Origin of the sequence: Luteibacter sp. SG786 (assembly GCF_011759605.1) — a bacterium.
In the GTDB taxonomy this organism is placed as follows: domain Bacteria; phylum Pseudomonadota; class Gammaproteobacteria; order Xanthomonadales; family Rhodanobacteraceae; genus Luteibacter.
Window position 1 is genome coordinate 346030 of sequence record NZ_JAAOYX010000001.1, and the last position, 54978, is coordinate 401007.

General features: G+C 65.6%; 58 protein-coding genes and 1 pseudogene (2 of these 59 cut by a window edge). 48 read left to right on the plus strand and 11 right to left on the minus strand.

Going from position 1 to position 54978, the window contains the following annotated elements; translation table 11 throughout:
• The 26 genes from rplW to FHS47_RS01605 all read left to right on the plus strand — a co-directional run.
• Positions 1-243 carry the 3' portion of a 50S ribosomal protein L23 gene (gene rplW / locus FHS47_RS01480; RefSeq protein ID WP_046967254.1) on the plus strand. The gene continues 51 nt to the left of window position 1, outside the view, so 243 of the gene's 294 nt are visible here — the last part of the coding sequence; its start codon lies off the left edge, out of view; the stop codon is at positions 241-243.
• A gap of 18 nt (positions 244-261) precedes the next feature.
• Positions 262-1083, plus strand: a complete 822-nt coding sequence (rplB, locus tag FHS47_RS01485) for a 50S ribosomal protein L2 (protein WP_166699378.1) — start codon at positions 262-264, stop codon at positions 1081-1083.
• 12 nt (positions 1084-1095) lie between these two features.
• Positions 1096-1368 carry a 30S ribosomal protein S19 gene (rpsS, locus tag FHS47_RS01490; protein WP_029213892.1) on the plus strand — a complete coding sequence of 91 codons (273 nt, stop codon included), beginning with the start codon at positions 1096-1098 and terminating at the stop codon, positions 1366-1368.
• Complete coding sequence (rplV, locus tag FHS47_RS01495) at positions 1368-1703, plus strand: 50S ribosomal protein L22 (RefSeq protein WP_029213891.1); 336 nt, start codon at positions 1368-1370, stop codon at positions 1701-1703. The genes rpsS and rplV overlap by 1 nt, the downstream gene beginning before the upstream one ends.
• Before the next feature lie 15 nt (positions 1704-1718).
• The gene (gene rpsC, locus FHS47_RS01500; protein WP_166699377.1) at positions 1719-2453 is read left to right on the plus strand and encodes a 30S ribosomal protein S3; all 735 of its coding nucleotides are present in this window, start codon (positions 1719-1721) and stop codon (positions 2451-2453) included.
• 11 nt (positions 2454-2464) lie between these two features.
• Positions 2465-2878, plus strand: a complete 414-nt coding sequence (gene rplP, locus FHS47_RS01505) for a 50S ribosomal protein L16 (RefSeq protein WP_167022096.1) — start codon at positions 2465-2467, stop codon at positions 2876-2878.
• Positions 2878-3063 carry a 50S ribosomal protein L29 gene (gene rpmC / locus FHS47_RS01510; RefSeq protein ID WP_167022098.1) on the plus strand — a complete coding sequence of 62 codons (186 nt, stop codon included), beginning with the start codon at positions 2878-2880 and terminating at the stop codon, positions 3061-3063. Before rplP ends, rpmC begins: the two co-directional genes overlap by 1 nt.
• A 12-nt stretch (positions 3064-3075) precedes the next feature.
• Positions 3076-3336, plus strand: a complete 261-nt coding sequence (gene rpsQ / locus FHS47_RS01515) for a 30S ribosomal protein S17 (RefSeq protein WP_166699374.1) — start codon at positions 3076-3078, stop codon at positions 3334-3336.
• Positions 3337-3347: 11 nt separating this feature from the next.
• On the plus strand, positions 3348-3716 hold the full coding sequence (gene rplN, locus FHS47_RS01520; protein ID WP_072322777.1) for a 50S ribosomal protein L14: 369 nt from the start codon (positions 3348-3350) through the stop codon (positions 3714-3716).
• A gap of 14 nt (positions 3717-3730) precedes the next feature.
• Positions 3731-4042: a 50S ribosomal protein L24 gene (gene rplX, locus FHS47_RS01525; protein WP_072322778.1), complete on the plus strand. Its 312-nt coding sequence runs from the start codon at positions 3731-3733 to the stop codon at positions 4040-4042.
• A gap of 12 nt (positions 4043-4054) precedes the next feature.
• Complete coding sequence (rplE, locus tag FHS47_RS01530; protein WP_167022100.1) at positions 4055-4594, plus strand: 50S ribosomal protein L5; 540 nt, start codon at positions 4055-4057, stop codon at positions 4592-4594.
• A 10-nt stretch (positions 4595-4604) separates the two neighbouring features.
• Positions 4605-4910 (plus strand): 30S ribosomal protein S14, encoded by a 306-nt coding sequence (gene rpsN / locus FHS47_RS01535; RefSeq protein WP_167022102.1) that lies wholly within the window; start codon positions 4605-4607, stop codon positions 4908-4910.
• A 127-nt stretch (positions 4911-5037) separates the two neighbouring features.
• Positions 5038-5433 (plus strand): 30S ribosomal protein S8, encoded by a 396-nt coding sequence (gene rpsH, locus FHS47_RS01540; RefSeq protein WP_167022104.1) that lies wholly within the window; start codon positions 5038-5040, stop codon positions 5431-5433.
• A gap of 11 nt (positions 5434-5444) precedes the next feature.
• Positions 5445-5972 (plus strand): 50S ribosomal protein L6, encoded by a 528-nt coding sequence (rplF, locus tag FHS47_RS01545; RefSeq protein ID WP_167022106.1) that lies wholly within the window; start codon positions 5445-5447, stop codon positions 5970-5972.
• Between the two features lie 30 nt (positions 5973-6002).
• A complete protein-coding gene (rplR, locus tag FHS47_RS01550; RefSeq protein WP_167022109.1) occupies positions 6003-6353 on the plus strand; it encodes a 50S ribosomal protein L18 in 351 nt (116 codons plus the stop codon).
• Between the two features lie 121 nt (positions 6354-6474).
• Positions 6475-6984: a 30S ribosomal protein S5 gene (gene rpsE / locus FHS47_RS01555; protein ID WP_072322784.1), complete on the plus strand. Its 510-nt coding sequence runs from the start codon at positions 6475-6477 to the stop codon at positions 6982-6984.
• On the plus strand, positions 6977-7180 hold the full coding sequence (gene rpmD / locus FHS47_RS01560) for a 50S ribosomal protein L30 (RefSeq protein WP_166699368.1): 204 nt from the start codon (positions 6977-6979) through the stop codon (positions 7178-7180). Before rpsE ends, rpmD begins: the two co-directional genes overlap by 8 nt.
• A gap of 5 nt (positions 7181-7185) precedes the next feature.
• Complete coding sequence (rplO, locus tag FHS47_RS01565; RefSeq protein ID WP_167022111.1) at positions 7186-7617, plus strand: 50S ribosomal protein L15; 432 nt, start codon at positions 7186-7188, stop codon at positions 7615-7617.
• 4 nt (positions 7618-7621) lie between these two features.
• Positions 7622-8944, plus strand: a complete 1323-nt coding sequence (gene secY, locus FHS47_RS01570) for a preprotein translocase subunit SecY (RefSeq protein ID WP_167022113.1) — start codon at positions 7622-7624, stop codon at positions 8942-8944.
• A gap of 125 nt (positions 8945-9069) precedes the next feature.
• On the plus strand, positions 9070-9426 hold the full coding sequence (gene rpsM / locus FHS47_RS01575) for a 30S ribosomal protein S13 (RefSeq protein ID WP_166699365.1): 357 nt from the start codon (positions 9070-9072) through the stop codon (positions 9424-9426).
• A 12-nt stretch (positions 9427-9438) separates the two neighbouring features.
• Positions 9439-9825 (plus strand): 30S ribosomal protein S11, encoded by a 387-nt coding sequence (gene rpsK, locus FHS47_RS01580; RefSeq protein ID WP_007513384.1) that lies wholly within the window; start codon positions 9439-9441, stop codon positions 9823-9825.
• Between the two features lie 11 nt (positions 9826-9836).
• Positions 9837-10463 carry a 30S ribosomal protein S4 gene (gene rpsD / locus FHS47_RS01585; RefSeq protein ID WP_029213873.1) on the plus strand — a complete coding sequence of 209 codons (627 nt, stop codon included), beginning with the start codon at positions 9837-9839 and terminating at the stop codon, positions 10461-10463.
• Between the two features lie 16 nt (positions 10464-10479).
• The gene (rpoA, locus tag FHS47_RS01590; protein WP_167022115.1) at positions 10480-11478 is read left to right on the plus strand and encodes a DNA-directed RNA polymerase subunit alpha; all 999 of its coding nucleotides are present in this window, start codon (positions 10480-10482) and stop codon (positions 11476-11478) included.
• Between the two features lie 210 nt (positions 11479-11688).
• Entirely contained in the window at positions 11689-12072 is a 384-nt protein-coding gene (gene rplQ / locus FHS47_RS01595) for a 50S ribosomal protein L17 (RefSeq protein WP_167022117.1), read from the plus strand.
• Positions 12073-12274: 202 nt separating this feature from the next.
• On the plus strand, positions 12275-12775 hold the full coding sequence (locus tag FHS47_RS01600; protein ID WP_167022118.1) for a disulfide bond formation protein B: 501 nt from the start codon (positions 12275-12277) through the stop codon (positions 12773-12775).
• 42 nt (positions 12776-12817) lie between these two features.
• A complete protein-coding gene (locus FHS47_RS01605) occupies positions 12818-14191 on the plus strand; it encodes a 3-deoxy-7-phosphoheptulonate synthase class II (protein ID WP_167022120.1) in 1374 nt (457 codons plus the stop codon).
• 96 nt (positions 14192-14287) lie between these two features.
• Here FHS47_RS01605 and FHS47_RS01610 read toward each other — a convergent pair whose 3' ends face one another.
• Both FHS47_RS01610 and queG read right to left on the minus strand, forming a co-directional pair.
• Complete coding sequence (locus tag FHS47_RS01610; RefSeq protein WP_167022122.1) at positions 14288-14860, minus strand: hypothetical protein; 573 nt, start codon at positions 14858-14860, stop codon at positions 14288-14290.
• A gap of 1156 nt (positions 14861-16016) precedes the next feature.
• Entirely contained in the window at positions 16017-17087 is a 1071-nt protein-coding gene (gene queG, locus FHS47_RS01615; protein WP_167022124.1) for a tRNA epoxyqueuosine(34) reductase QueG, read from the minus strand.
• Between the two features lie 34 nt (positions 17088-17121).
• Here queG and FHS47_RS01620 point away from each other — a divergent pair, with 34 nt between their 5' ends.
• From FHS47_RS01620 to FHS47_RS01640, 5 genes are all read left to right on the plus strand, one after another.
• Complete coding sequence (locus FHS47_RS01620) at positions 17122-18594, plus strand: NAD(P)H-hydrate dehydratase (RefSeq protein ID WP_167027513.1); 1473 nt, start codon at positions 17122-17124, stop codon at positions 18592-18594.
• On the plus strand, positions 18591-19043 hold the full coding sequence (tsaE, locus tag FHS47_RS01625; protein ID WP_167022126.1) for a tRNA (adenosine(37)-N6)-threonylcarbamoyltransferase complex ATPase subunit type 1 TsaE: 453 nt from the start codon (positions 18591-18593) through the stop codon (positions 19041-19043). The genes FHS47_RS01620 and tsaE overlap by 4 nt, the downstream gene beginning before the upstream one ends.
• Positions 19044-19206: 163 nt before the next feature.
• Positions 19207-20793, plus strand: coding sequence for an N-acetylmuramoyl-L-alanine amidase (locus FHS47_RS01630; protein WP_167022128.1), 1587 nt, complete (start codon positions 19207-19209; stop codon positions 20791-20793).
• Positions 20794-20864: 71 nt separating this feature from the next.
• Positions 20865-22703 carry a DNA mismatch repair endonuclease MutL gene (mutL, locus tag FHS47_RS01635; protein WP_167022130.1) on the plus strand — a complete coding sequence of 613 codons (1839 nt, stop codon included), beginning with the start codon at positions 20865-20867 and terminating at the stop codon, positions 22701-22703.
• A 109-nt stretch (positions 22704-22812) separates the two neighbouring features.
• Entirely contained in the window at positions 22813-23637 is an 825-nt protein-coding gene (locus FHS47_RS01640) for a DUF1684 domain-containing protein (RefSeq protein WP_208381728.1), read from the plus strand.
• A gap of 206 nt (positions 23638-23843) precedes the next feature.
• On the opposite strand, the gene FHS47_RS01645 is transcribed toward FHS47_RS01640, so the two are convergent.
• On the minus strand, positions 23844-24626 hold the full coding sequence (locus tag FHS47_RS01645) for an enoyl-CoA hydratase-related protein (protein ID WP_167022134.1): 783 nt from the start codon (positions 24624-24626) through the stop codon (positions 23844-23846).
• 163 nt (positions 24627-24789) lie between these two features.
• Between FHS47_RS01645 and FHS47_RS01650 the strand changes: the two genes are divergently transcribed.
• From FHS47_RS01650 to FHS47_RS01665, 3 genes and pseudogenes are all read left to right on the plus strand, one after another.
• Positions 24790-25506, plus strand: a complete 717-nt coding sequence (locus tag FHS47_RS01650; RefSeq protein WP_167022136.1) for an FKBP-type peptidyl-prolyl cis-trans isomerase — start codon at positions 24790-24792, stop codon at positions 25504-25506.
• Positions 25507-25637: 131 nt separating this feature from the next.
• Positions 25638-26425, plus strand: a pseudogene (locus tag FHS47_RS01660) (CoA pyrophosphatase).
• Positions 26419-27288 (plus strand): sulfurtransferase, encoded by an 870-nt coding sequence (locus FHS47_RS01665; protein WP_167022142.1) that lies wholly within the window; start codon positions 26419-26421, stop codon positions 27286-27288. Before FHS47_RS01660 ends, FHS47_RS01665 begins: the two are co-directional and overlap by 7 nt.
• Positions 27289-27407: 119 nt before the next feature.
• On the opposite strand, the gene FHS47_RS01670 is transcribed toward FHS47_RS01665, so the two are convergent.
• Positions 27408-28439 (minus strand): oxidoreductase, encoded by a 1032-nt coding sequence (locus FHS47_RS01670; protein WP_167022144.1) that lies wholly within the window; start codon positions 28437-28439, stop codon positions 27408-27410.
• Positions 28440-28536: 97 nt separating this feature from the next.
• Between FHS47_RS01670 and FHS47_RS01675 the strand changes: the two genes are divergently transcribed.
• Both FHS47_RS01675 and FHS47_RS01680 read left to right on the plus strand, forming a co-directional pair.
• The gene (locus FHS47_RS01675; protein ID WP_167022146.1) at positions 28537-30096 is read left to right on the plus strand and encodes an oligopeptide:H+ symporter; all 1560 of its coding nucleotides are present in this window, start codon (positions 28537-28539) and stop codon (positions 30094-30096) included.
• A 56-nt stretch (positions 30097-30152) separates the two neighbouring features.
• Entirely contained in the window at positions 30153-30959 is an 807-nt protein-coding gene (locus tag FHS47_RS01680) for an SDR family oxidoreductase (RefSeq protein ID WP_167022148.1), read from the plus strand.
• A 129-nt stretch (positions 30960-31088) separates the two neighbouring features.
• On the opposite strand, the gene FHS47_RS01685 is transcribed toward FHS47_RS01680, so the two are convergent.
• From FHS47_RS01685 to FHS47_RS01705, 5 genes are all read right to left on the minus strand, one after another.
• Positions 31089-32402, minus strand: a complete 1314-nt coding sequence (locus tag FHS47_RS01685) for a sorbosone dehydrogenase family protein (protein WP_167022150.1) — start codon at positions 32400-32402, stop codon at positions 31089-31091.
• Positions 32395-32835 carry a hypothetical protein gene (locus FHS47_RS01690; protein WP_167022152.1) on the minus strand — a complete coding sequence of 147 codons (441 nt, stop codon included), beginning with the start codon at positions 32833-32835 and terminating at the stop codon, positions 32395-32397. Before FHS47_RS01690 ends, FHS47_RS01685 begins: the two co-directional genes overlap by 8 nt.
• A gap of 87 nt (positions 32836-32922) precedes the next feature.
• On the minus strand, positions 32923-33720 hold the full coding sequence (locus tag FHS47_RS01695) for a metallophosphoesterase (RefSeq protein ID WP_167022154.1): 798 nt from the start codon (positions 33718-33720) through the stop codon (positions 32923-32925).
• Positions 33717-34673 carry a diacylglycerol kinase family protein gene (locus tag FHS47_RS01700; protein ID WP_167022156.1) on the minus strand — a complete coding sequence of 319 codons (957 nt, stop codon included), beginning with the start codon at positions 34671-34673 and terminating at the stop codon, positions 33717-33719. The genes FHS47_RS01695 and FHS47_RS01700 overlap by 4 nt, the downstream gene beginning before the upstream one ends.
• A gap of 40 nt (positions 34674-34713) precedes the next feature.
• Positions 34714-35493: a phosphatase PAP2 family protein gene (locus FHS47_RS01705; protein ID WP_167022158.1), complete on the minus strand. Its 780-nt coding sequence runs from the start codon at positions 35491-35493 to the stop codon at positions 34714-34716.
• A 77-nt stretch (positions 35494-35570) separates the two neighbouring features.
• Between FHS47_RS01705 and FHS47_RS01710 the strand changes: the two genes are divergently transcribed.
• The 3 genes from FHS47_RS01710 to FHS47_RS01720 all read left to right on the plus strand — a co-directional run bounded on the left by FHS47_RS01710 (position 35571) and on the right by FHS47_RS01720 (position 41434).
• Positions 35571-37157 carry an alpha/beta hydrolase-fold protein gene (locus FHS47_RS01710; protein WP_167022160.1) on the plus strand — a complete coding sequence of 529 codons (1587 nt, stop codon included), beginning with the start codon at positions 35571-35573 and terminating at the stop codon, positions 37155-37157.
• A gap of 78 nt (positions 37158-37235) precedes the next feature.
• Positions 37236-39143 (plus strand): propionate--CoA ligase, encoded by a 1908-nt coding sequence (gene prpE / locus FHS47_RS01715; RefSeq protein WP_167022162.1) that lies wholly within the window; start codon positions 37236-37238, stop codon positions 39141-39143.
• A 119-nt stretch (positions 39144-39262) separates the two neighbouring features.
• Positions 39263-41434, plus strand: a complete 2172-nt coding sequence (locus tag FHS47_RS01720; protein WP_167022164.1) for a TonB-dependent siderophore receptor — start codon at positions 39263-39265, stop codon at positions 41432-41434.
• 77 nt (positions 41435-41511) lie between these two features.
• On the opposite strand, the gene FHS47_RS01725 is transcribed toward FHS47_RS01720, so the two are convergent.
• The gene (locus FHS47_RS01725) at positions 41512-41970 is read right to left on the minus strand and encodes a hypothetical protein (RefSeq protein WP_167022166.1); all 459 of its coding nucleotides are present in this window, start codon (positions 41968-41970) and stop codon (positions 41512-41514) included.
• A 239-nt stretch (positions 41971-42209) separates the two neighbouring features.
• Between FHS47_RS01725 and FHS47_RS01730 the strand changes: the two genes are divergently transcribed.
• The 8 genes from FHS47_RS01730 to prpC all read left to right on the plus strand — a co-directional run bounded on the left by FHS47_RS01730 (position 42210) and on the right by prpC (position 51928).
• Entirely contained in the window at positions 42210-42593 is a 384-nt protein-coding gene (locus FHS47_RS01730; RefSeq protein WP_167022168.1) for a hypothetical protein, read from the plus strand.
• Between the two features lie 280 nt (positions 42594-42873).
• Entirely contained in the window at positions 42874-43095 is a 222-nt protein-coding gene (locus FHS47_RS01735) for a hypothetical protein (protein WP_167022170.1), read from the plus strand.
• 194 nt (positions 43096-43289) lie between these two features.
• A complete protein-coding gene (locus FHS47_RS01740) occupies positions 43290-46076 on the plus strand; it encodes a TonB-dependent receptor (protein WP_167022172.1) in 2787 nt (928 codons plus the stop codon).
• A 14-nt stretch (positions 46077-46090) separates the two neighbouring features.
• Positions 46091-47458 (plus strand): APC family permease, encoded by a 1368-nt coding sequence (locus FHS47_RS01745; protein WP_167022174.1) that lies wholly within the window; start codon positions 46091-46093, stop codon positions 47456-47458.
• The gene (locus FHS47_RS01750) at positions 47440-48384 is read left to right on the plus strand and encodes a carbohydrate kinase family protein (RefSeq protein ID WP_208381729.1); all 945 of its coding nucleotides are present in this window, start codon (positions 47440-47442) and stop codon (positions 48382-48384) included. Before FHS47_RS01745 ends, FHS47_RS01750 begins: the two co-directional genes overlap by 19 nt.
• Positions 48362-49771, plus strand: coding sequence for a 6-phospho-beta-glucosidase (locus tag FHS47_RS01755; RefSeq protein ID WP_167022176.1), 1410 nt, complete (start codon positions 48362-48364; stop codon positions 49769-49771). The genes FHS47_RS01750 and FHS47_RS01755 overlap by 23 nt, the downstream gene beginning before the upstream one ends.
• A 103-nt stretch (positions 49772-49874) precedes the next feature.
• A complete protein-coding gene (gene prpB / locus FHS47_RS01760; RefSeq protein WP_167022178.1) occupies positions 49875-50762 on the plus strand; it encodes a methylisocitrate lyase in 888 nt (295 codons plus the stop codon).
• 11 nt (positions 50763-50773) lie between these two features.
• Positions 50774-51928 (plus strand): 2-methylcitrate synthase, encoded by a 1155-nt coding sequence (gene prpC, locus FHS47_RS01765; RefSeq protein ID WP_167022180.1) that lies wholly within the window; start codon positions 50774-50776, stop codon positions 51926-51928.
• A gap of 197 nt (positions 51929-52125) precedes the next feature.
• Here the strand turns inward: prpC and FHS47_RS01770 are convergent, their stop codons facing one another.
• Complete coding sequence (locus FHS47_RS01770; RefSeq protein ID WP_167022182.1) at positions 52126-54144, minus strand: NADPH-dependent 2,4-dienoyl-CoA reductase; 2019 nt, start codon at positions 54142-54144, stop codon at positions 52126-52128.
• A 300-nt stretch (positions 54145-54444) separates the two neighbouring features.
• On the opposite strand from FHS47_RS01770, the gene FHS47_RS01775 reads away from it, so the two are divergent.
• Positions 54445-54978, plus strand: the 5' portion of a protein-coding gene (locus tag FHS47_RS01775; protein ID WP_167022184.1) for a hypothetical protein. The gene runs 375 nt beyond the window's last position; the window shows 534 of its 909 coding nt (coding positions 1-534); its start codon is at positions 54445-54447; its stop codon lies beyond the right edge, outside the window.

Below are 54978 nucleotides of genomic sequence, written 5' to 3' on the forward strand. Positions count from 1 at the left end.
AAGTCGGCTCGCCTTGCTGAGAACAACCAGTACGTTTTCGTCGTGGCGCCCGAGGCGACCAAGGCCGATGTCCGCGCTGCGGTGGAACACCTCTTCGACGTCAAGGTCGTGGACGTGAACCTCGTGAACACGAAGGGCAAGGTCAAGTCGTTCCGCTTCCGCACTGGCAACCGCCAGGGCAAGCGTAAGGCCTACGTGCGCCTCGCCGACGGTCACACGATCGACGTGTCGGCCAAGGCCTGAGCCAGGAGTTGAATTGAGATGGCACTGATCACTCACAAGCCGACCTCCCCGGGCCGCCGCGACGCAGTCAGCGTGCGGACCGAAGGTCTGCACAAGGGCGCACCGTACGCGCCCCTGACCGAATCGCAGGCGAAGACCGGCGGCCGTAACCACTTCGGTCGCATCACCACGCGTCATCGCGGCGGCGGTCACAAGCAGGCTTACCGCATCATCGATTTCAAGCGCGACAAGGAAGGCATCGCCGCCGTTGTCGAGCGTCTGGAATACGATCCGAACCGCACCGCGCACATCGCGCTGCTGTGCTACGCCGACGGCGAGCGCCGCTACATCATCGCGCCGAAGGGCGTGGCGGTGGGCGACCGTCTCGTGTCGGGTTCCGACTCCCCGATCAAGCCGGGCAACTGCCTGCCGCTTCGTTCGATCCCGGTCGGTTCCACCATCCACTGCATCGAGATGAAGCCGGGCAAGGGTGCGCAGATCGCGCGTTCCGCCGGTGCCTCGGTCCAACTGGTGGCCCGCGAGCAGGGCTACGCCACGCTGCGTCTCCGCTCCGGCGAAATGCGCCGCGTGCCGGTCGAGTGCCGCGCCACCATCGGTGAAGTGGGCAACTCCGAGCACAGCCTGCGCAAGCTCGGCAAGGCCGGCGCCAAGCGTTGGAAGGGCATCCGCCCGACCGTCCGCGGCGTGGTCATGAACCCGGTCGACCATCCGCATGGCGGTGGTGAAGGCCGTACCTCCGGCGGCCGTCATCCGGTCAGCCCGTGGGGCACGCCGACCAAGGGTTACAAGACGCGCAACAACAAGCGCACCCAGCAGTTCATCGTGCGTCGTCGCAAGTAATAGGAAACGATCATGCCGCGCTCTCTAAAGAAAGGTCCGTTCGTTGACCTGCACCTCGTAAAGAAGGTGGAAGCCGCCGTTTCCGCCAACAACAAGCGTCCGATCAAGACCTGGTCGCGTCGCTCGATGATCCTGCCGGAGATGGTCGGTCTGACCATCGCCATCCACAACGGCCGCCAGCACGTGCCTGTGTTGATCAACGAGAACATGGTCGGGCACAAGCTCGGCGAGTTCGCGGTGACCCGCACGTACAAGGGCCACGCCGGCGACAAGAAGGGCAAGTGATGAGCACCGAAGCCAAAGCGATCCTGCGCAGCGCCCGCATCTCGGCGCAGAAGGCACGCCTGGTGGCTGACCTGGTCCGCGGCATGCCCGTGGGCCGAGCCAGCGACGTGCTCGCCTTTACCAACAAGAAGGCCGCGCACCTTGTCCGCAAGGTGCTGCTCTCCGCCGTCGCCAACGCCGAGAACAACCTCGGCGCCGACGTCGACGAGCTCAAGGTGGCCCGCATCTTCGTCGACGAAGGTCCGGCGATGAAGCGCATGTACGCCCGCGCCAAAGGCCGCGGCTCGCGCATCCTGAAGCGCACCAGCCACATCACTGTGGTTGTCGGCAACTGACTGGGGTAAGAAACGATGGGTCATAAAGTTCATCCCACCGGTATCCGCCTCGGCATTGCCAAGGACTGGAACTCGAAGTGGTACGCCAACAAGGGTGAGTACGCCCAGTACCTCGCTGCCGACCTCAAGGTCCGCGAGATGCTGCGCAAGAAGCTCGCCGCCGCCGGTATCTCGAAGATCCAGATCGAGCGCCCGGCCAAGACCGCCCGTGTCACGATCCACACCGCCCGTCCGGGCGTGGTGATCGGCAAGAAGGGTGAGGACATCGAGAAGCTGCGCAAGGAAGTCACCGACATGATGGGCGTTCCGACGCACATCAACGTCAGCGAAGTCCGCAAGCCGGAACTCGACGCCCAGCTCGTCGCCGAATCGATCGCCCAGCAGCTCGAGCGTCGCATCATGTTCCGCCGCGCCATGAAGCGCTCGGTCGGCAACGCGATGCGCCTCGGTGCCCTCGGCATCAAGATCAACGTCTCCGGCCGTCTGAACGGTGCCGAGATCGCGCGCTCCGAGTGGGCTCGCGAAGGTCGCGTTCCGCTGCACACGCTGCGTGCGGACATCGACTACGGCACCGCCGAGGCCAAGACCCAGTACGGCATCATCGGTGTCAAGGTGTGGGTCTACAAGGGCGAGATCTTCGATCTGGCGGCCGCCACGGCCGAGTCGAAGGAAGAACAGCAGCCTCAGCAGTCGTCGCGTCGCGAAGGTGGTGAAAACCGCCGTGAGCGCGGCGAGCGCTCTGCCAAGTAAGGAGCGTTGCCATGTTGCAACCGAAGCGTACCAAGTTCCGTAAGATGCATAAGGGCCGTAACGACGGTCTGGCATTCAACTCCAATCTCGTGAGCTTTGGCGAGTACGGCCTCAAGGCGACGACGCACGGTCAGCTGACCGCGCGTCAGATCGAAGCGGCCCGTCGTTGCATCACGCGCTACGTGAAGCGTGGCGGCAAGCTCTGGATCCGCGTGTTCCCGGACAAGCCGATCACCCGCAAGCCCATCGAAGTCCGCATGGGTGCCGGTAAGGGTGGCGTCGAGTTCTGGGTGGCTCTGATCCAGCCGGGCCGCATGCTTTATGAAATCGAAGGTGTCGACGAGGCAACCGCACGCGAGGCCATGCGCCTGGCCGCGGCCAAGCTCTCGGTCCAGACCCAGTTCGTGTCCAGGGCGGTGATGTAATGGCCATCAAAGAAATCAAAGACAAGTCGGCGGAAGAGCTGAATCAGCATCTGCTGGACCTTCGCAAGGAGCAGTTCAATCTGCGCATGCAGAAGGGCTCCGGCCAGCTCACCCAGCCGCACCAGCTGCGCCGCGTTCGGCGCGACATCGCCCGCACGAAGTTCGTGCTCGGCGCGAAGAAGTAAGGGACGGCTGATATGAGCGATAACCAGAAAACGGCGCGTACCCTCGAAGGCCGCGTCATCAGCAACAAGATGGCCAACACGGTCACGGTGCTGATCGAGCGCCAGGTGCAGCACCCGCTGCTCGGCAAGATCATCCGCCGCTCCACGAAGCTCCACGCACACGACGAAACCGGTGCGAACGAGGGTGACGTGGTCCGCATCGCGGAGTGCCGCCCGCTGTCGAAGACCAAGCATCACCGCGTGGTCGAAATCGTCACGCGCGCTGAAGTTTAAGGAGAGCTGCGATGATTCAGATGCAAAGCACGCTTTCCGCGGCGGACAACAGCGGCGCGAAGGAACTGATGTGCATCAAGGTGCTGGGCGGCTCGAAGCGCCGTTATGCCAGCGTCGGCGATGTCATCAAGGTGACCGTCAAGGACGCCATTCCCCGCGGCAAGGTCAAGAAGGGTGAGGTGTACAACGCCGTGGTGGTCCGTACCGCCAAGGGTGTGCGCCGCGCCGACGGTTCGCTGATCCGTTTCGACGGAAACGCGGCCGTGCTCCTCAACAACAAGCTCGAGCCGATCGGCACCCGTATCTTCGGGCCGGTTACCCGCGAGCTGCGCAGCGAGAAGTTCATGAAGATCGTCTCGCTCGCGCCCGAAGTGCTCTGAGCGGAGGCCAGACCATGAACCGTATCCGCAAGGGTGATAACGTCGTCGTCATCACCGGCAAGAACAAGGGCCAGCGCGGCGACGTGCTGCGCGTCGATGGCGACCGCGTGGTCGTCTCGAACGTGAACCTGGTCAAGCGCCACACCAAGCCGAACCCCCAGGCCAACCAGCCGGGCGGGATCGTCGAGCGTGAGGCCTCGATCCATATCTCCAATGTCCAGCTCTTCAACTCCGCCTCGAACAAGGGCGAGCGCGTGGGCACCAAGACGCTCGAGGACGGGCGCAAGGTGCGCGTGTTCCGTTCGGGCGAAGTGGTCGACGCGTAAGGAACCGAAGTCATGACCCGCCTTGAAACGTTTTACAAAGAGTCGGTAATGAAGAAGCTCACTGAGCGCTTCGGTTACCAGAACGTCATGGAAGTTCCGCGCATCACGAAGATCACGCTCAACATGGGCGTCGGCGAAGCCGCCGGTAACAAGAAGATCCTCGAGAACGCGGTCGCCGACATGACCAAGATCGCCGGCCAGAAGCCGATCACGACGAAGGCCCGCGTGTCGGTCGCTTCGTTCAAGATCCGCGACGGTTGGCCGATCGGTTGCAAGGTCACGCTTCGTCGTGCCCAGATGTGGGAATTCCTGGACCGCCTGATCAACATCTCGCTGCCGCGTACGCGCGACTTCCGTGGTGTCTCGGGCCGTGCCTTCGATGGCCGTGGTAATTACAACTTCGGCATCAAGGAACAGATCATCTTCCCGGAAATCGACTTCGATCAGGTCGACGCGCTGCGTGGCATGGATATCTCCATCACCACCACCGCCAAGACCGACGAAGAAGCCAAGGCGCTGCTGGAAGCCTTCAGCTTCCCGTTCCGCAACTGATAGGTAGAACATGGCCAAGACCTCGATGATCGAGCGCGACCTCAAGCGCTCCAAGCTCGTCAAGAAGTACGCCGCCAAGCGCGCCGAACTGAAGGCGATCGTCCTGAGCGCCACCGCCTCGTACGACGAGAAGATGGAAGCCCAGACCAAGCTGCAGAAGCTTCCGCGCGATGCCAGCCCGGCCCGCCAGCGTAACCGCTGCGCCCTGACTGGCCGCCCGCGTGGCGTCTACAGCAAGTTCGGCCTGGGTCGCAACAAGCTCCGCGAAGCCACCATGCGTGGCGACGTGCCGGGCCTGCGCAAGGCTAGCTGGTAAAAAACTCGCCAACGGCGGGTCAAGCTGTTATAGTCGTCGGTCTGCGCAATGCAGACCGACGATTGTCGGCTTTACAATTCAAGATTTCCGGTAATTCGGATATCGGTGCACTCTCAAGGGTTTTCTTATGAGCATGACTGATCCCATCGCCGATCTGTTTACGCGCATCCGCAATGGCCAGGCGTCTGGCAAGCCGGTTGTCCGTATGCCGTCGTCGAAGATGAAGCTGGCAGTTGCCAAGCTTCTGCAGAACGAAGGCTATATCCTCGACGCCCGTACCGCTGACGAAGCGGGTAAGCCGGTCCTCGAGATCAAGCTGAAGTATTTCGAAGGCCGTCCGGCCATCGAGACCATCTCCCGTGTCAGCCGTTCCGGTCTCCGCGTTTACCGCGGCAAGGACGAGCTGCCGAAGGTCCTTGGCGGCCTGGGTATTTCGATCATCTCGACTTCCGCCGGTCTCCTGACCGACGCGCAGGCCCGTGCGAAGGGTCTGGGCGGCGAAGTCATCGGCCAGGTGGCGTAAGGAGTCCCGACATGTCACGTGTAGCCAAGAAGCCCATCACCCTCGCCAAGGGCGTCGAACTCTCGGTCGCCAACGGCACCGTCACCGTCAAGGGCCCGAAGGGCACCCTGACCACCCATGAACTGCCGGGCGTTTCGTTCCAGCAGGAAAACGGTGTGGTGAACATCGTCCTGGCCGACGGCGCCGACGACAAGTTCGGCGGTACCGCCCGCGCCATCGTCGCCAACATGGTTCATGGCGTTGCCAACGGCTTCGAGAAGAAGCTCGAGCTCGTCGGCGTGGGTTACCGCGCCCAGCTCACCGGCAAGTCCGTCAACCTGTCGCTGGGTTATTCGCACCCGGTCGTCTTCGACGCGCCGGAAGGCATCACCATCGAAGTTCCGACGCAGACGGAAGTCCTGATCAAGGGCGCCGACAAGCAGCTCGTGGGCCAGGTGGCAGCCAAGATCCGCGCGTTCCGTTCACCGGAGCCCTACAAGGGCAAGGGTGTCCGCTACGCCGGCGAGACGATCATCCTGAAGGAAGCCAAGAAGGCCTAATCGGCCTATCCGCTTCCTGGAGACGAGACGATGAACAAGAACCAATCCCGCCTGCGCCGCGCCAAGTCGACCCGCGCCCACATCCGTGAGCTCGCCGTCGCCCGCCTGAGCGTGCATCGCACCGGTCAGCACATCTACGCCCAGGTCTTCGCGCCGAACGGCACCGTCGTGGCAGCTGCCTCGACCGTGCAGAAGTCGGTGGCCGAAGGCCTCAAGAGCAAGAAGAACGTCGAGGCCGCCACCACCGTGGGCCGTATCGTCGCCGAGCGCGCCAAGGCCGCCGGCATCGAGGCCGTCGCGTTCGATCGCTCGGGTTTCCGTTATCACGGTCGCATCAAGGCTCTTGCCGACGCGGCGCGTGAGGCCGGCCTCAAGTTCTAAGAGGCGTCAGGCCACGGCATCGGCCTTTCGGGGCCGGTGCCGCCCGATGTAACTACAACTCCAAGCGGCGACCGAGCCGTAAACAGAAGTCCCGGATCATCCGGGCCGACAGAGAAAAGAGATGTCCTCGACAGATCGCGAAAATTCGGACGGCATGCTTGAAAAGCTTATCGCCGTCAACCGCGTGGCCAAGACCGTCAAGGGTGGCCGCCAGATGAGCTTCACCGCGCTGACCGTGGTCGGCGACGGCGAGGGTCGCGTCGGTTTCGGTTATGGCAAGGCCCGTGAAGTGCCGGTCGCCATTTCCAAGGCCATGGAACGCGCCCGTCGCAACATGGTGAGCATCGAACTGAACAACGGCACGCTGTGGTACGCCATCAAGGCCAACCACGGTGCGGCCCGTGTCTTCATGCAGCCCGCTTCCGAGGGTACCGGCGTCATCGCCGGCGGTGCCATGCGCGCCGTGCTCGAAGTGGTCGGCGTGAAGAACGTCCTTGCGAAGGCCGTCGGCTCGCGCAACCCGATCAACCTCGTCCGCGCGACGATCAAGGGTCTGCAGGCCGTCGCCTCGCCGAAGCGCATCGCCGCCAAGCGTGGCAAGACGATCGAAGAGGTGCTGGGCAATGGCTAAGAAGAACGAAACCGCTGCCGCCGGCACCGTGCGCGTGCGCCTGGTGAAGGGTCTGCGCGGCGTACAGGGTCGTCATCGTCTGAGCGTCAAGGCCCTTGGCCTGAACAAGCTCAACGATGTGCGCGAACTGAAGGATAGCCCCCAGGTCCGTGGCCTCATCAACACGGTCTATTACCTGGTCCGGGTCGAGGAGTAAGCATCATGCGTCTTAACGACATCAAGCCCGGCAAGGGCGCCCGCAAGACCCGTACCCGCGTCGCTCGCGGTATCGGCTCCGGTCTCGGCAAGACGGCCGGCCGTGGTCACAAGGGTCAGCACGCCCGCGCCGGCAACACGCATCGCGTCGGTTTCGAAGGCGGCCAGATGCCGCTGCAGCGTCGCCTGCCGAAGGTCGGCTTCCGCTCGCTGAAGAAGGCCGACACGGAGCAGGTCATGCTCTACCAGCTGGCCTCGGTCCAGGCCGACACGATCGACCTGATCGCCCTGCACGCTGCTGGCCTCGTGTCCAGCCGCGCCAAGAAGGTCAAGGTGGTGCTGAAGGGCGAGATCACTCGCGCCGTGAAGCTCCAGGGCGTGCTTGCGACGGCCGGCGCCAAGGCGGCTATCGAAGCCGCCGGCGGCAGCGTGGAGTAATCAGGTGGCTGCAGCGCAGGGCACAACGCTCGGCTCGCTGGGCAAACTGACGGAACTGCGTCAGCGCATCTTTTTCCTTATTGGTGCGCTGATCGTCTTCCGCCTCGGTTCGTTCATTCCCGTTCCGGGCGTGAACCCCGAGGCGATGACGAGCCTGGTCGAGGGCGGTGGCGGTCTGCTGAACATGGTCAACATGTTCTCGGGCGGCTCGCTGTCCCGCTTCTCGGTATTCGCTCTCGGTGTGGTGCCGTACATTTCGGCGTCGATCGTGGTGCAGATGATGGGCTCGGTCATTCCGTCGCTCCAGGCTCTGCGCAAGGAAGGCGAGGCGGGTCGTCGCAAGATGACCACGTACACGCGCTTCGGAACGGTCGGGCTCGCGGCATTCCAGGCTTTCGGCATCGCCGTGGCCCTGCAGAAGCAGGTTGCCGCTGGCGGCGCGCCGGTGGTTTACATGCCGGGTGCCGGCTTCGTCCTGGCATCGGTCGTCGGCCTCACCGCCGGCACCATGTTCCTGATGTGGCTGGGCGAGCAGATCACCGAACGCGGTATCGGCAACGGTATCTCGATGCTGATCTTCGCGGGCATCGTCGCAGGCCTGCCGGCCGCCATCGTTCACACGCTGAGCATGGCGAACAACGGTGAGCTGTCGGTCCTGAAGCTGCTGATGGTGCTGGTGGTGATCCTGGCGGTGACGGCGTTCGTGGTGTTCATGGAGCGCGCCCAGCGGCGCATTACCGTGAACTACGCGAAGCAGGGCAGCCAGCGTCAGTTCCAGCGCCAGACCTCGCACCTGCCGCTGAAGATCAACATGGCGGGCGTCATTCCGCCGATCTTCGCGACCAGTCTGCTGCTCTTCCCCGCGACCGCGGCGACCTGGTTCGGCTCCGCCCACCAGTCCCGCTGGCTGCAATGGCTGACCACGGCGCTGAGCCCGGGTGAGCCGGTCCACGACATCGTGTTCGCGGTGCTGGTGATCGGGTTCGCCTTCTTCTATACGGCGATCGTGTTCAACTCGCAGGAAACGGCCGATAACCTCAAGCGTTCGGGCGCGCTGATTCCGGGCATCCGCCCGGGGCGGGCCACGGCGGACTACATCGATGGCGTCATGACCCGGCTTACCGGCGTTGGCGCGATTTACATCGTCCTGGTCTGCCTGGTGCCCACGTTCATGCAGAACGCCTGGCACGTTCCGTTCTATTTCGGCGGCACGTCGCTGCTGATCGTGGTGGTGGTGGTGATGGACTTCACGGCTCAGGTCCAGGCCCATCTCGTCAGCCACCAGTACGAGAGTCTGCTCAAGAAGTCGAATCTCCGCCGCAGCTGAGACGCGGTGGAGGCCCCACACGGGGAGGCCGCGGGGTGTCAAGCCCCGCAGGACTTCCAGTTTAGGTTAATAACGGTTAGAATTGCGCGTTTACCGCGCACGAAACGCATCGGAGACAGTACATCATGGCGCGCATCGCGGGTGTCAATTTGCCGGTCCAGAAGCATGTCTGGGTTGGTTTGCAGAGCATTTACGGAATCGGCCGGTCGCGGGCCAAGAAGGTCTGCGTCGACGCGGGCGTGGTCGCAACCACCCCGATCAAGTCGCTGAGCGAAGGCGAGGTCGAGAAGATTCGCGCCGAAGTCGCCAAGTACACGGTCGAGGGCGACCTCCGCCGCGAAATCGGCATGGCGGTCAAGCGTCTCATGGACCTCGGCTGCTACCGTGGCCTGCGCCATCGTCGCGGCCTGCCGGTGCGCGGCCAGCGCACGCGTACCAACGCCCGTACCCGCAAGGGTCCGCGTCGTCCGATCAAGAAGTAACGGATACCGATTATGGCTAAGCCGGTTAAGACCAAGAAGAAGATCAAGCGCGTCGTCACGGATGCCGTGGCCCACGTGCAGGCTTCTTTCAACAACACCATCGTCACGATCACCGACCGCCAGGGCAATGCCCTGTCGTGGGCGACGGCTGGCGGCGCGGGTTTCCGCGGTTCCCGCAAGTCCACCCCGTTCGCTGCCCAGGTTGCCGCCGAAAAGGCCGGCCGCGCTGCCGGCGACTACGGTGTGAAGACCGTGGAAGTGCGCATCAAGGGCCCCGGCCCGGGCCGCGAGTCGGCCGTGCGCTCTCTGAACGCGTTGGGCTACAAGGTGCTCAACATTATCGACGTCACGCCGATTCCGCATAACGGCTGCCGTCCCCCCAAGAAGCGTCGCGTCTAAGGAGCATAACCATGGCCCGTTATCGTGGAGCTACCTGCAAGCTGGCGCGTCGTGAGGGTGCCGACCTCGGTCTGAAGAGCCCGGCTCGCGCGCTTGATTCCAAGTGCAAGCTCGAAAACAAGCCCGGTCAGCATGGCGCCAACAAGCGCGCCCGTCTGTCGGACTACGCCGTTCAGCTGCGTGAGAAGCAGAAGGTCAAGCGCATCTACGGCGTGCTTGAGCGTCAGTTCAGCAACTACTACACCAAGGCTTCGACCCAGAAGGGCAACACGGGTGAAAACCTGCTGCGCCTGCTGGAAAGCCGTCTCGACAATGTTGTCTACCGCATGGGTTTCGCGGTCACCCGCGCCCAGGCTCGCCAGCTCGTGGCCCACAAGTCCGTCACGGTCAATGGTAAGAAGGTCAACGTGCCTTCCTATCACGTCCGTCCGGGCGACGAGGTCTCGCTGACCGAGAAGGCCCGCACGCAGCTGCGCGTGCAGGAAGCGGCGACCATCTACGACACGATGGACCTGCGTCCGTCGTGGGTCGAGGTCGACAGCAAGAAGTTCGCGGGTACGTTCAAGGCCGTCCCGGATCGTGGCGATCTCCCGGCCGATATCAACGAAGCCCTGATCGTCGAGCTTTACTCGAAGTAATCCACCGGAGCCTTGCATGGCAGTTTCGTCAACTAGTGTGCTGCGGCCTCGTGGCCTCAGCGTCGAGCAGCTTGGAGCGAACCGCGCGAAGGTGGTAGTCGAGCCGCTCGAGCGTGGCTTTGGCCACACCCTGGGCAACGCGCTGCGTCGCGTGCTGCTCTCTTCGATCCCGGGCAGCGCCATCGTCGAGGTCGAAATCGACGGCGTGCTGCACGAGTACACCACCCTCGAAGGTCTGCAGGAGGACGTGATCGAAGTCCTGCTGAACCTGAAAGACGTCGCCATCCGCCAGCACACCGGTGACGAAGTCACCCTGACGCTGTCGAAGAAGGGCAAGGGCGTGGTTACCGCGGGCGACATCGCGGTCGACCACTCCGTCGAAATCGTCAACCCGGAACATGTGATCTGCCACCTCACCAAGGATGTGGCCCTCAACATGCGTCTGAAGGTGCGTCGCGGCGTCGGCTACCAGCCGGCCAGCGCGCGTCAGCATCCGGACGACGAGACCCGGCCGATCGGCCGTCTGCAGCTCGACGCCTCGTTTGCGCCGGTCCTGCGCGTGGCTTACGAAGTGGACGCGGCTCGTGTCGAGCAGCGCACCAACCTCGACAAGCTCGTGCTCGACATCGAGACGAACGGCACCATCGGCGCTGAAGACGCGGTCCGCAAGGCTGCCGAGATCATCAATGACCAGCTGTCGGTCTTCGGTGATTTCTCGCGTCGCGAGAGCGATTCGACCAAGGCGGAGAAGGGCGGTTTCGATCCGCTGCTGCTCCGTCCGATCGATGACCTCGAACTGACGGTCCGTTCGGCGAACTGCCTCAAGGCGGAAAGCATCTACTACATCGGCGACCTGGTCCAGAAGACCGAGGTCGAGCTGCTGAAGACGCCGAACCTGGGCAAGAAGTCGCTCACGGAAATCAAGGACGTTCTTGGTGGGCGTGGTCTTGCGCTCGGCATGAAGCTCGAAAACTGGCCGCCGCCGGGCCTGTCCCACGGCATGCAGTTGGGCTGATGTTTCACGGGGCGATCGTTCTTCGATCGCCCCGCTCCTTTGTTCCAACCGGCGGATACCACGGGTATTTCCTCCGGAGCACCAGAACGGTCCGCAGAGGCCGTGCTCTTATAACGGGGCGTTCTTACAGCCTCGAAAAGCGGGTAACCGCGGGAAACCGGATCATCCTGGCCGGTTTTTCATAACAACAGACCTTAGAGAGTAAACGCCATGCGCCACCAGAAATCCGGTCGCAAGCTCAACCGCACGAGCAGCCACCGCGAAGCGATGTTCAAGAACATGGCTTCGTCGCTGATCAAGCACGAGCTGATTCGCACCACCCTTCCCAAGGCGAAGGAACTTCGTCGCGTCGCCGAGCCGCTCATCACGCTCGCCAAGACCGACGGCGTCGCCAACCGCCGCCTCGCTTTCTCGCGCCTGCGCGACAAGGAAGCCGTGGGCAAGCTGTTCGAGCTCGGCTCGCGTTACCGTGAGCGTCCCGGCGGCTACCTGCGCATCCTGAAGTGCGGCTTCCGCCCGGGCGACAACGCTCCGATGGCGTACGTCGAGCTGGTCGACCGTCCGGCCAAGGCCGAGGCCGTCGACGCCGAGTAAGCGTCGGTCATTCGATCGAATAGAACCCGGCAGGGCGACCTGCCGGGTTTTTTCGTTCTTGGGATGGCCCGGGCTCCACCCATGTCTTTCGTCCCGCGTCCGCAGGCCGTCCCCAACAGTTGCAAACGTAACTGCGCCCAAGGACTTACAACTCCCTCGACAAAGCGTTAACGTGGGTGTCCCGCATCGCAGCATCGTTCGCATGAGCCCTCGCACCTGGTCGTTCCGCACGCGTTACCTCGCCGGCTTTGTCGTCTGCGTAGGCCTCATGGCGTTCGCACTCTACGCGCAGTACGTCATGCACCTCGATCCGTGCCCGCTTTGCATCTTCCAGCGCATCGCCGTGTGCGTCATGGGTTTGTTCTTCCTTATCGGCGGGTTGCACGCTCCCCGGGGCACGGCTACACGCGTCGTCTACGCTGCGCTGGTGGCGCTTGGCGGACTATGGGGTATCGCCACGGCGGGCCGCCATCTGTGGCTCCAGTCGCTCCCGTCCGATCAGGTGCCGGCGTGCGGCCCGGGCCTCGGATACCTCTTCGACGCCTTCCCGTTTACGAAGATGCTGAAGCTCGCTTTCACCGGCTCCGGCGAGTGCGCGAAGGTCGAGCCGATTCTCGGCGTGCCCATGCCCGGCTGGACCTTGCTCTGGTTCGTCGTGCTCATCGTCTGGGCGTTTCTCGCCGTTCGCCGTTCCGTTCGTTGAATTCCCGCGCCGTGCAGGCGCATCCACGCAGGCAGTACCGACATGCAACACTCCCTCAAAGCCGTAACTCCGCCGTCGCTCGACTGGACGCCGGGATCGTGGCGGTCGAGGACCGCCCTGCAGCAGCCCACGTACGAGGACGCCGCGGAGCTCTCCCGCTCCCTCGAACAACTTGGCGAGCTACCGCCGCTGGTCACCTCCTGGGAGATCCTGGCGCTGAAGCAGCGTATCGCCGAGGCCCAGGAGGGTGAGCGGTTCCTGCTTCAGGGCGGCGACTGCGCGGAGAGCTTCGCCGATTGCAGCAGTCCGATCATCTCGAACCGGTTGAAGGTTCTACTGCAGATGAGCCTGGTGCTCGTGCACGGCCTGAAGAAGCCGGTACTGCGCGTGGGGCGCTTCGCCGGTCAGTATGCCAAGCCGCGTTCGGCCGACACGGAAACGCGCGACGGCGTGACCCTCCCCGCGTTCCGCGGCGACCTGGTAAACAGTCCGGAGTTCACGGCACAGGCGCGCCGCGCCGATCCGCAGCGCCTCATCAAGGCGCACGCCCGCTCGGCCATGACGATGAACTTCGTCCGTGCGCTGATCGATGGCGGCTTTGCCGACCTGCACCATCCCGAATACTGGGATCTGGCATGGGTGGAGCATTCGCCGCTCGCGGCCGAATACAGGCGCATGGTGGCCAGCATCGGCGATTCGCTGCGCTTCATGGAAACGCTGGCGGGCCAGTCCATCTCCAGCTACTCGCGGGTGGACTTCTACACCTCGCACGAAGCCCTGCTGCTGCATTACGAGGAAGCGCTCACGCGCCAGGTGCCGCGTCAGGACGGCTGGTTCAACCTGTCCACGCATTTCCCGTGGATCGGCATGCGCACGGCTGCGCTCGACGGCGCGCACACGGAATACTTCCGCGGCATCCGCAATCCGATCGCCGTGAAAGTGGGCCCGACGGTCCAGGCGGACGATCTGCTGCGTCTCATCGACGTGCTCAATCCGAACGAGGAACCGGGCCGTCTGACGCTGATCCACCGCATGGGCAACGACAAGATCGCCACGCAGCTGCAACCGCTCCTGGAAGCGGTGAAGCGGGAAGGCCGTCGCGTGTTGTGGGTGGCCGATCCGATGCACGGCAACACCGAGAGCACGAGCAACGGATACAAGACCCGCCGGTTCGCGAACATCGCGGGCGAACTCGACCAGGCGTTCGACATCCACGCCGCCGCCGGCACGCGCCTTGGCGGCGTGCACCTGGAACTTACGGGCGAGAACGTCACGGAATGCCTCGGCGGTGCCCGCGGACTCGTGGAGCAGGACCTCGACCGGGCGTACAAGTCGATGGTCGATCCTCGCCTTAACTACGAGCAGTCGCTCGAACTGGCAATGCTGATCGTGCGGAAGTCGGGCGGTATGGTCTGACCTGGAGAGCCCGCCGTTGAGGCGGGCTCCTCATGCTCCACGCGGTCCGCCGCGCTGGGCTTGGACGGCCCTCGATGCGAGCCGGCGCCATGCCGCTCAGAGAATCAAGAGCGTCGATGGTCCGCTGGCGTTGGTTACACCGGTCGCCGAACTGCATTGCGCATTCAAGGTAGCGCCGAGGTTGAGCAAGGTGAAGGTAGCGGTGGCGCTTCGACCGGCATAGCGGCCGGCCGTGATCGTGCCCGGCGCCGTTATCACGAGGTTGCCGCTGACCGGCAAGGCTGTCGCGCTAAAGGTGAATGCGCTGGTCGCTGCGCCACCATTGTCGCTCCAGTGAATGGTCCACGTTATGGGCGTGGTCGAGAACAGATTGTTGCAGTTGAACGGCGCCTCGAAATGCTCCTGCGACGATGCGCTGGTGAGCAGGGGCGCTGCAATCAACTGTGTGCAACTCCAACCCGTTTCCGTGTCGACGGCATGGAGTGCCGTGGTGTTGGTGACGCCAGGGGACCAGGTTGCCGCGTGGCTCCCGGTGCAAGTGACGACGGGAAGGATGCTCTGTGCCGCGGTTGACGATGGCGCCACGGCGGCGACCAGAACCAGCATCGCCGCGAGAACGAGCGACACGTGCGATCTGAACATGGTTCGTAGGACGCGTTGTGCGGACATGATAGCCTCCAAGACAGGTGGGTGATCGCTCGAACGATGCGGCATCCGTGCGCACTTGCGCCTTACCGTTTCGCTTGAGAATTGCGGAAGCTTTTTTTGCTGTCGGGGCTACGGTATTGACTTGAGTTTAGGCTCTTGATTGTCAGCGTTGATACGTATTCGGCAGAAGTATGGCGTCGACGGGAACGAGACTCCGACAAGATGAACTATGCCCCGTTGCTATTCGGATTTCTCCACGGTCCGGGGCGCAGGCTGCCTGGCCCTGGAACTCATCGTATTTGCCGAGAATGCTCAGGCAGGGGTGTCGTTCGCGCGAAACGCCCTGCGGAGGCGTTTCGTCGGATACATGCTTTGCGCTCCACCGGAATGCTCCCCGCGGCGAAGAACTGAGCTTTTAGCGTGTCCGACACAGTTGCTTTTCCTTAGCCCACGCAACATGTTCGCCGACCATTGGCGACGGATGATCAGCCTGCGCATTGAGCGCAGCAATGATTTCATCGCTTGCCGACGGGCTCACGCTCCAGCGCGGTCTGCTATGCCCGTCGCGATGGGCTCAGCTATCGCCATCGAAGTGGTGTTCGCAGGTGGTGGCGGGAGTCGGCGGCTGCCGTTTTTCTCGCTAAGTCCTCCTCCGGCCTTCGCCTCCGTGCGGAATCGCTCTAAAAACGACATCCGCCGACTCCTACCGCCGTTGCGGCGGCGTGCGGAGAAAGCCGAAGCAATCGCGCTCGTCCTCTGGTCGCTGGCATGAGCGGATCACGAAGGGATCCGGCAGGCTCTCGCCTCCGATAGTACTTTTAATCTTCCATTTGCGGGCACGGGCCAACTCGGCATCCCCGTAGGAGCGCGCCCTGCGCGCGACAGCTAGTCGGGCCAGTCCCCAAGCTTGGGGTCACTGCCTCAAAACATGTCGCGCGCAGGGCGCGCTCCTACGAGGGCATCGTTAGCCGTGGCCGGATACGGGAGCCGGCGCTTTGCTTTCCTTCGACCCACGTCACGTTCGGGAGGAGCCGCCGGGCGTCGTTTTTGGAGCGATTCCGCAGGGAGGCGAAGGCCGGACGAGGACTTAGCGACAAAAATGGCGCCCGGCGGCTCCCTTCCGCCACGCATAGCCCAACGCGATGGCGTAAGCCGAGCCTGCTATTCGCACGATATGTCAGCGCAAAGCGCCGTGCCGAGCCAGCGCCCACAAAACATGCTCCCTCACCATCGCCGACGGATGATCCACCCGAGCACGCAGCGCGGCGAGCACTTCTTCGCTCGCCGGCGCATTGCCTAGCCCGACGGCGAGATTGCGCAGCCACCCCTCGTAGCCCGTACGCCGGATGGCCATGCCCTCGGTGCGGGAAAGGAACTCCTCTTCGCTCCATGCGAACAGTTCGACGAGCTTCGGGCCATCGAGGCTGTGGCGCGGAGCGAAGTCGGGCTCCGTCGCTTCCTGCGCGAACTTGTTCCACGGGCAGATCAGCTGGCAGTCGTCGCAGCCGAACACGCGGTTGCCCATCGGCTCGCGCAGTTCCACCGGGATGCTGCCTTTCAGTTCGATGGTGAGGTAAGAGATGCAGCGGCGCGCGTCGAGGCGATAGGGCGCGACGATGGCCTGGGTGGGGCAGATGTCGATGCAGCGTCGGCAACTGCCGCAATGGGCGCTTGCGGGCGCGTCGACGGGTAGGGGGAGGTCGGTGTACAGCTCGCCGAGGAAGAAGTAGGAACCCGCGCGCTTGTTGATGAGTACGGTGTGCTTGCCGATCCAGCCGAGTCCCGCATTGCGCGCGATGGCTTTTTCGAGCACGGGGGCCGAATCGACATAGGCGCGATAGCTGAAGTCGCCGATGCGCTCCTGGATGCGCGCCGCGAGTTTTTGCAGACGATTGCGCATGACCTTGTGGTAATCGCGGCCCAATGCGTAGCGCGCCACGTACGCTTTTTCGCCGTCGTTGATGACGTCCCACGCGTTCGGCATGCCGGGCGGCACGTAGTCCATACGCACGGAGATGACGCGAAGTGTGCCGGGTTCGAGTTCGGCCGGGCGACTGCGGCGGGTGCCGTGGCGCGCCATGTAATCCATCTCGCCGTGATGGCCTTCCGCGAGCCAGCTTTCCAGGTGCGCCTCGTCGTTGCCGAGGTCGGTGTCGGCGATGCCGGTGTCGGCGAAGCCGAGTTCGCTCGCCCAGCGCTTGATGTCGACGGCGAGGGCGGCATAGTCGATGGCGGTGGAAACTGGCATGCCGCCATTCTACCGGGCCTCCTATAATCGGCCGATGACCGACTTCGATCTGGACATCGCCCTCTTCACATCCGCCCAGGCGCGCGCGATCGACCGGCGCGCCATCGACGGGCTCGGTATTCCGGGCTTCGAGCTGATGACGCGCGCCGCCGCGGCGGCCTTCGCCATGCTGCGTCGGCGCTGGCCTGAGGCGCGCCACCTGCGCGTCGTGTGTGGCACGGGAAACAATGGCGGCGACGGCTACCTCGTGGCTCGCGACGCCTTGGCCAACGGCCTGGCGGTGGACGCGGTGGCGCTGGGCCCACCGCGCGGCGCGGACGCCGTCAGCGCCCGTGCCGCCTTCGAGGCGCTGGGCGGCACGGTGCATCCGTTGTCGGCCTGGCCGGGGCTGTCGCCGGCGGACGTGGTGGTCGATGCCCTGTTCGGCACCGGCTTCGATCGTGCCCCCGAGGGGGAAGCGCGGGAGGCCATCGAAGCGATCAACGCCAGCGGCGTTCCCGTGCTCGCTCTCGACGTGCCTTCCGGCTTGTCCGCCGACACGGGTGCCTGTCCCGGCGTGGCGGTGCGCGCGTCGGCCACTGCCACCTTCATCGTGCACAAGCGTGGCCTGCATACCCATCGCGCCGAACTGGCGGGCGAGGTGGAACTGCAGTCGCTGGATCTTCCGCGAGAGGTGCTGGAAGCGCCGGATGCATGGCTGATGGTGGCTTCCAGCCTGCCGCCGCGGCCGAGGGATTCGCACAAGGGGGCGAACGGCCACGTGCTCGCCATCGGCGGCGACCACGGCACGGGCGGGGCCATACGCATGGCGGCGGAAGCGGCACTGCGTTCGGGCGCGGGCCTCGTGAGCGTGGCCACGCACGAGCAGAACGTGCTGGCCATGAATGCGGCGCGCCCCGAATTGATGGCGCGCGCGGTGAACGGCCCGCAGGCGCTGCAACCGATGCTGGACAAGGCCTCCGTCGTCGCGCTGGGCCCCGGACTTGGGCAGGGCGCCTGGGGCCATGCACTGTGGACGACGGCGCTGGACATGGACCTGCCGACGGTGCTCGACGCCGACGGCCTCAACCTCTTGCATGCGGAACCCCGGCGCCTCCCGGCGAAGGCGGTGCTCACGCCGCACCCAGGGGAGGCAGGCCGGCTCCTCGGAATCGAAACCGCCGCCGTGCAGGCCGACCGTTTCGCCGCGGCACGTGAGCTGGCGCGGCGCCATCGCGCAGTGGTGGTACTGAAGGGCAACGGCAGTCTCGTGGCGTCGCCCGACGGCGAAGTGTCCGTCTGTCCCTGGGGAAATCCGGGCATGGCCAGTGGCGGCATGGGCGACACGCTCACGGGCATCATTGCCGGCTTGCTGGGGCAGGGATGCGATCCCTACCGCGGGGCGTGCCTCGGCGTGGCCCTGCATGCCCGCGCGGCCGACGTCGCGGCGAGAGCGGGCGAGCGCGGCTTGCTGGCAGGCGACCTGCTCGAGCCGTTGCGGCGGCTCGTGAACGGGCTGGACGCATGAGTCGCGAGCGGACCCTCCCCGACGAAGCGGCCACCATAACACTGGGCCAGCAGCTGGCCTCACTGTTGCAGGGTGGTCTGGTCGTCTACCTCCATGGCGATCTGGGCGCCGGCAAGACCACCTTCGCGCGCGCCTTCCTGCGCGCCCTGGGCGTCGGCGAACGGGTGAAAAGCCCCACCTACAGCCTGATCGAGGGCTACGACCTCGAAGGCCGGCGGGCCTTCCACCTCGACCTCTATCGCATCGCCGATCCGGGCGAGTTGGAATGGCTGGGGCTGGACAGCCTGGCCGAGCCCGGCGCCATCGTGCTGGTGGAGTGGCCGGAGCGCGGGACGGGGGCCTTGCCCCCGGTGGACCTGGAGATCCGCTTCCGGCACGACGGCAGTGGCCGGATCGTAAGCTTTGAGCCGCGTTCTTCGGCGGGCCAGCACCTCATAAACCAGTTGTAGGGACAGGCGGATACGGTGGGCAGCTCCGGCCTACAGCACCGCCGCGGCTTCTGACGATTTGCAGGCGATTCCTGTACGGTTGTTGACGAAGTGTTCGCAGGTTATGGATTAACAAGGCAAATATCTTGCATTAAGCGGGCACTTGCAGTTCAATCCGGGCCGTATGAGGGGAATCACTATCAAATTCTGCCTTCTTGCGTGCGTGACCGCCGTCGCGACGCTGACGCCTGGCCGCTCGACGGCCGCGGACGTCAATGCGGCCCGTGTCTGGGCGGGCCCCGAATACACGCGCGTGGTGTTCGATCTTTCCGGACCCGCCAGCTACAAGATGTCGGCCGGCGACACACCGGGCAGCGTGGTGCTGGACATCGCCGGCAGTTCCGTCGCCGGCAATTTCTCGGCACCGGGCGGCCAGGGCCTCTATAAATCGCTGACGACCGCGAAGCAGGGCTCGACGGCGCGCGTGGTGGCGAAGGTCGATCCCGCCGCCAAGCCGAAGAGCTTCCTCCTGAAGCCGGCCGGCGATTACGGCTACCGCCTCGTGCTGGACCTCTACCCCGGCGGGCAGAGCGACCCGGGCGACAACCCGGTCATCGACGACACGCCCAGCGTCGCCAAGGTGGCGGCGGCTGCCGCGCGTGACACCCGGACGAAGACGGTTCCCCCTGGCAAGCCCCCCATGCTCGCCACCGAGCGCAAGGTGGTGGTGGCGATCGACGCCGGCCACGGCGGCGAAGATCCGGGCGCGCGCGGCGCGACCGGGCTGCGCGAGAAGGACGTCACCCTGCAGGTGGCGCGCGAACTGGCCGACCAGATCAACCGGCAGCCCGGCATGCAGGCCGTGCTGACCCGCAACGGCGACTACTTCATTCCGCTGAAGCGCCGCTACCAGATCGCGCGCGAGCACAACGCGGACATGTTCGTGTCCATCCACGCCGATGCGTTCAAGAACAGCGATGCCAAGGGCTCTTCGGTCTGGGTGCTTTCGCCGCGCGGCAAGACGTCGGAGGCGGCGCGCTGGCTGGCTGACCGGGAAAACCGTGCCGACCTCGTCGGCGGTGTGTCGCTCGACGACAAGGACGACACGCTGGCGGCCGTGCTGCTCGACCTCCAGCAGGGCTATGCCATGCAGGCCAGTGAGTCCATCGCCGGCAACGTGCTGAAGGCGTTGGGCCGTCTTGGGCCCACGCACCGCGGTTACGTGGAGCGGGCCAACTTCGTCGTGCTGCGGTCGCCGGATGTGCCGTCGATCCTGGTGGAGACGGCTTTCATCACGAATCCGCTGGAAGAAAAGCGGCTCCGCGACGAAGACCATCGCCGCCAGCTCGCCACCGCGGTGCTCGGCGGCGTACGCAATTACTTCGAGTCGATGCCGCCGCCGGGAACCTGGTTCGCCGCGCAGGCGGCCCGTCGCAACGGTACCCTCGTGGCGGCCGCGCGTTCGTCCGACGACAGCAACGATGCCGCGCCGTCGAAGTCCTCCGGCAACGCCGCCGCGCCCGCGAAGGCCGGGGCTTCCAAGCCCGCCGCCCCGACAGCCGTCGCCAAGGCGGACGTGTCCGCCACGGGCAAGAAAGCCGGGGGCCGTGCCGACGACAACGTTCGCGACGTGCACCGCGTCAACCGTGGCGAAACCCTCACCGGCATCGCACAGCAGTACGGCGTGTCGGTCGGCGCACTGAAACTCGCCAACAAGATGACCGACAACACCGTGCGTGTCGGCACGGTCATGCTCATTCCTTCCGGCTGATGTCCCCTGGGGCGGCAAGCGCCGCCATCGGCTATCCTTCGGGGCTTGCAAGCCCGTCAGGTCAAGCCGTCATGCCCATTCGTCCCCTGCCGCCGGAACTGATCAACCAGATCGCCGCCGGCGAAGTCATCGAGCGGCCCGCTTCGGTGGTGAAGGAACTGGTCGAGAACAGCATCGACGCCGGTGCGCGCCGCATCGAGGTCGACATCGAGCAGGGCGGCGTCCGGCTCATCCGCGTGCGCGACGACGGGGGCGGCATTCCCCGCGACGAACTTCCGCTGGCGGTGGCCTCGCATGCCACCAGCAAGATCGGCAGCTTCGACGATCTCGAGCGTGTATCGAGCATGGGTTTCCGTGGCGAGGCGCTCGCATCCGTGTCTTCCGTGGCGCGCTTCTCGCTCACGTCGCGCCAGGCGGGCGACGATTCCGCGTGGCGCATCGAGGTGGACGGCGGCCGCATGCAGGACGTGCGGCCCGCCCAGCATCCGCAGGGAACCACGATCGAGGTTCGCGACCTTTTCTACAACGTGCCTGCACGGCGCAAGTTCCTGCGCGCGGAACGCACGGAGTTCGCGCATATCGACGACCTGCTGAAGTCGCTGGCGCTGGCACGCGAGGGCGTGGACATCCGCCTCAGCCACAATGGCAAGCCTGTGCGCCTGCTCAAGCCTGCGCGGGACGAGAACGCCGCGTTGGCCCGCGTCGCGGAGGTGCTCGGTCCGGAATTTCCCGGACAGGCGCTGCGCGTGGAGCACGATGCGGCCGGCATGCGTCTCTCCGGGTGGGTGGGGCTGCCCACCGCGTCGCGTTCGCAGGCCGATCAGCAGTATTTCTACGTCAACGGTCGCCTGGTGCGCGATCGCATCGTCGCCCATGCGGTGCGCCAGGCCTACGCGGACGTACTGTTCCACGGGCGCCATCCGGTATTCGTCCTGTTCCTGGAACTCGATCCGGCAGGTGTCGATGTCAATGTGCATCCGGCGAAGAACGAGGTGCGCTTCCGCGAGCAACGCCTGATCCACGATTTCCTCTTCCGCACCTTGCACGAGGCGCTGGCGCAGACGCGCGCGGGCGCCGCCTTGCCATCGGCCGAGATCGACGTGCCGGTGGGCACCGGTGCAGTAGGGGCTTTCATCGATCACCGTCCGCTCGCATCGCCGTCGCCTTCGTCTTCGGCGATGCCCGCATGGCCGCAGCAGGCCAGTCAGTCGCGGCTGAACCTCGGCGTGCGCGACCAGCCGCTGGCCGACTACGCCACGCTGTTCGGTGCGTCGACGGCCTCGCGGCCGGCGCCCTTGCCAGCGGGCAACGAGGCGAACGAAGACGTGCCGCCGCTCGGCTACGCCATCGCGCAACTGAAGAACATCTACGTGCTGGCGGAGAACGCGCATGGCCTCGTGCTCGTCGACATGCACGCCGCGCACGAGCGCATCACTTACGAAAAGCTGAAGAACGGACGTGTCACTGCCAATCTGCGCTCGCAGATGCTGCTGGTGCCGTTGTCCATCGCGGTGAGCGCGAAGGAGGCCGCCGCAGCCGAAGAGCATGCCGACGCCCTGGGCGAGTGGGGTCTCGAACTTTCCCGCAGCGGGCCGGGTGCCGTGGTGGTGCGTCGCATTCCGTCGTTGCTTGAGGGGGCCGATGTGGCGCAACTCACGCGCGACGTGCTCGGCGAACTGGCGCAGCATGGAAGTTCGCGCCGGCTCGAGGAACTGGAAAACGAACTGCTTTCGACGATGGCGTGTCACGGGTCCGTGCGAGCCGGCCGGCGCCTGGGCATTCCCGAGATGAACGCGCTGCTGCGAGAGATGGAAGCCACGGAACGTTCGGGGCAATGCAACCACGGGCGACCAACCTGGGTGCAACTGTCGCTGGGCGAACTCGACAAGCTCTTCCTGCGCGGGCGTTGATGCGAATGGATGCGCCACACGATGCGGACACGGCGTTCGTTGGATATCTTGTCGCGGGTTGCCTCGCCGCCATGGCGGCTCCTACAGAATCGGTTACCTTGAGATGGCGATGAATTCTCATGAACACGACGTCGCTGCCGCGCGTGCGCGGCGTCTGGAACTGCTCACGGCGCCGGGCGGCTGGCTCAGCCTGGTCGGATTCGAATGGTTGCAGGAAGGCGCAAACCGTATCGGCAGCGCGAGCGACAACGACGTCGTGCTGCAAGTCGGGCCGGCTCACCTCGGCACGATCGTGCTCGCGGCGGACGGCACGAGCACGATCGAACTGGTTCCCGGCAGCGGAGCTGTCGTCGACGGTCAGGCGGTCGAGCGCGCGTCGTTGCGCGACGACGCGCGAGGGGGTACGCCGAGCGAGGTCCGCTTCGGTTCCGCGACCCTCATCGTCATTGAACGCGACGGGCGCAAGGCGGTACGCGTGAAGGACGAGCAAGCCGAAACGCGCGTCGGTTTCGAGGGGCTGGAGTACTTTCCGATCGATCCCACGTGGCGCGTGGTCGCGGACTGGGTGCCGTTCGATCCGCCGTACGAACTGGAACTTGGCACCGTCATCGGTACCATCGAGAAAGAGAACGTGCCGGGCAAGGCCGTGTTCACGCGCGACGGACGGGTGTTCGAGCTGTACCCGATCCAGGAGGTGCCCGAGGCGCTTTTCTTCGTCTTCGGGGACCTTACGTCCGGCAAGGAGACGTATGGCGCGGGGCGCTTCCTCGACACGGGGCTTCCGGTGGACGGCAAGCTGGTCATCGACTTCAACGAAGCGCGCAACCCGCCGTGCGCATTTACCCCTTACGCCACCTGCCAACTCGCGCCGCCGGAAAACCGGCTGGACGTGCGAGTGGAGGCAGGTGAACTGAAATACCGCGGCGGGCACTGACTCGAGGCAAGCCTGCCCGCTGCCGCGGGATCGCCGGCGTAGCCGGCTCCCACAAGAAACGGATTTGTGGGGAGCCCCACAAGTCAGGCGAGCTCTGTGTGGGAGCCGCTTCAGCGGCGATGGGTGCTTGCGGCAAGCCTGCCCGCTGCCGCGGGATCGCCGGCGTAGCCGGCTCCCACAGGAGTTGAGCTCTGTCTCTTGTGTGTTCAGACGCCCTTGAAGCTCGCCTTGCGTCGTTCGAGGAATGCGCCCGTGCCTTCGCGCATGTCTTCGGTCGAGAACGCGATGGCGAAGCCTTGCGTCTCGAAGGCCAAGCCCTGGTCGATGGCGCATTCGCCGCCCTCGATCACCGTGTCCAGGATGCCCTTCAGGGCCAGCGGCGCGGCAGCGGCAAGCTGGTCGGCCATCGCGTCCACCGCGGTGTCGAGTTCGTCGGGGGCCACGACACGCGTGACCAGCCCGAGCCGTTCGGCACGCGCCGCGTCCACCTGTTGCCCAAGCAGGCACAGTTCGAGCGCCGCACCGCGGCCGGTGAGGCGCGTGAGGCGCTGCGTGCCGCCGAAGCCGGGGATCAGGCCCAGGCCGATTTCCGGCTGACCGAAGCGGGCCTTCTCGCTGGCGACACGCAGGTGGCACGCCATCGCCAGTTCCATTCCGCCGCCCAGCGCATAGCCCTGGATCTTCGCGATCACCGGCTTCCCCAGGCGCTCGATGGTGAGCATGAGGTCCTGCCCCGCGCGCGAGGCAGACTGGGCCTGCACGGGCGACCATGCGGTCATCTCGGAGATGTCGGCGCCCGCCACGAAGGCCTTTTCGCCCGCGCCCGCCAGCACCACCACGCGCACGGCATCGTCTTGGGCCGCCTGCCGGAACGCCAGGGTCAACTCGCCGATCGTCTCGCGGTTCAGCGCGTTGAGCTTGTCGGGACGGTTGACGGTGATCGTGCGAACGGCGCCGCGATCGGCGGTGGCGAGGGTGCGAAAGGCCATGACGGCTCCTGGTCGGTGGGGCGGACGTGCCGAAAAACGGGATGGTAGCGCAGGGAAGGGAACCTTTACCCCCAATACGGCGTCTCAGGAAGCAATGGGCGGGCCGCGTGCCGATGGACTATCCTCCACGCACGCCAACGGTTCCGGGTTCACGGAGAACGGGATGTCACCCTTGCGTTTCCTGGTCGTGTTCGTCGCGCTGGCGCTGGCAAGCGGTTTCGCGAGCGCACAGTCGGCGCCCACGCTGCCCGCCTCGGGTGCGCCGGCCATCGACAAGACGAAGCTTTCCTACGCCATCGGCTACCAGATCGGCACGCAGTTCGCGAACAGTGTGCAGCCCGACGTGGACATCGCCGTACTCGTGAAGGCCTTGCAGGACGGCTACGCCAAGCGCGCCCCCGGCGTGCCCATCGACGTGATGCAGCAGCAGCTCGTGAATTTCGATGCCAAGGTGCAGCGGGATTCCATGGTGGCGTTCCGGCGTGTCGCCGCGGCCAACGCGAAACGCAGCGCCGACTTCCTCGCCAGCAACAAGACGCGCCCCGGCGTCATCACGCTTCCGTCGGGCATCCAGTACGCGGTGCTCGCGAAAGGCAATGGTCCGCAGGCGAAGGTCACCAGCACCGTGGTGGTCAACTATCGCGGGGCGCTCATCGACGGCACCGAATTCGACAGTTCCTACGCGCACGGCAAGCCGGTCACGTTTACGGTGAATCGGGTCATCCCCGGCTGGCAGGACGTGATCCCGCGCATGCGTGTCGGCGACCGCTGGAAGGTGGTGATCCCGCCCGCGCTGGCCTACGGCGAACGCGGCGAACTGCCGCGCATCGGTCCGAATGAGGCACTGGTGTTCGAGATCGAGCTGATGGACGTCCGGTAGGAGCGCGCCCTGCGCGCGACATGTTTTGGGGCCGTGCCCCGGAGCTGGCGCGCCAGCTTGTAGACCGGGGGCGAGAAACTGTCGCGCGCAGGGCGCGCTCCTACACCCATCCCGCTACAATGGGAGGCGGTATGAGCATCGCTTCCTCCACGCTACCCCTCAGCCCCTGCACGGGCGTGTGTCGCCTCGATACGCGCGGTTTCTGCATGGGATGCCTGCGCACGGGCGACGAGATCGCCCGATGGACGAGGATGACCGACGCCGAAAAGATCCGGCTCATGGACGACGTGCTTCCCTTCAGGGAAGGCAGCTGATGGACGACATGCTCGCCCGGCTGCGCGGTGCGCTGATTCCGCTGGAAGCGCCTCCGGGGCCGCGCGGCTGGAACCACGGCGACATGGCCGAATTGATCGGCGCCGGCCCGCGCAGGCCGGCCGCCGTGCTCATCGGCATTCGCGACGACCGCGAGCAGAACCTGCTGCTCACGCTGCGCACGGACACCCTGCAGCAGCACGCGGGGCAGGTGGCGTTCCCCGGCGGACGGGTGGAGCCCACCGACGCCGATGTCGTGGCCGCAGCACTACGCGAAAGCCATGAAGAGATCGGACTCGACGCAGGCATGGTCACGCCGCTTGGCTTCCTGGAGACGTTCGAGACGATCAGTGGTTACTCGGTCACGCCCGTGGTCGCACGCGTCGCGGCCGATGCCATGCTGAAGCCAGACCCGGGCGAGGTTGCGGAAGTGTTCGAGGTGCCATTCGGATTCTTCCTCGATCCCGCGAACCTTCGCCGCTACACCATGGATTTCCGGGGACACCGGCGGGAGATGGTCGAGTTCCTCCATGCGGGCTACCGCATCTGGGGCGTCACGGCCGCCATCCTGCTCAACCTGCTCAAGCGGATGGGACACCCATGCTGATCTCGCGCACGCTCATCGATGCGGCCACGGCCGCCCAGCTGCCGGCGAACGACGTGCTGTTCGTCGACGCCCGGTTCGACCTCAACCAGCCGGGCGGCCGCGATCCCGGCAAGGGCGACCAGGACTACGCGCTGTCGCACGTCGTCGGCGCGGTGCGCGCCGACCTCGACCGCGACCTGGCGGACATGGGCTCTCCGTCTAACGGCCGCGGGCGACACCCGCTGCCGTCGGCGGAACGTTTCTCGGCGTGGCTCTCGGCCGCCGGCTGGCGGCCGGACCTCCAGGTGGTCGTCTACGACGCCGCGGGCGGCTCGTTGGCGGCGGCGCGCTTCTGGTGGCTTGCGCGGCTGGCGGGCATCGACAACGTGGCGGTGCTCGACGGCGGGTGGCCGGCGTGGGTGGAGGCCGGGCTGCCTGTGGACAACGTGCTGCCGGTGCGCGAGCCCACGGCCGTCCATGTCAATTTCCATGCCGCCATCGGCGCGGACGAACTGGCCGAAGGTCTTGCCAGCGGACGGCTGCTGTTGCTGGACGCACGCGCCGCGCCCCGGTTCCGCGGCGACGTAGAGCCTCTCGATCCCGTGGCGGGGCACGTTCCCGGCGCGCGCAACCGGCCCTTCGCAGACAACCTCGACGCCCAGGGATACTTCCGCGCGCCCGAGGAACTCCGCCTCGCCTTCGCGGCGATCATCGGGCCGCATCCGCCGGAAGACGTCGTGCACATGTGCGGCTCGGGCGTCACCGCATGCCACAACCTCCTGGCGATGGAGTACGCCGGCCTGTGCGGTTCGCGCCTCTACGCGCCGTCGTGGAGTGGGTGGGTGAGCGATCCGTCGCGTCCCGTTGCCGCCGGCGACCACTGAGCGCCGCACGGCATCCGCATTCCTGTGGGAGCCGCTTCAGCGGCGATCCCGCGGCAGCGGGCCAGCTTGCGGCGAGCACCCATCGCCGCTGAAGCGGCTCCCACAATGGATCGAAACACTTACAGAACGATCGTGCGCCGCTCTCGCGCACTGATCTGCGCCGCCTCGATGATGCGAATGACGTCGCGCGCCTCACGCGCTTCGACCGGCAGGGGTGCGCCGTCGCTGATCGATGCGGCGATACCGTCGTAGTAGGCCGTGTAACGGCCCGGCAGCGAGTCGATCGTTGCGGCCGTGCCGTCGGCGTCGGTGAAGCGCCCGAACAGGGCCGGGTCGTCCTCTCCCCAGCCTTCGCCGCCCGGACGGCGGCCTTCGCGTAACGCGGCTTCCTGACTGTCGATGCCGTATTTCACGAAGCTGCCCCCGTCGCCGTGCACGAGGTAGCGCGGCCCCGGATCGCGCACGAGCACCGAGGCATGCAGCACGGCGCGGCGCCGGCCATAGTCGAGCACCACATGGAAATAGTCGTCGGCCCTGGCGGCGGCGCGCTGCCGGGCTACGTCGGCGGTAACGGCGTGCGGCAGGCCGAACAGCACCAGGGCCTGATCGATGAGGTGCGCGCCCAGGTCGTAGAGCAGTCCGGCACCCGGCGCCTCCGTCTCCCGCCACCCCTGCTTGATTTCCGGGCGGAAGCGGTCGAAATGCGCCTCGTAGTAGGCGATCTCGCCCAGCCGACCGTCGTCGACGAGGCGGCGCACCGTCAGGAAGTCGCTGTCCCAGCGGCGATTGTGGAAAACCGACAGCTTCCGCCCGGCGGCATCCGCCAGCGCGATCAGCGCCTCGGCTTCGCGGGCATCGAGCGTGAACGGCTTGTCCACCACCACGTGCTTGCCCGCTTCCAGCGCGGCGCGGGCGAGGGCGGCGTGGGTCTCGTTGGGCGTGGCGACCACGACGAGCTCGATGTCCGGATCGTCGATGAGGGATTGAGGATTTTCGTAAGCCTTGGCTTCGGGAAAGTCGCGGGCGATCTCGTCCGCGCGACGGCTGGCGATGGCGGTAAGGCGCAGTCCGGACGCTGCCGCGATGAGCGGCGCGTGGAAGACCGCGCCCGCCGTGCCATAGCCGATGAGGCCGGTGCGAATGGGCTGCATGGTGGGCTCCGAGGGAGGGGAATCGGAGCAAGCGTAGCGCGGCTGCCCTGAGCGTTTCGTTTAGGATCCTGCGGTTGCTCACTCCCCCGGAAACGCCATGACCGCCCTCGACGTCGACACTGCGCGTAGCGCGCGCCTGCCGCGCCAGATCCCCTACATCGTGGGCAACGAGGGCTGCGAGCGCTTCAGCTTCTACGGCATGCGGAACATCCTCACGCCGTTTCTCGTCACGTCACTGCTGATGTACCTGCCCGAAGCGGAGCGACCTGGCGCGGCGAAGGACGTGTTCCATACCTTCGTCATCGGCGTGTACTTCTTCCCGCTGCTGGGCGGCTGGCTGGCCGACCGGTGGTTCGGCAAATACCGCACCGTGCTGTGGCTGAGCCTCCTGTATTGCGTGGGCCACCTGTGCCTGGCCTTGTTCGAGCACAGCGTGCCCGGGTTCTACACGGGACTGGCGTTGATCGCGCTCGGCGCGGGCGGCATCAAGCCTTGTGTGGCCGCCTTCGTCGGCGACCAGTTCGACGAGAGCAACCGGCGGCTCGCGAAGGTGGTGTTCGACGCCTTCTACTGGATGATCAATGTGGGCTCGTTCCTGGCCTCGCTGACGATGCCGTATTTCCTTCGCCATTACGGCGCGGCCGTGGCGTTCGGCATTCCTGGCGCCTTGATGTTCGTCGCCACGGTGGTGTTCTGGAGCGGACGCAAGCACTACGTGATGCTGCCCCCGGCTGGCAGCGATCCGCACGGCTTCGCGCGGGTGGTGCGCACCGCCTTGCTCTCCCATGCCCCGGGAGAAGGGCGGCCGGGTCTTGCCGTGACCGTCGCGGCCTTCGCCATGGCTGCCGGCTCGCTTGCCCTCATGCCCGTGCTAGGCATCGTGGCGGCCCTCTGCCTCGCCTTCGTGCTTGGCCTCGGCGGCATCGGCCTCGGAACACGCCTGCAACTCGAGCGTGCGCGGGGAAGGCACCCCGACGAGGCGGTGGACGCCGTGGCGGCCGTACTGCGTGTGCTGCTGGTGTTCGCGCTGGTCACACCGTTCTGGTCGCTGTTCGACCAGAAGGCCTCCACCTGGGTGTTGCAGGCGAATGCCATGAGCATGCCGGAGTGGCTGCACCCCGCGCAGATGCAGGCGGTGAACCCGGCCTTGGTGCTGTTGCTGATTCCCTTCAACAACCTTGTGCTGTTTCCGTTCCTGCGCCGGCTGGGTATCGAGCCGACGGCGCTGCGCCGCATGACCTCGGGCATCGCGTTTTCCGCGGTTGCCTGGGTGATCGTGGGTTTCATCCAGCTCGCGATCGACGGCGGCGACGCCGTCTCCATCGCGTGGCAGCTGCTGCCGTACGTGTTCCTCACGATGGGCGAGGTGCTGGTCTCGGCGACGGGACTGGAGTTCGCATATAGCCAGGCGCCGCCGTCGATGAAGGGCACCCTGATGAGCTTCTGGACACTCAGTGTCACCGTGGGCAACCTCTGGGTGCTGCTTGCGAACGCGGGCGTGCGCAACGATGCGGTGCTGGCGGGTATCGCCGGCACCGGCATCGGCGCGACGGCGTTCCAGATGTTCTTCTTCGCGGCCTTCGCCGCCGTGGCGGCGCTGGCGTTCGGTCTGTATGCCCGCAGGTATCGCGAGATGGACTACTACCGCCACGCATGACATTTCCTCCACGGCATGGCGCGGAGGATCCCGCTGTTGCCGTAAGGAGCGAAGCCATGCCTGCCCCGAAACACGTGTCCCCGTTGCCGGTCCCCGCCGCCGCCGAGTGGCCGGGCAAGGTCGTGCTCGTGACCGGGGGCGCGCAGGGCATAGGCAAAGGCATCGCCCAAGCGGTGCTCGAGGCGGGCGGCAGCGTGGTGATCGGCGACCTCGACGCCGAAGCCGGCAAGGCCTGCCTCGACGAATGGAAGGTCGGCGACCGCGCCGCCTTCCTCGTGCTCGATGTCGCGAAGGAAGCCAGCGTCAAGCGTTTCGTCGACAGCGCATTGCGTCGCTTCGGCAGGATCGACGGCCTTGTGAACAACGCGGGCATCGCCGATCCCGAAACGGGGCCGTTGGAGCGACTCGAGTGGAGCGAGTGGAAGCGCCGCATCGATACCAACCTCGGCGGCACCTTCCTTTGCAGCAAGCATGCGCTTCCTGCGTTGAAGAAAAGCAACGGCGCCATCGTGAACATCGCTTCGTCGCGCGCCCACCAGTCGGAGCCGGATACCGAGGCCTATGCCGCAAGCAAGGGGGGTATCGTGGCCTTCACGCACGCGCTGGCGATCAGCGCCGGGCCGGTGCGGGTGAATGCGATCGATCCGGGATGGATCGTCGTGGACGAATGGAAAAAACCCTCCGCGCGCCGAAAGCCGAAGTTGTCCGCCGCGGACCACGCGCAACATCCCGTCGGCCGGGTGGGTTTGCCGCCGGACATCGGCGCGCTGGCCGTGTTCCTGCTGTCATCGCAGGCAGGCTTCATCACGGGGGAGGACTTCACCGTGGACGGCGGGATGCGTCGGAAGATGCAGTATGTATGAGTGCTCTGTGCGGGAGCCGCTTCAGCGGCGGTGGGTACTCGCAGCCAGCTTGCCCGCTGCCGCGGGATCGCCGGCATAGCCGGCTCCCACAAGGCTCACTCACTGCTATAGCGGCTCCTAAAGTTTGAGCTAGGGCGCTGCGGCGGAGACTCGCCATACCGTGTTGCCGACGTCGTCGGCGATGAGCAGCGCACCTTCCTTGTCGAACACCACGCCTACCGGCGCACCGTAGAGTTCCTTTTCGTCCTTGGAATAGAAGCCGCTCACCAGGGTTTCCGGCTTGCCGACGGGTCGTCCGTTCTGGAACGGGACGAAAACCACGGCATAACCGCTCAGCGGCGACCGATCCCAGCTGCCGTGCTCGCTGACGAACGCGCCATTCTGGTACTGCGCCGGCAACGCGTTCCGCTGGCTCAGGAGGAAGCCGAGGGCGGCCACGTGCGAGCCGAGTGCGTAGTCGGGGCTGATCGCTTTCTGCACCATGTCGGGCCGCTGCGGTTTCACGCGCGTGTCCACATGCTGGCCGTAATAGCTGTACGGCCAGCCGTAGAAGGCGCCTTCCTTCACCGAGGTCATGTAGTCGGGGACCAGATCGTTGCCGATCTCGTCGCGCTCGTTCGCGATGGCCCACAGCGTGTTTGTCGTTGAGTCCCATTGCAGTCCGGTCGGATTGCGGATGCCCGAGGCGTAGATGCGGCTGCCACGGCTGGCAACATCCACTTCCAGCACGTTGGCCCGGCGATATTCCACCTCCATGCCGTTCTCGGTGATGTTGCTGTTTGAACCCACACCCACGTAGAGCTTGCTGCCGTCTCCGTTCGCCTGCAGCGCCTTCGTCCAATGGTGGTTCACCGTCGAGGGAAGGTCGGTGAATTCCGTGCCCGGGGCGTCGATGCGCGTGGCTCCCTCCGTGTAGGGGAAGGTGACGATCGCATCGGTATTGGCGACATACAGCGTGTTGCCGATCAACTGCACGCCGAACGGCGAATGCAGGTGCTCGATGTAGGTGTGCTTTTCCCATTCGCCGGTGCCGGTCTTGCGCAGCAGCGTGATCCGGTCGCCGCCTTTCGCGCCCTTGCCCGACGTGTTCTTGACCATGCCGGCAATCAGTTGCTTCGGAGTCGTCACGGCTTCCTCGCCGGGCCCGTTGGCCTCGACGACCAGCACGTCGCCGTTGGGAAGTGTCAGCAGCTGCCGCGGGTGCTTCAGGTCGCCGGCGATCTTTTCGATCTTCAGCCCCGGCGCGACAGTCGGCGTGGCACCTTCTTTCCAACCGGTGAAGCGCGGCACCTGCATGGGCGGAAGAAGGAAATTCCGCGCCTTGGGCAGCGACGGGGCGCCGCCCACCTGGTCGGCCGCGTTCTGCTCGCTCTTGCCTGCGCAGCCGGCCAGCGCCAGCACGCAGGCAAGGGCGAGCGCGGCGCGCGGGAATGCCTTAGTCATGGGCGATCTCCCGAACCGTCGAATAATGCACCGCGATCACCACGTGGCCGATGGATATCAGCAGCACGGTAACGATGGAAAGCCACAGTCCCGCAGGCATGATCCCGTAGGCGTCGCGTGTGTGGACGAAGGCGTTGAGGATGGCGGCGACAATGGCTACCACGTTCAACCAGAAGTCGACATGGTCCGCGGAACGAACGAATCGTCGTGAGGTGATCCACACCTGGATGAGGTTCACCAGACGCGGGACGATCGCAAGCAGCAGGCCGAAGGTGATCAGCCACGCCGCGCCCTTCGCCCAGAGGATGGTGCCCGTGTTCGCATACACGCCGTCGAAGATCAGAGCGGCGACGAAGAAACCGAACGGGATGGGATTCAGGAGCGCATAAACGGCATTGGCCACGGCGGAACGGCGCGGTGCTGGGTAGTTCATGACGGGGCCCCTTGGATGGACTGTCCGATAGTAGACCCGCGACACGTCGACGGTGTGTATGGACACGCCGGGGCGGGCGCAGCGGCCTCAGTGCCGCAGCGAGATGGACGTGCGGCTGCCGGCTTTGAAGCGCCTTGCCGCTTCGTCATAGTCCCATTGCTCCACGGTGCATTCGTCCGCACGCTCGCGCCGGATGGCGTGGAACGAATTGCTGATGCCCTCGCGGATGCGCCGGGACACCGCCGTGCCTGCCTGCACGGACCAGAGGGGGCGCGCAAGATCTTGCCCCTTGGCACCCAGGGGGCGGACGTAAGGCAAGTGGATATGACCGCCGAGCACGAGGTGGGCGCCGGCTTCGGCCCATGCGGCGATGGCGCGCTCGCGGTTGATCAGCAGGTTGGCGATGTCCTTCTCGCGTATGACGTGCACCGGCTGGTGCGTGACCACGATGCGAAGCCGGTGGTCGCGCGCCCGCTGTAACTGCGTCGAAACCCGCTCGATCTGCGCGTCCGATACCTCGCCGTTCTTGTGCCGGGAAGGTCGTACGGTGTTCACTCCGATCGCCAGCACCTCGCCGTCTTCGAACACCGGTTCCAGGTCGCGGCCGAACGCCCGCGCGTAGTTCCCGAACGGGTCCAACACGCGCGCAAAGACGTTGAAAAGCGGCACGTCGTGATTGCCCGGTATCACGAGGGTCGGGCGCGCATAAGCGTCGACGAATCGCCTGGCCGCGTCGAACTGCGAGCGGCGGGCGCGCTGCGTCAGGTCGCCGGACAGGATGACCAGGCGCGGCGAAAGCGAAACGATCGCCTCGTGCAGGGCCGCCACCACGTCGGGGCGCTCGGTTCCGAAATGCGGGTCGGAGATCTGTACGATCAGGCTCAACCCGGGTCCTCCCCGGGCTGGCGCTCGCCATCGGTCAGCAGGCGCAAGGGACGCGGCGCGGCGCGGAAGACGATGGGTGGCTTCAGCCAGACAATTTCTCCATCGACCGCCACCTTGATGGCGTGACGATGGTGCTTCGGCACGACCGTGATCTCCCGGAAGGGGAAGCTCACGGCCTGCTCCGCTTCGCCTAGCTTGCCGAGGGCGCCCCTGAGCATGATGCCGAGCATGGTCAGCTTGCCGATCGGCTTGAGGACGAGCCCCGCGAGCGTGCCGTCGTTGCGCCGTACGTCTTCCGCTTCGGGCAGGCCGATCTTTTCCAACTGCAGGGCATTGTTGCCCACGAACAGCGTGGGCGTGCGCAGCGTGCGGGTCTGCGTGCCGTCGCTTACCTCGATGCGCAACGGCCGGTACCCGCGCAGCATTGTGGCAAGCCCGGCCCACAGGGCCACGATGCGATGCCGGCCGAAGCGCTGTTTCCAGGCTTCGCGGTCTTCGAGCACCTGCGGATAGAGGCCCAGGCTACCGTTGACCAGGAACAGGTGGTCGTTGACCATGCCGACCTGGATCTCTCGTGGCGTGGCGCGTAACAGTGCCTCGGTGGACGCCTTCGTGTCGGCCGGGATGCCGTGGGTCCGGCCGACGAAGTTGAAGGTGCCCTGGGGAAGCACGCCCATCACGAGGTCTTCCTTCCACGCGGTGCCCGCCACGCAGTTGATCGTGCCGTCGCCACCCGCCGCCGCCAGCGCGCCGCCGTTGGACTTCGCGTAGTCGGCGGCCTCCCTGACCACCTCCTTGATGTCGCGCTCGCCGTCGATCGGAAAGAATCGATGGGGGCGGCCGGCGGCATCCAGGATGCGCGCGATCTCGTCGCGGGCGGCGCCGGCCTCTCCGTGGCCGGATCCGGTGTTCATCACGATGGCGAGGGGCAAGGCTTGGGATGGCGTCGGCATCGCTACAAGGAAGCATTCGTGCCGTCACGACCGCATGAAATCACGAGGCTGCCCGGCGTCCCTCGCGCAGGCGCACGTACTCGGCGCTGCCCGCGCACAGGGTCACCCAGGCCAGGCCGGTCGCGTAACCCGCGAGCACGTCGCTGAAATAATGCACCTGGAGCAGGATGCGGCTGATGCCCACCAGGGTGATCATCGCGACAGCCGCCACCACAATCGTGCGGTGCCAGCGTGGCGGGCACAGCACGAGCAGCACGTAGGCCAGCATGCCGTAGAAGACCATCGAACCGGATGCGTGACCGCTCGGGAAGCTGTAGCTGTGTTCCACGATGAAGCCGTGGTCGTGCAGCGGCCGCTCGCGCCGGAACCATCCCTTCAATGCAGCGTTGATCAGCGCCGTGCCCAGGAGGGCGGCGATCCACGCCCCGGCCAGACGCCGATGCCGTCGCCACAGCAGCACGATGAAAACGGCGGCGGCCGCCACGCCGAGCACGAGCGCGTCGCCGGCATGGGTGAGCAGGGCGATCGCCCGTAATGCCGCCTCCGGCATGTTCGTGCGCAACTGGCCGGCCAGGGCGGCATCGAATGCCGCGAGGCCGGTGGCGTCGCGAATCTCCACGGCGATTGCGGCGGCGAGCGCCAACATGGCGACGACCACCGCGATCGTGGTGGCCGGCCGCAGCAGGGCGCGCGCCGCGGCATCCTGGCCGTTACGCCTGCGCACGGCCCGCCGCCAGGCCAGGTCGGCGGCGCCCAGGGCGGTTGCGAGCAGCACGGCCCAGATCGACAGGGCATGGCGGCTGATCCACTCCGCGTCCATTCCGTTTGCTCCTCGTGTCGTGGCAGGATCGGCCATGTTGCCACGCCGCGCGTCCGCGGCCAGAGGGGGCCTACCCGATGAAGAACCTGACCCGTGTGCTTGCCACGCTAGCGCTCCTTACCACCACGGCTGCCGCATGGGCCGACGACGCGCCGCTCGCGCATCGCATCGTCCGCGTTTCCCTCCCCGGTACCGTCGGCGAGGGCACCTCCGGCCGCCTCATCGTGTTCGCGGCACCGGCGTCGGGGAACGAAAAGCCGGAAGCGGTCGACACGAATCCGTTCCAGCCGAAGGCGGTATCCGTGGCGGCGCGCGAGGTCAGCTGGATCGCGCCGGGCCAGTCGGTGGACCTGGACGCCGACGGGGAGGCCTTCCCGGCCGGGTTCTCGTCGCTGCCGCCGGGCGACTACTACGTCCAGGCCGTGCTCGACGTCGGCCACGATTACAACTACTCCGGCCGGCACGCTGGCGACCTCCTCAGCGAGGTCACGAAGGTGAAGCTCACGCCCGGCGGTGCACTGCCGCCGCTGACGCTGAGCAAGACCGTGCCGCCAACCGATCCGTGGGCGCTTTCGCCGAAAGCCCCCCAGGCCGTGCGCGACGCGCTGCCGGAAGCACGCCGGCATGCCCATGCCGAAGTCATGGAAAGCCGGCTCCTCACCGACTTCACCGGGCGTGCCCAGGTCATCCGCGCCTGGGTGGTCACGCCGCCGGGTTACGACCCGAACGGCATCGCGCGCTATCCCACCGTGTACCTGACGCATGGCTTCACCGGCGGCTTCGACCGCTACGCCGGCACCATTGCGGCGCTGTGGCTGGCCATGTCGAAGAAAGAGATGCCGCCGATGATATGGGTGCTCCTCGACGAGTCAGGCCCGACCGGCACGCACGAGTTCGCCGATTCCGTGAACAACGGCCCTTGGGGCCAGGCGCTGACCACGGAATACATTCCCTGGCTGGAAGGACGTTACCGCATGGATGGGAAGGCGAGCGGCCGCTTCCTCAACGGCCACTCTTCCGGAGGCTGGGCCACGCTCTGGTTGCAGACACGTTATCCGAAGATCTTCGGCGGCACGTGGTCCACCTCGCCCGACCCGAGCGACTTCCGCGACTTCACGGGCATCGACCTTTCCGCGCCGGGCGCCAACGCCTACCGCAAGCCGGACGGCAGCGAGAATCCGCTGGTGCGCGACAAGGGAAAGGTGATTGCCACCTTCGAGACGTTCGCGAAGCTGGAACGCGTGCTAGGCGCCTACGGCGGGCAACTCGCGTCCTTCGAATGGGTGTTCTCGCCGCGCGGCAAGGACGGCCGGCCGCAGCCGATGTTCAATCGCGACACGGGTGCCGTGGATCCGGCCGTGGCGGCCTACTGGCGCGCGCACTACGACATCGCGCAGCGCCTGCGCACGCAGTGGCCCACGCTGAAACCTGATCTGGACGGCAAGATCCACCTGATCGTGGGCACGGCGGATACCTTCTATCTGGACGGCTCCGCGAAGCTGCTCAAGGAGACGCTCGACGGCCTGCATGCCCGGAACGATATCCGCTTCCTGCCGGGCAAGACGCATTTCGACCTCTACAAGGAGGGCGACGATCCGCAGGCGCTGCTGAAGAAGATCGCCTGGGAGATGTATGGTGTGGCCAGGCCGGGCCAGGAGCGCTAGGGCGTGTTCGACCAACGTCCAGAGGCGCCCCGTGGGCGCCCGATCTAATCTCATAGGCCCGTTCTCCCGGATGCGAGCATGGATTACGACACCGCCTGGCGACGCTCGGTCGACGAACCCGAAGCCTTCTGGGCCGAGCAGGCGCGGCTGATCCATTGGGAGACGCCCCCGCAGCGCATACTCGATGCATCGAACCCGCCGTTCCGACGCTGGTTCGCCGGGGGCACGACGAACCTCTGCCACAACGCCGTCGACCGCCACCTCGATGCGCGTCCCGACCAACTGGCCATCGTCGCCGTCTCGACCGAGACAGGCGTCGTCCGTGAGATCACCTATCGCGAACTCCATCGGGAGGTGAATACATTCGCCGCGGCGCTCGTGGAGCTCGGCGTCGGCCGGGGCGACCGCGTCGTCATCTACATGCCGAACGTGGCCGAGGCCGTTTTCGCGATGCTTGCCTGCGCGCGCGTGGGAGCCATCCACTCGGTCGTTTTCGGCGGCTTCGCCGCGCACAACCTGGCGCTGCGCATCGACGACGCGGAACCGGTGCTGCTCATATGCGCGGATGCCGGCATGCGCGGCGGCAAGGTCATCCCGTACAAGCCGCTGGTGGATGCCGCGTTGCGCGAGGCGAAGGCGGCGCCTCCGCATGTGCTCGTGGTGAGCCGCGGGCTCGACACCGACATGGCGTGGAACGAAGGGCGGGACGTCGACTACGCCACGCTGCGCGCGAAGCACGACGGGGCAGAGGTACCGGTGACCTGGCTGGAGTCGAACGAGGCGAGCTACCTGCTCTACACCTCCGGTACCACCGGCAGGCCGAAGGGTGTGCAGCGCGACGTGGGCGGTTACGCGGTGGCGCTCGCTGTGTCCATGACGGCGATCTTCGACCTGCATCCGGGCCAGACGATCTTGTGCACCTCGGACGTGGGGTGGGCCGTGGGGCATTCGTACAATGTTTACGGCCCGCTGATCGGCGGCTGCACGGCCATTCTCTATGAAGGCCTCCCCACGGGCCCGGACCCGGGCGTGTGGTGGCGTCTGTGCGAGGCCTACGGTGCCCGCACCATGTTCTCGTCGCCCACCGCGGTTCGCATGTTGAAAAAGCAGGATGCGTCCTGGCTGCGGAAATACGACTTGTCGGCGTTGAAGTGGATCTTCCTGGCGGGCGAACCGCTCGACCGCCCCACGTACGACTGGCTCACGGAAGGCACCGGCAAGACGGTGATCGACAATTACTGGCAGACCGAAACGGGCTGGCCGGCGCTGTCGCTGATGCCCGGTCTCGACCTCAAGCCGGTGAAACCCGGCTCGCCCGGCTTCCCCACTTTCGGCTATCGCATGCGCGTGATCGACGAGGGCACGGGCGAGGAAAAGGCCCCCGGCGAAAAGGGCGTGCTGGTGATCGAACCGCCGCTGCCGCCCGGTTGCCTCACGACCATCTGGCGCGACGACGAGCGTTATCGCCGTAGCTACTTCGGGCATTTCAAGGAAATGCTGTACAGCTCGCTGGACTGGGCGGTGCGCGACGAGGAAGGTTATTTCTTCATCCTCGGACGCACCGACGACGTCATCAACGTCGCGGGGCATCGCTTGGGCACGCGCGAGGTGGAGGAATCCGTGGCTACGCTCGGAGCCGTGGCCGAAGTGGCGGTGGTCGGCATCGTCGACGAACTGAAAGGGCAGGTGCCCGCGGTATTCGCGACGTTGAAGCAGGGCGTCACCGACGATCCGCGCGACGTTGCCCAGGCCATGGAACGCCGTGTGGTGGAGTTGCTCGGCGGCCTCGCGCGCCCCGCATGCGTCTACGTGGTCGGAGCCTTGCCCAAGACGCGTTCGGGCAAGCTGCTGCGCCGTTCCTTGCAGGCGCTCATGCAGGGCACCGATCCCGGCGATCTCTCCACACTGGACGATCCGAACTCCCTCGAGGAGATCCGCAAGGCCATCGCGCATGGGCCGCATTGCGGTCAGCGGCCGACCGGATAGCGGCGCCCTCGTACCTTCAGATCGCAACCCCAACGTGGTAAAGTCGGATGGCTAAACGATGAGCCAGCCGCTCGGCAAGCCCCAGTCGTCTCACCGACCTTTCCTCCAGGGGCTACAACATGTCTCATTGCCGTCGAGCGTTCCCGCGACTCTCCCTGCTTTTCCTTGGCCTTTCCGTTGCCTTTTCCACTGCGCATGCACAGGATGCCGCGCACGGGAAAGACGATGGCGACACGGATACGACCACGCTGGATGCGGTGAAGGTCCAGGGCCAGGCCGCACCGACCTATACCGCGGAATCGTCCGCCGCCGCCACGCGCCTGCCGCTGTCGCTGCAGGACACGCCGCAGTCCATCAGCGTCATCACCCGCCAGCGCATCGAAGACCAGCACCTCACCAATGTGCGTTCGGTGCTGGACAACACCGTCGGCGTTTCTTCCAGCCAGTACGACACCGAGCGCGTCGTGTTCTGGTCGCGCGGCTTTCAGATCGAGAACGTCGCCAACGACGGTGTGCCGGTCGCTCCGGGCCTCAACGCGAGTTCCGCCGATGCCACGCTGGACACGGCCCTTTACGACCGCATCGAAGTGGTGCGTGGCGCATCGGGCCTGCTGAGCGGCGCGGGCAGCCCCGCCGCGCTGATCAACTTCGTGCGCAAGCATGCCGACAGCCGCACAGCGCAGGCCGAGGCCACCGTCAGCTACGGCTCGTGGAACACGAAGCGCGCCGAGTTCGATATCTCCTCTCCGTTGAACGCGTCGGGCAGCGTGCGCGGCCGTGTGGTAGGAGTGCACGAAGATGGCGACTCCTACCTCGACCGCTACAGCAATTCCAAGAACGTGTTCTACGGCGTGGTCGATGCCGACCTGGGCGACCGTACCGTTCTGAGCGTGGGCTACGATTACCAGAAGACCAAGCCGAAGGGCGTCACCTGGGGCACGTACCCTGTGTTCTACGACGACGGCAGTTTCCTCTCGTGGCCGCGCTCGTTCAGCAGCGCAGCGGACTGGACCTTCTGGAACCAGAAGACCCAAACCGCCTTCGTCGACCTCAAACACAGCTTCGAGAACGGCTGGCAACTGCATGCAATGGCAAGCCACCGCCAGACCGACGGCGACGACGCGCTGTTCTACGTCTACGGCTGGCCCAACAGGGACACCGGCGAGGGCGTCGAGCCCTATGCGTACCGCAGCCGTCAGCACGGCAGGCAGAACATGCTGGACGTGTATGCGTCCGGGCCGTTCCAGGCGTTCGGTCGCGAGCATGAACTCGTCGTGGGCGCCAGCGGTTCGCACTACTCGAACGATGCCTATGAGTACCCGCACGGTGACCTCCCAGGCACGGGTAACTTCCTCGACTGGATCGGCCGGTATCCGTATCCGGATTTCGCCGCCGCCGCCAATCGCGCTTCGCTTATTACGACCGAGCAGAAGGGCCTGTACGCCGCCGCACGCATTTCGCTGGCCGATCCGCTGAAGCTCATCGTCGGCGCCCGCCGCACCAGCTGGAAAAACGACACGAACGACGCTTCCGCAGGTGTGTATCACCAGAAACAGGACAAGACCATTCCCTACGCGGGCCTGATCTACGACATCACCCCGGTCTATTCGGCGTTCGCGAGCTACACGCAGATCTTCGATCCGCAGGACAACCGTCGTGCCGACGGCAGCTTCCTCGATCCGATGCTGGGCAGCAGCCGCGAGGTCGGCATCAAGGGCCGCCACTTCGACGGCGCGCTCAACACGTCACTCACCTTCTTCGACACGCGCTTGTCCAGCGTAGCGGAGACCGACATCGGTCGCTTCCTTCCCGACGGCGTTACCCAGGCGTACTACGGTGTCGACGGCACGCGCTCACGCGGCTACGAGTTCGAAGCGTCGGGTGCGTTCTCCGATGCATGGAACGGCACGGTGGGTTGGTCGCACTTCAACGTGAAAGGCCCCGGCCACACCGGCGAACTTCGCCCGGCCTTGCCACGCACGCTCGTACGCACGTTCACCACGTATCGGCTGCCCGGCCAACTCGCCGGCCTGACCCTCGGCGGCGGCGTCAACTGGCAGGGCGCGAGCCATACACTGGTCGATGGCCCGAACGGCCCGCAACGCGTCGATCAGTCATCGGTATTCCTGGTGACGGCGATGGCCCGCTACGCGTTCGACGATCGCGCCTCGCTGCAGCTCAATGGCGACAATCTACTGAACCGCAAGTACTTCGTCCTCGATAACTACAGCAACCTGTATTACGCACCCGGCGCGACGTATACGGTTTCGTTCAATTACAAGTTCTTCTGACGCTTTCAGGGTGGCGAAGATACTCATGGCGGACGTCGGGCGATGAGAACTTGATTGGAATCGAACGCGCCGTGGCTTTACGCCACGGCGATCAGCGAATGCCCTTGTCGTAGAAAGTCGGTGGCTATGCGAAGGCCCGACGCCAAATCCTGACATTCCCGGTATAGCCGAAGGTTTTCAGGCCTGTACTTGTCAGCAGGGCGGTGCAATTCGAACTCGGACGCCGAACGCAGAATTTCCAATGCGTCAAATTCAACATCCTCTGGCTGGTCGTGTCCCAAACTGAACAGCATGCTTGCCGCTTCCCTGCTTATCTGACCGTCCCAGTACAGGTCCGAGGCAACGTCGCGGAGCCGTTGGGGAGTTACCTTGCCAAGATCCAGATGTCTTATGGTCTCGACAGTCGCTGCAGAAAGCTGCCGAACAACGCCTTCCACTCGTTGCTCTTTCCTTTGTAGGTAAGTGGTGTTGGAAGCCGTCCTGTATGAGACCCCGCCAGAATGATCGTTAGCTGTGGCAAGTGATCCGAGGTTCATACTGATTCTCCGGCCAGGTGGTGGACTCATGTTGGGGAGTGCAGGACCTTTGAGTTGTCAGGTCTGGAAGAAAAAACCAAGCGCAATCCGCCACGCTGTTCTGTCAGCGACAGTGTCTTTGTCAGCGAATTGCATGTCTGCGAGACGGCGTAATGCGCGCGAACTGTAAGGTCGTCGAAAGAGCTCGCTATTCACCCATAACCTGGGTTTGCGCACGTTGCGCGAAACGAGGTCTTTCGATGAAGAAAAATGAAGTGAGGCCCCCGACAAGGGCGATGGCTGTCATCTGTATCGGAGCGTTGATATTGGCGGGGCTATGGCCGTCCGGCGCCATGGCTCGAAACTGCGCGATGTTCCTTCCGTGGACGAGCTACGAGCAGCAGGTTGCGCCCAAAGCCGAAGCGCTCGTCCATCAATGGCATGCCAACTGCACCGGTGTGATGATGATGTCGGGAGGCGGATTTTTCATTTTGGAGAGGCTTGTGGGCGGACAATGGGCGCGGGTCTCCCGAGGACTGTCGGTCAATGCGAACCTGGACCCCGGAACGTACCGAATCTGGGTGGAAAACATCGGTCATACGCCTGCCAGCTACAGAATCCGCTGGCGAATGTCAGCTGGATAATTTACGTAGCTCGCGAAGTCGATCACTCCTGGCCCCGCTCTCCAGCCGAGGTACTTCAGTGATCGGGAAGGTGTCGGGCTGTACCCCTCCGGGCGAGTTCGGTCGCTTCTGCGACCGCATGTTTGAGCCCGGAGGGGTACAGCCCGGCGACTCTCTGGACAACGCGACGGTGTTCGAGCAAAACACGATGGCGTAGCCGAGCCTGCAACGCGGCCAAGCGACCGTTCGAGACAACACGTCTAATCGGCTTATTGACGCCGTTTTGACGGTGCGCTATACCTTGCCGAAGCGCCGCATCGCCATCGCATGCGGTGTCTACTTCGGGGGTGTCATGCCGCACCGCAGCCACAATCCAGCACATCCGGGTTGCGCCATGGCGGAGCCGTCCTTCCCCTTCGTGCAGGCCGACGGCCAGCGGATACTCTCCCGCGCCAAGCTCAGTGCCCTGCGCTCGCGTGGCAAATCCCTCGCCGGCTATTCGCCCCCGCGCCACACCCGCTGATCCGTTTCTCCTGATCGGCCTCCCTTCCTGATGAGCCCGCGTTCGCAAGCGGGCGTGACATGACGTTCGCCTGATCGCGGCTCGCGCCGTAGGCAGGCCGCGTGCGCATGTCGAAGGTCGCTGGTCAGCCAATCCGCAGCACGGGCGGAGGGGTTCGTGCTGCCTGCAGCGACACTTTCGGGGTGGGGTGACATATGCGTAACAACCATGATCTGACGAAGAAGGCGCTTGTGCTGGCCATCTGTATGGCCTGCGGCTTCCTGAGCGCGCCGGCGCTCGCGCAGCAGTCGGCACCGGCCGCCGACAACGCGGAAAAAAGCAAGAACGAGAAGGACAAGCCCGTACAGTTGAAGGCGCTGAGCGTTGTCGCCAATCGCTACGAGGCCACGAACATTCGCATGGACTCGGTCAATACCGTGGACGTGCTCTCGGCGAACGATCTGCAGCACACCGCGGTGCACAACGTGGCCGAGGCGCTCGGCCTGATGTCCGGTGTGAATGTGACCACGACGGGTACCGGTTATTTTGGCGGCGTCGACGGCGCGGCGCGCGGCGAGGGCATGTTCGCTTCCGTGCGCGGACTGCCTTCGGAGTACAACGTGAACCTGGTGAACGGCAGCAACGTCGCCCAGGGCATGCCGTACAGCCGCAGCGTTCAGCTCAGCCTGTTGCCGCCATCGGGCTTGCAGACCATTGTGCTCAACAAGACCTCCACGGCCGATATGGACGGCGACGCCATCGGCGGCACCATCGATTTCCGCACGCCCAGCGCGTTCGATTTCAAGAAGGATTTCAGCGGCAGCGTTACCGCGAGCGGCCGCAGCGAAAGCCGCGCGCGCGACTACGGCGGCAGCGGTCTGGGTGGCGGGCTGGCCGGCGAGTTGCAGAGCAAGTTCGGTGAAGAGAAGCAGTTCGGCTTCTACGTCAGCGCGTATTACGATTACCGCAACATCGCCAACAGCGAGGTCGGCGCGGCCGAAAGCGCCAGCAACGACGGGTCGTGGGCTTTCCTGCATGCCACCGCCGAAGGCGACAACGCGCCGGGTTACGACCCGCAGCACAACCTGACCAGCATCGGCACCAACGTCGGTATCGCCTCGGGCTTCGAGCGCCGTTACGGCGGCAACATGTCGTTCGACTGGAACATCGATCCCACTCTCCACGCCTACGCCAAGATGTCCTACGCGTACGCGCTTACCGAACAGAACACCACGTACAACCAATTGCTCCCGCAGGACGTGACCTACGTGCCCACGGCCACACCGGGAGTGTATACGCCGAACATCGGCCGCATCGCCAATCGCTTCTGGTTCGAAACCAATCCCGAGCGCGCCGACCTCGGCACCATCCAGTTCGGTGCGGACAAGACGGCGGGGGGCTGGACGATCTCGCCGAACGTGTTCTGGAGTATCGGTCGCAACGACCGTCCGGAGCATGTCGAGATCGACGGGCGCGAGGACAAGTACTCGCAGGACAACTTTGCCTATGACAGGAGCTCGCTGCTCTCCTATGGCGGCAACCACTTCCCGTATCCGGTACTGACACCGGCGCTCCTGGGCTCGGTGAACAACATCCAGAACATGTGGGCCAACGATTACGGCGAAGTCACCCGTATTCGTTCCGGCCAGAAGCGGGGCGGCGCGAAACTCGACCTGCGCTACGACTTCGAGGACGGTCCGGTGCAGTCGGTGAAGTTCGGCGTGAAGTACAGCGACAGCTCGCGTACCTTCACCAACCGCGACTGGAGCACCGGCGGTATCAATGACGGCACCACCACGCTGGACGACCTGGGCATCTTCAAGGGGTATTACAACCAGATCTTCCCAGGCAAGTATCCGTGGAGGACGCCGGACGTGAGTCGCGCTGCGGTCGCGGCCCTGATCGATGCGCATGTTCAGCCCTCCGACCTGGATACGTGCAGTCAGCTCGACTTCAACAATTTCAACTGCGACACCATGCGCGGTACCGAGGCGGTTTCCGCCGCCTACGCCATGGCCACCATCGAGCAAGGGCCACTGGAGATCATCCCTGGCGTGCGCTTCGAGCACACGTCCATCCACAACACCTTCTGGACCACGCCGCAGGACCCCGACGGCAACGAGTTGCCGGGCCACTTCTCCAACAATCGCACCATCTACAACGAACCGCTCGGCAGTCTGTTCATCAACTATCGCCCCGGTGGCAATGTGGTGTTCCGCGGATCGATCTGGCAGAGCTATACGCGGCCGGCGTTCGTCCAGCTTGGCGGCGGCGAGCAGATCAGCGTGTCCAACGGCGTGACCACGATCACCCGCGGCAACCCCGATCTCGACCCGATCAAGGCCACCAATGTGGACCTGGGTGCGGAATGGACCACCGCCAGCGGCGGGTTCTTCTCGCTCACCAGCTACTACAAGAGGCTGAGCGATTACATCTACGACAGCGGTGGCGGCCAGGCCAATCCGAACACCTCGGGTGTGGGCACGGTGCTGACGAAAACGCCGACGAATGGCGGCGATGGCCGCGTGTACGGCATCGAAGCCACGGTGCGCCAGAAGTTCGAAAACCTGCCGGGTGCCTGGAACGGCCTCGGCTTCAGCGTCAACGCCACCAAGCAAAACTCCCGCGTGGACCTGGGCCGGGAGGGCTTCGAGCACGAGCGTCTGCAGCAGGCCCCGCGCACGATGGCCAATGCGGAAGTGTTCTACGAGAAATACGGCTTCTCGTTGAACCTGAGCTACCACTACACGGGCTCGTACATCTCCACGTACGACTTCCTCAACCAGGGCGCTCCGTGGGACGACCTCTGGCTGCGGCCGATCCGGCGCGTCGATCTGCACGCCGGTTATGCCCTGGCCAACGGCCTGCAATTCGACCTGCAGATCAGCAACCTGACGAAGCAGTACCAGTACTGGTCGCATATCGGCCGCTACAGCCTGGCCAATTCGGATATCGTCGATGCGGGCCGCACGGCGCTGGTTACCGTGAAGTACTCGTTCTGAGCGGGAGCGTACGCATGACGGGATGGCGCGAAGGCGACACGCGGGTATTGGCGAACGCCGTGCCGCCGCGGGCGATCGGGTTCTGGGGCGGCCTTTCGGCCAATGTGCTGAACATGATCGGCATCGGGCCGTTCGTTACCATCCCGCTGGCGCTTTCCGCACTGGCCGGGCCGGCGGTGTTGCTGGGCTGGATCGCCGGCGCCTTGCTCTGCCTGTGCGACGGGCTGGTGTGGGCAGAGCTGGGTTCGACGATCCCCGAATCCGGCGGGCCTTACCACTACTTGCGCGAGGCCTATGGCCGGGAACGGGCAGGGCGGCTCTTTGGTTTCCTCTACCTCTGGCAAACGCTGCTGACGGCGCCGCTGTCGATCGGCTCCGCGGCAGTGGGCTTTGCGCAATACGCGGGATACCTCGTGCCTTCCCTGGGCGATGGCGGCCGCGTCGTCGTTGCCGCCACGCTTTGTTTGCTGAACACGGCGATCCTTTATCGCAAGGTGGGCGATATCCAGAAGCTGTCGCTGGTGGTCACCGTGGCCGTGGTGGTTGCCGCGGTATGGATCGTCCTCACCGGCATCATGCACTTCGACATGGCGACGGCGCGGCATTTCATGGATGCGCCGATGGCCTCCGGCAAGGGTTTCTGGCTGGGGCTCGGTGCGGTGTCGCTGATCGCCGTGTACGACTACGGCGGCTACAACAACGTGTGCATGCTCGGCGGTGAGGTGAAGCAGCCACGGCGCACCATTCCGATGGCCGTGCTGGTGTCGATTCCGGTGGTGGCCGTGCTCTACCTTGGCCTCAACGTCAGCATCCTCGGCGTGCTGCCCTGGGAACAGGCGGCGCATTCCACTGCGGTGGTGGCCGACATGATGCAGGCTGTGCACGGCGCCTGGGGCGGCACATTGGCCGTGGTGCTGATCCTCGTCGCCAGTTGGGGTTCAGCGCTGGTCGTTCTGCTCGGCTATTCGCGCGTGCCCTATGCCGCCGCCGCGGCCGGACAGTTCTTCCGTGCCTTCGCCCGGCTGCATCCGCGCGACGGCTTCCCCACGTTGTCGCTGCTGTTCGTCGGGATCACCTCCGCGCTTGCGTGTTTCCTTTCTCTGGAGAGGCTGATCGGCCTGCTGATGGTGGTGCAGATCTTGTTTCAGTACATCGCGCAGTGCTTTGCGGTGGTGGCCTTGCGGCGGCGCCCGCGTGTCGAGGGCACATTTCACATGCCGTTGTATCCGCTGCCGATCGCCGTCAGCGTGGCCGGCTGGCTTTACCTTGTCGCAACCAGCGGCGTTCCTACCATGCTGACCGCCGTCGTCGCCATCGCGGCGGGCAGCCTTCTTTTCCTCTGGCAAGCACGGAGAACCCGCACGTGGCCATTCCCCCTTTGAAGCCCCGGGATGTCGCTGTCGTCGGGGAGATCTTCGCCGACCACATCTTCACCGGCTTTCCCCATTGGCCGCGCCCCGGCGAGGAGGTGATCGCCAGGAACTACGTGCGTGAACTGGGTGGCGGCAGCGTGAACACCGCGTGCGGGCTCTCGCGCCTCGGCCGTCGCGTGCGCCTCGTCGGGCTGATCGGCGATGCCGACTTCGACTGGTTCGAGGGCCGTCTCGCCGCGTTCGGTGTCGGCATGGACGGCATACGCCTGGAGCAGGAGGGCACCGGCATCACCGTCAGTGTCTCCATGCGCGACGACCGCACGTTCTTTACCTACCCCGGCGCCAACCGGGGTTTGCCGGATCTGCTGGCGATGCCATCCGTCATCGCCGACCTCGCCGCGGCGCGCCACGTGCATTTCGCGATGCCGCTGTCGCGCGAATTGGCTTCGTCCACGCTGCCGCTGCTGCGTGCCGCCGGCTGCACGTTGTCGCTGGATGTCGGCCACTCGCCCGACTGGCTGCGCGACCCCGCGAACGTTGCGACGTGCCGCGAGGTGGACCTGTTCCTGCCCAATGCCACCGAGGCCGAACTGCTCTGCGGTCAGGCCGGCGCCGAGGCCTACGTGGCATGGGCGCTGGACAACGGCCTGCCCCGCGTCGTGCTGAAGCGCGGCGAACAGGGCGCCGTCGCGGTGGCCGGTGGCGTATCCAGCCATGTGCTGCCGCCGGCGGTCGAGGTGGTGGACACCACCGGTGCCGGCGACGCGTTCAACGCCGGCCTGATCGACGCGTGGCTCGACGACGAACTCCTTGGCTCTGCGCTGGAGCGCGCCTGCATCTGCGGCGCCCTGTGCAGCACGGCCGCCGGTGCCCTCGCGGCGCTACCCCATTCCCCCCCATTGAGGACCCTTCGTGAACAGACGTACCGATCGTAAGATCGCCCTGGTGGGAGGCGGCAGCGTCCGCTCGCCCCTGGTCGTGTTTGGTGTGAACGAGGCAGCCGAAGCACTCGGTGCCGCCGAGATGGTGCTTTACGATCCGGACCCGGAACGCCTGCGGGTCATGGTGGATCTGGGCAAGGCGATCGTCCGGCGCGGTGGCGGCCAACTCCGCCTGCGCGGTGCCACCTCGATCGAGGACACGATCGAGGGCGCGGATTTCGTCCTCAACAGCATCCGCATCGGCGGCATTGCCGGCCGTGCCGCCGACGAACGCGTCGCGATCGAGCATGGTTATTCGGGCCAGGAAACCACGGGCCCCGCCGGTGTGGCGATGGGCCTGCGCACCATCCCCATCGCGATCGAACAGGCCCGGCTGGTCGAGCGCCTTTCGCCGGATGCGTGGCTGGTGAACTTCACCAACCCCGCGGGCCTGATCACCCAGGCGGTGAGCGATCACAGCAAGGCGCGCATCGTCGGCATCTGCGATACGCCCACAGAGCTCTTCCACAATATCGCCCGCGCGCTCGGCGAGCCGTTCGAATCGGTGGAATGCGATTACGTCGGTCTCAACCATCTGGGCTGGGTGCGCAGCGTTCGCGTGCGCGGGGAAGAGAAGATCGACACGCTGATCGACAGCGACGAGCTGTTGCGCAGCCTGTACCTCGCGCCGCTGTTCGATACCGACATGATCCGCACGCTGCGGCTCATCCCCACGGAATACCTGTTCTTCTATTACGAACGCCAGCGCGCGCTGGCCAACCAGCGCCGCCAGGGTGGCAGCCGTGGTGCCGAGATCGCGACGCTGAACGACGAGCTGTTCGCCGCGTTGAGTTCGCGTCTGGCGGCCGGGCAGGGCGACGAGGCCGTGGATATCTATGCGGCTTACCTCAACCAGCGTTCCGGTTCGTATATGAAGCTCGAGGCGGAAGGCGGCTCGGCGTTCGACGATGGCGTGAGCCTGGACGTCGATCCGTTCCGCGTCGCGACCGGTTACCACCGCATCGCCATCGACGTGATGAGCGCGCTGACCGGCGCGAAGCCCGCTCCTATCGTGGTCAATACACGTAACCGTGGCGCCGTTCCGGACCTGCCGGATGCCGATGTGGTGGAGACGTTGTGCGATATCTCGCTCGACGGCATCGAGCCGCGCAGGCTCGCACCGCTGCCGGACGCCGTGGCGGGTCTGGTGCGCTCGGTGAAGGCGTATGAGCGGGCGGCCATCGCCTCGGTATTGGAGGACAGCCGTCTGGTCGCTCGCAAGGCCATGCTGATCCACCCCGCCATCGGCGAATGGACACCGACTGCCAGCCTTCTTGACGCGTTACTTGGCCACGCGAACGAAGACGGCGAATGCCTGTGCCAGGGGCCGATGCACCGCTAGGGAGGCGGCCCACCCGCGTGGGAACGCCGCGGCTACGCCGCGGCGCAGCAAGGCCTTTGGGCGCCCCGTGCGCTAAAATGCCTCCCTTTACGCGGAGAGTTCCATGGCACAGCAACCCTCGCCCGGCGCCCGCTTCCGGGCTGCGCTCGCAGCCGAACAGCCGCTGCAGGTGATCGGGGCGATCAACGCCAACCACGCCCTGCTGGCCAAGCGGGCGGGGTTCCGTGCCATCTACCTGTCCGGCGGCGGCGTGGCCGCGGGTTCCCTGGGCCTTCCCGACCTCGGCATCAACACGCTCGACGACGTGCTTACCGACGTGCGCCGCATCACCGACGTGTGCGACCTGCCGCTCATGGTGGATATCGACACGGGCTTCGGCCCCAGCGCGTTCAATATCGCGCGCACAGTGAAAAGCCTCATCAAGTTCGGCGCGGCGGCCTGTCATATCGAGGACCAGGTGGGCGCCAAGCGCTGCGGTCATCGTCCCGGCAAGGAGATCGTCAGCGCGGGCGAGATGGCCGATCGCGTCAAGGCCGCGGCCGATGCGAAGACCGACGCCGACTTCTTCCTTATCGCACGCACCGATGCCATCGCCGTGGACGGCGTGGACGCCGCCATCGAGCGCGCCATCGCCTGCGTCGAAGCGGGTGCCGATGCGATCTTCGCCGAAGCGGCGTACGACCTGCCGACCTACAAGCGCTTCGTCGATGCCGTGAAGGTGCCTATCCTCGCCAACATCACCGAGTTCGGCCAGACGCCGCTGTTCAGCACCCAGGAGCTGGGCAGCGTGGGCGTCGGCATCGTGCTCTACCCGCTGTCTGCCTTCCGGGCGATGAACAAGGCCGCGGAGAACGTCTACACCTCGATCCGCCGCGACGGCCACCAGCGCAACGTGATCGACACGATGCAGACGCGCGAAGAACTCTACGACCGCATCGGCTACCACGCCTACGAACGTCACCTCGACGAACTGTTCTCCAAGAAAGGTTAAGGAGTCACGCAATGAGCGACACCACAACCACCACGACGCCGAAGGCGAAGAAGTCCGTCGCCCTGTCCGGCGTCGCCGCCGGCAACACCGCACTGTGCACGGTCGGCCGCAGCGGCAACGACCTGCATTACCGCGGCTACGACATTCACGACCTCGCTGCCAAGGGCTCGTTCGAGGAAGTGGCCTACCTCCTCGTGCACGGCGTGCTCCCGAACTGGATGGAGCTGAACGCCTACCGTGCCAAGCTGAAGCGCATGCGTGGCCTGCCGGCCCCGGTGAAGAACGCGCTCGAGCTGCTGCCCGCGGCCACGCACCCCATGGACGTGATGCGCACCGGCGCTTCGGTGCTCGGCACCGTGCTGCCGGAAAAGGACGACCACAACCTCACGGGCGCACGGGACATCGCCGACCGCCTGATGGCCAGCTTCGGCTCCATGCTGCTGTACTGGTACCACTTCAGCCACAACGGCAAGCGCATCGAAACGGAAACGGACGACGAATCCATCGCCGGACATTTCCTGCACCTCCTGCATGGCCGCAAGCCCAGCGAACTGCACTCGCACGCGCTGGACCGCTCGCTGGTGCTGTACGCAGAGCACGAATTCAATGCCAGTACCTTCACGGCCCGCGTCATCGCAGGCACGGGTTCCGACATGTATTCGGCCATCACCGGTGCCATCGGTGCGCTTCGCGGGCCGAAGCACGGCGGGGCGAATGAGGTGGCGATGGAGATCATCGCGCGCTACCGCGATGCGGCCGAGGCGGAAGCCGACATTCGCGCGCGCGTCGATCGCAAGGAGATCATCATCGGCTTCGGCCACCCGGTGTACACCGTGTCCGATCCCCGCAACGAGATCATCAAGGAAATCTCGCGCAAGCTCTGCACCGAGGGCGGCAATCCGCGCCTGTTCGAGGTGTCGGAGAAGATCGAGAAACTGATGTGGGAACTGAAGAAGATGTTCCCGAACCTTGACTGGTACTCGGCCTCGGCCTATCACATGATGGGCGTGCCCACGGCCATGTTCACGCCGCTCTTCGTCATCGCACGCACCTCGGGCTGGAGCGCCCACGTGATCGAACAGCGCCAGGACGGCAAGATCATCCGCCCGAGCGCGAACTACACCGGCCCGGAAGACCAGGCGTACACGCCGATCGAGAAGCGCTGAGGCGCTTCAGCTGCGATGGGTGCTCGCGATAGGGTGCCCGCCGCCGCGGGATCGCCGGCATAGCCGGCTCCCACACAGGCAGCCGAGCTTTGTGTGGGAGCCGCTTCAGCGGCGATGGGTGCTCGCGATAGGGCGTGCCGCTGCTGCGGGATCGCCGGCATAGCCCGCTCCCACAGGCGCACTGCACATGGCGTCGATCAGAGGGCAGCCGCCAGCCGCGTCGCCTGATCGATCGCCCGCTTCGCGTCCAGTTCCGCGGCGACGTCGGCGCCGCCGATCAGGCGCACATCCATGCCGCGCGCCAGCAACGCGTCGTGCAATTCGCGGTTCGGCTCCTGTCCCGCGCATACCACGACGTGATCGACGTCGAGCACCTGCGCCTTGCCGTCGACGACGACGTGCAACCCCGCATCGTCGACCCGTTCGTACGCCACGCCGCCGATCATCTGCACGCGCTTGTTCTTCAGCGTTGCACGGTGCACCCAGCCCGACGTCTTGTTGAGACGGCCACCCGGCCGGCCCGCGGTCCGCTGTAGCAACCAGACCTGCCGCTCGGGTTTTTCCGGCTGTGCGGTGGTCAGGCCGCCGGGCGTGGTCATGGCCATGTCCACGCCCCATTCCTTCGTCCAGCGCGCGATGTCGGTGGTGGGGGAGGGCGTGGCTTCGGTAAGGAACTCCGCGACGTCGAAACCGATGCCGCCGGCCCCGACGATGGCGACCTTGCGTCCCACGGCGGCGTCGTTCTGCAACACGTCGAGGTAGCTCAGCACCTTCGGATGATCCGCGCCGGGTATGTCGAGCATCCGTGGGCGCACGCCGGTAGCGAGCACCACGGTGTCGAAGCTGCCGGAGGCGAGCGTCTCGGGTGTGGCGTCGGTACCGAGGCGGCGCTGCACGCCGGTCGCGTCGAGGCGATGGTCGAAGTAGCGCAGCGCCTCGTGGAACTCCTCCTTGCCCGGAATGCGTTTCGCCATGTTGAACTGGCCGCCGATGACCGGCGCGCGATCGAACAGGGTGACGGCATGGCCACGTTCCGCAAGCGTGGTCGCCGCCGCGAGGCCGGCCGGGCCGGCGCCCACGACAGCGACGCGCTTCCGGGCCGATGCCGGCGCGACGATCAGTTCGGTCTCATGGCAGGCGCGAGGGTTCACGAGACACGATGCACGCCGGTTCGCGAACACGTGGTCGAGGCAGGCCTGGTTGCACGCGATGCACGTGTTGATGGCCTCGGGCTGTGCCTTGCGTGCCTTGTTCACCCACTCCGGGTCGGCAAGGAAAGGACGCGCCATGGACACCATGTCGGCATCGCCCCGGGCCAGGATCTCCTCGGCCACATCGGGCATGTTGATGCGGTTGGTGGTGACCAGCGGTATGGACACCTCGCCCTTCATCCGCCGTGTGACCCAGGTAAAGGCGCCTCGCGGCACACTGGTGACGATGGTGGGGATGCGCGCCTCGTGCCAGCCGATGCCCGTGTTGATGATGGTGGCGCCCGCCGCTTCGATGCCCTTGGCCAGCTTGACGATGTCCGTCCACGACTGCGACTCGTCCACCAGGTCGAGCATCGACAGGCGGTACACGATGATGAAATCGCGCCCGACCGCCTCGCGCATGCGTCGCACGATCTCGATCGGAAAGCGCATGCGGTTCTCCGCCGAGCCACCCCAGCGATCGGTACGACGATTCGTACGCGCCGTGAGGAACTGGTTGATGAGGTAGCCTTCCGATCCCATGACTTCCACGCCGTCGTAACCGGCGTCGCGGGCCAGTCGCGCGCTGCGCACGAAGGCATCAATGCTGCGTTCCACGCCACGCGCCGACAGGGCTCGCGGGGTGAACGGCGTGATCGGGGATTTGATCCGCGAAGGCGCGACAGAGAAGGGTTGGTAGCCGTACCGCCCGGCATGGAGGATCTGCATGCAGATCTTGCCGCCTTCCGCATGCACGGCCCGGGCAACCTTGCGGTGCCTCGCCACGTGCCAGGGCATCGACATCGTTCCGGACATCGGCTTCAGCCAGCCCTGGATGTTGGGCGCCATGCCGCCCGTGACGATGAGCCCGACGCCGCCCCGGGCCCGCTCGGCATAGAAGGCCGCGAGTTTGTCGAAGTCGGAAGCCTTGTCCTCGAGGCCGACGTGCATCGAGCCCATGAGCACGCGGTTGGGCAGGCTCGTGAATCCGAGATCGAGCGGGGAAAGCAGATGCGGGTAGGCCACGGAACGCTCCGTTCAAACGATCGTTCGAATGATGGTCGGAACCGTCGCGGACGGCAAGTGGCGCGGCGCGCGTTCACGAATTCATCCGCCGCAGGCGCGTTACGGCGTGTATCGGCGTCGTTACAACGCGGGCCGCCCGAAAGCGAACGGTTGCGCCGTAAATCCGCATGGGATCACGTCTCGCAGCGCACGCGACGGAAGGCACGCAATTTGCTCCCTTGATGGAACCCGGCGCGTTGGCAGGACGTCCGGTCATCCCGAAAAAACAGGGGTTTCGCGTCGTTCACAGGAGACTCTCCCATGCGTAAGACTCTTATTGCCACGGCGATCTGCCTCGCCACCGGATTGGCACTGCCGGCCATGGCCGACGACACCCAGACCGGAGGTGCGGGCCCCAGCGCGCAGCGCCGGTCGATGGCCATCCAGTATTCCGACAGCTCCACTACCAACAACACGGCAACCAGTTCGTTCAACACCATCTCGACCACCGCGGTGGCCGAAAGCACCCTCAACGGCACCGTGACGGGGAATAACGTCCTGAGCCTCGGCAACGTCGCCGTGAACCTCGGCAACGCCAACGGCGCGCGGGGCGGATCGGGCGGTGACGGCTATGGCGCGGTCGGCCGTGGCGGCTCCGGCGGAGACGGCGGAGACAGCGGCAACGCGCGTGCCCGCGGCGCGGTGGGTGGAGACGCCAGCACCAGCAGCGGCGGAGCCTGGGGCGCGAGCATGGCCTACGGCGGCGACACCAGCGGAGACGGCGGCAACTCCAACGGCGACGGCGGCAACGCGAATGGCCGTGGTGCGGGCAACGACACGGCGACCGGCGGATCC

Bases quoted from the DNA above. Each gene is read 5' to 3' on its own strand.
- FHS47_RS01740 (WP_167022172.1), top strand. From the start codon at position 43,290: ATGCGTAACAACCATGATCTGACGAAGAAGGCGCTTGTGCTGGCCATC.
- rplN (WP_072322777.1), top strand. From the start codon at position 3,348: ATGATTCAGATGCAAAGCACGCTTTCCGCGGCGGACAACAGCGGCGCG.
- queG (WP_167022124.1), bottom strand. From the start codon at position 17,087: ATGCCAGTTTCCACCGCCATCGACTATGCCGCCCTCGCCGTCGACATC.
- mutL (WP_167022130.1), top strand. From the start codon at position 20,865: ATGCCCATTCGTCCCCTGCCGCCGGAACTGATCAACCAGATCGCCGCC.
- FHS47_RS01605 (WP_167022120.1), top strand. From the start codon at position 12,818: ATGCAACACTCCCTCAAAGCCGTAACTCCGCCGTCGCTCGACTGGACG.
- FHS47_RS01600 (WP_167022118.1), top strand. From the start codon at position 12,275: ATGAGCCCTCGCACCTGGTCGTTCCGCACGCGTTACCTCGCCGGCTTT.
- rpsQ (WP_166699374.1), top strand. From the start codon at position 3,076: ATGAGCGATAACCAGAAAACGGCGCGTACCCTCGAAGGCCGCGTCATC.
- tsaE (WP_167022126.1), top strand. From the start codon at position 18,591: ATGAGTCGCGAGCGGACCCTCCCCGACGAAGCGGCCACCATAACACTG.
- rplB (WP_166699378.1), top strand. From the start codon at position 262: ATGGCACTGATCACTCACAAGCCGACCTCCCCGGGCCGCCGCGACGCA.
- FHS47_RS01640 (WP_208381728.1), top strand. From the start codon at position 22,813: ATGAATTCTCATGAACACGACGTCGCTGCCGCGCGTGCGCGGCGTCTG.
- FHS47_RS01620 (WP_167027513.1), top strand. From the start codon at position 17,122: ATGACCGACTTCGATCTGGACATCGCCCTCTTCACATCCGCCCAGGCG.
- rplE (WP_167022100.1), top strand. From the start codon at position 4,055: ATGACCCGCCTTGAAACGTTTTACAAAGAGTCGGTAATGAAGAAGCTC.
- prpB (WP_167022178.1), top strand. From the start codon at position 49,875: ATGGCACAGCAACCCTCGCCCGGCGCCCGCTTCCGGGCTGCGCTCGCA.
- rpsD (WP_029213873.1), top strand. From the start codon at position 9,837: ATGGCCCGTTATCGTGGAGCTACCTGCAAGCTGGCGCGTCGTGAGGGT.
- FHS47_RS01650 (WP_167022136.1), top strand. From the start codon at position 24,790: ATGTCACCCTTGCGTTTCCTGGTCGTGTTCGTCGCGCTGGCGCTGGCA.
- rplX (WP_072322778.1), top strand. From the start codon at position 3,731: ATGAACCGTATCCGCAAGGGTGATAACGTCGTCGTCATCACCGGCAAG.
- FHS47_RS01685 (WP_167022150.1), bottom strand. From the start codon at position 32,402: ATGACTAAGGCATTCCCGCGCGCCGCGCTCGCCCTTGCCTGCGTGCTG.
- FHS47_RS01680 (WP_167022148.1), top strand. From the start codon at position 30,153: ATGCCTGCCCCGAAACACGTGTCCCCGTTGCCGGTCCCCGCCGCCGCC.
- rplQ (WP_167022117.1), top strand. From the start codon at position 11,689: ATGCGCCACCAGAAATCCGGTCGCAAGCTCAACCGCACGAGCAGCCAC.
- rplR (WP_167022109.1), top strand. From the start codon at position 6,003: ATGAACAAGAACCAATCCCGCCTGCGCCGCGCCAAGTCGACCCGCGCC.
- rplO (WP_167022111.1), top strand. From the start codon at position 7,186: ATGCGTCTTAACGACATCAAGCCCGGCAAGGGCGCCCGCAAGACCCGT.
- FHS47_RS01670 (WP_167022144.1), bottom strand. From the start codon at position 28,439: ATGCAGCCCATTCGCACCGGCCTCATCGGCTATGGCACGGCGGGCGCG.
- rpmC (WP_167022098.1), top strand. From the start codon at position 2,878: ATGGCCATCAAAGAAATCAAAGACAAGTCGGCGGAAGAGCTGAATCAG.
- FHS47_RS01700 (WP_167022156.1), bottom strand. From the start codon at position 34,673: ATGCCGACGCCATCCCAAGCCTTGCCCCTCGCCATCGTGATGAACACC.
- rplP (WP_167022096.1), top strand. From the start codon at position 2,465: ATGTTGCAACCGAAGCGTACCAAGTTCCGTAAGATGCATAAGGGCCGT.
- FHS47_RS01690 (WP_167022152.1), bottom strand. From the start codon at position 32,835: ATGAACTACCCAGCACCGCGCCGTTCCGCCGTGGCCAATGCCGTTTAT.
- FHS47_RS01645 (WP_167022134.1), bottom strand. From the start codon at position 24,626: ATGGCCTTTCGCACCCTCGCCACCGCCGATCGCGGCGCCGTTCGCACG.
- rplV (WP_029213891.1), top strand. From the start codon at position 1,368: ATGAGCACCGAAGCCAAAGCGATCCTGCGCAGCGCCCGCATCTCGGCG.
- rpsM (WP_166699365.1), top strand. From the start codon at position 9,070: ATGGCGCGCATCGCGGGTGTCAATTTGCCGGTCCAGAAGCATGTCTGG.
- FHS47_RS01705 (WP_167022158.1), bottom strand. From the start codon at position 35,493: ATGGACGCGGAGTGGATCAGCCGCCATGCCCTGTCGATCTGGGCCGTG.
- prpE (WP_167022162.1), top strand. From the start codon at position 37,236: ATGGATTACGACACCGCCTGGCGACGCTCGGTCGACGAACCCGAAGCC.
- rpsN (WP_167022102.1), top strand. From the start codon at position 4,605: ATGGCCAAGACCTCGATGATCGAGCGCGACCTCAAGCGCTCCAAGCTC.
- prpC (WP_167022180.1), top strand. From the start codon at position 50,774: ATGAGCGACACCACAACCACCACGACGCCGAAGGCGAAGAAGTCCGTC.
- FHS47_RS01630 (WP_167022128.1), top strand. From the start codon at position 19,207: ATGAGGGGAATCACTATCAAATTCTGCCTTCTTGCGTGCGTGACCGCC.
- rpsK (WP_007513384.1), top strand. From the start codon at position 9,439: ATGGCTAAGCCGGTTAAGACCAAGAAGAAGATCAAGCGCGTCGTCACG.
- rpoA (WP_167022115.1), top strand. From the start codon at position 10,480: ATGGCAGTTTCGTCAACTAGTGTGCTGCGGCCTCGTGGCCTCAGCGTC.
- FHS47_RS01675 (WP_167022146.1), top strand. From the start codon at position 28,537: ATGACCGCCCTCGACGTCGACACTGCGCGTAGCGCGCGCCTGCCGCGC.
- FHS47_RS01710 (WP_167022160.1), top strand. From the start codon at position 35,571: ATGAAGAACCTGACCCGTGTGCTTGCCACGCTAGCGCTCCTTACCACC.
- FHS47_RS01730 (WP_167022168.1), top strand. From the start codon at position 42,210: ATGAAGAAAAATGAAGTGAGGCCCCCGACAAGGGCGATGGCTGTCATC.
- rpmD (WP_166699368.1), top strand. From the start codon at position 6,977: ATGGCTAAGAAGAACGAAACCGCTGCCGCCGGCACCGTGCGCGTGCGC.
- FHS47_RS01665 (WP_167022142.1), top strand. From the start codon at position 26,419: ATGCTGATCTCGCGCACGCTCATCGATGCGGCCACGGCCGCCCAGCTG.
- rpsS (WP_029213892.1), top strand. From the start codon at position 1,096: ATGCCGCGCTCTCTAAAGAAAGGTCCGTTCGTTGACCTGCACCTCGTA.
- FHS47_RS01745 (WP_167022174.1), top strand. From the start codon at position 46,091: ATGACGGGATGGCGCGAAGGCGACACGCGGGTATTGGCGAACGCCGTG.
- rpsE (WP_072322784.1), top strand. From the start codon at position 6,475: ATGTCCTCGACAGATCGCGAAAATTCGGACGGCATGCTTGAAAAGCTT.
- FHS47_RS01720 (WP_167022164.1), top strand. From the start codon at position 39,263: ATGTCTCATTGCCGTCGAGCGTTCCCGCGACTCTCCCTGCTTTTCCTT.
- rpsH (WP_167022104.1), top strand. From the start codon at position 5,038: ATGAGCATGACTGATCCCATCGCCGATCTGTTTACGCGCATCCGCAAT.
- FHS47_RS01725 (WP_167022166.1), bottom strand. From the start codon at position 41,970: ATGAACCTCGGATCACTTGCCACAGCTAACGATCATTCTGGCGGGGTC.
- rpsC (WP_166699377.1), top strand. From the start codon at position 1,719: ATGGGTCATAAAGTTCATCCCACCGGTATCCGCCTCGGCATTGCCAAG.
- rplF (WP_167022106.1), top strand. From the start codon at position 5,445: ATGTCACGTGTAGCCAAGAAGCCCATCACCCTCGCCAAGGGCGTCGAA.
- FHS47_RS01610 (WP_167022122.1), bottom strand. From the start codon at position 14,860: ATGTCCGCACAACGCGTCCTACGAACCATGTTCAGATCGCACGTGTCG.